At 72.5% G+C, this 57,234-nt stretch carries 49 protein-coding genes and 1 riboswitch (2 of these 50 only partly in view); of the genes, 35 read left to right on the top strand and 14 right to left on the bottom strand.

The genetic code is table 11. The annotated features are described in order from the left end of the window. Window positions 1-211, top strand: the 3' end of a protein-coding gene (locus K353_RS15780; RefSeq protein ID WP_111554222.1) for an FdhF/YdeP family oxidoreductase. 2,087 nt of this gene lie to the left of the window's left edge; only the last 211 of its 2,298 coding nucleotides appear in the window; its start codon lies beyond the left edge, outside the window; the stop codon is at window positions 209-211. A gap of 66 nt (window positions 212-277) precedes the next feature. Here K353_RS15780 and K353_RS15775 read toward each other — a convergent pair whose 3' ends face one another. Next, window positions 278-1,801 carry an NlpC/P60 family protein gene (locus tag K353_RS15775; RefSeq protein WP_146616474.1) on the bottom strand — a complete coding sequence of 508 codons (1,524 nt, stop codon included), beginning with the start codon at window positions 1,799-1,801 and terminating at the stop codon, window positions 278-280. 289 nt (window positions 1,802-2,090) lie between these two features. Here K353_RS15775 and K353_RS15770 point away from each other — a divergent pair, with 289 nt between their 5' ends. Both K353_RS15770 and K353_RS34365 read left to right on the top strand, forming a co-directional pair. Next, window positions 2,091-3,257 carry an inorganic phosphate transporter gene (locus K353_RS15770; protein WP_305000308.1) on the top strand — a complete coding sequence of 389 codons (1,167 nt, stop codon included), beginning with the start codon at window positions 2,091-2,093 and terminating at the stop codon, window positions 3,255-3,257. Between the two features lie 14 nt (window positions 3,258-3,271). Further along, window positions 3,272-3,499, top strand: coding sequence for a hypothetical protein (locus K353_RS34365; protein ID WP_199528110.1), 228 nt, complete (start codon window positions 3,272-3,274; stop codon window positions 3,497-3,499). A gap of 190 nt (window positions 3,500-3,689) precedes the next feature. On the opposite strand, the gene K353_RS15760 is transcribed toward K353_RS34365, so the two are convergent. Together K353_RS15760 and K353_RS15755 are read right to left on the bottom strand one after the other, a co-directional pair. Further along, complete coding sequence (locus K353_RS15760; RefSeq protein ID WP_111554220.1) at window positions 3,690-5,270, bottom strand: MDR family MFS transporter; 1,581 nt, start codon at window positions 5,268-5,270, stop codon at window positions 3,690-3,692. 108 nt (window positions 5,271-5,378) lie between these two features. Further along, on the bottom strand, window positions 5,379-5,843 hold the full coding sequence (locus K353_RS15755; RefSeq protein ID WP_111554219.1) for a MarR family winged helix-turn-helix transcriptional regulator: 465 nt from the start codon (window positions 5,841-5,843) through the stop codon (window positions 5,379-5,381). Between the two features lie 119 nt (window positions 5,844-5,962). Between K353_RS15755 and K353_RS15750 the strand changes: the two genes are divergently transcribed. After that, window positions 5,963-7,006: an ABC transporter permease gene (locus K353_RS15750; RefSeq protein WP_111554218.1), complete on the top strand. Its 1,044-nt coding sequence runs from the start codon at window positions 5,963-5,965 to the stop codon at window positions 7,004-7,006. A 52-nt stretch (window positions 7,007-7,058) separates the two neighbouring features. Here the strand turns inward: K353_RS15750 and K353_RS15745 are convergent, their stop codons facing one another. The 3 genes from K353_RS15745 to K353_RS15735 form a co-directional block, all read right to left on the bottom strand. Beyond that, on the bottom strand, window positions 7,059-7,589 hold the full coding sequence (locus K353_RS15745) for a GtrA family protein (RefSeq protein WP_111554217.1): 531 nt from the start codon (window positions 7,587-7,589) through the stop codon (window positions 7,059-7,061). Window positions 7,590-7,676: 87 nt separating this feature from the next. Next, window positions 7,677-10,070, bottom strand: coding sequence for an endopeptidase La (gene lon / locus K353_RS15740; RefSeq protein WP_111554216.1), 2,394 nt, complete (start codon window positions 10,068-10,070; stop codon window positions 7,677-7,679). A 175-nt stretch (window positions 10,071-10,245) separates the two neighbouring features. Continuing rightward, window positions 10,246-10,968, bottom strand: coding sequence for a rhomboid-like protein (locus K353_RS15735; RefSeq protein ID WP_111554215.1), 723 nt, complete (start codon window positions 10,966-10,968; stop codon window positions 10,246-10,248). Window positions 10,969-11,294: 326 nt separating this feature from the next. On the opposite strand from K353_RS15735, the gene K353_RS15730 reads away from it, so the two are divergent. The 7 genes from K353_RS15730 (at window position 11,295) to K353_RS15700 (ending at window position 21,832) form a co-directional block, all read left to right on the top strand. Continuing rightward, a complete protein-coding gene (locus tag K353_RS15730; protein WP_111554214.1) occupies window positions 11,295-12,020 on the top strand; it encodes a response regulator transcription factor in 726 nt (241 codons plus the stop codon). A gap of 78 nt (window positions 12,021-12,098) precedes the next feature. After that, window positions 12,099-13,247: a cell wall metabolism sensor histidine kinase WalK gene (locus K353_RS15725; protein ID WP_111554213.1), complete on the top strand. Its 1,149-nt coding sequence runs from the start codon at window positions 12,099-12,101 to the stop codon at window positions 13,245-13,247. A gap of 301 nt (window positions 13,248-13,548) precedes the next feature. Further along, complete coding sequence (locus K353_RS15720; RefSeq protein ID WP_111554212.1) at window positions 13,549-17,292, top strand: multifunctional oxoglutarate decarboxylase/oxoglutarate dehydrogenase thiamine pyrophosphate-binding subunit/dihydrolipoyllysine-residue succinyltransferase subunit; 3,744 nt, start codon at window positions 13,549-13,551, stop codon at window positions 17,290-17,292. A 245-nt stretch (window positions 17,293-17,537) separates the two neighbouring features. Further along, on the top strand, window positions 17,538-19,415 hold the full coding sequence (locus K353_RS15715; RefSeq protein ID WP_111554211.1) for a serine/threonine-protein kinase: 1,878 nt from the start codon (window positions 17,538-17,540) through the stop codon (window positions 19,413-19,415). 63 nt (window positions 19,416-19,478) lie between these two features. Continuing rightward, a complete protein-coding gene (locus tag K353_RS15710; RefSeq protein ID WP_100836393.1) occupies window positions 19,479-19,661 on the top strand; it encodes a DUF6104 family protein in 183 nt (60 codons plus the stop codon). A gap of 264 nt (window positions 19,662-19,925) precedes the next feature. Then, on the top strand, window positions 19,926-20,819 hold the full coding sequence (locus K353_RS15705) for a DUF4097 family beta strand repeat-containing protein (RefSeq protein WP_111554210.1): 894 nt from the start codon (window positions 19,926-19,928) through the stop codon (window positions 20,817-20,819). Further along, window positions 20,819-21,832, top strand: coding sequence for a PadR family transcriptional regulator (locus tag K353_RS15700; RefSeq protein WP_111554209.1), 1,014 nt, complete (start codon window positions 20,819-20,821; stop codon window positions 21,830-21,832). The genes K353_RS15705 and K353_RS15700 overlap by 1 nt, the downstream gene beginning before the upstream one ends. Window positions 21,833-22,065: 233 nt before the next feature. On the opposite strand, the gene K353_RS15695 is transcribed toward K353_RS15700, so the two are convergent. Next, window positions 22,066-23,028: a zinc-binding dehydrogenase gene (locus tag K353_RS15695; protein WP_111554208.1), complete on the bottom strand. Its 963-nt coding sequence runs from the start codon at window positions 23,026-23,028 to the stop codon at window positions 22,066-22,068. A 156-nt stretch (window positions 23,029-23,184) separates the two neighbouring features. Continuing rightward, window positions 23,185-24,378 carry an NADP-dependent malic enzyme gene (locus K353_RS15690; protein ID WP_111554207.1) on the bottom strand — a complete coding sequence of 398 codons (1,194 nt, stop codon included), beginning with the start codon at window positions 24,376-24,378 and terminating at the stop codon, window positions 23,185-23,187. A gap of 558 nt (window positions 24,379-24,936) precedes the next feature. Between K353_RS15690 and K353_RS15685 the strand changes: the two genes are divergently transcribed. The 5 genes from K353_RS15685 to K353_RS15665 all read left to right on the top strand — a co-directional run bounded on the left by K353_RS15685 (window position 24,937) and on the right by K353_RS15665 (window position 29,541). Next, a complete protein-coding gene (locus tag K353_RS15685; protein ID WP_111554206.1) occupies window positions 24,937-25,902 on the top strand; it encodes an ABC transporter substrate-binding protein in 966 nt (321 codons plus the stop codon). A gap of 269 nt (window positions 25,903-26,171) precedes the next feature. Continuing rightward, complete coding sequence (locus tag K353_RS15680; RefSeq protein ID WP_111554205.1) at window positions 26,172-27,074, top strand: ABC transporter substrate-binding protein; 903 nt, start codon at window positions 26,172-26,174, stop codon at window positions 27,072-27,074. Window positions 27,075-27,153: 79 nt separating this feature from the next. Further along, window positions 27,154-28,050, top strand: coding sequence for an amino acid ABC transporter permease (locus K353_RS15675; RefSeq protein WP_111554204.1), 897 nt, complete (start codon window positions 27,154-27,156; stop codon window positions 28,048-28,050). Beyond that, the gene (locus K353_RS15670; protein WP_111554203.1) at window positions 28,047-28,835 is read left to right on the top strand and encodes an amino acid ABC transporter ATP-binding protein; all 789 of its coding nucleotides are present in this window, start codon (window positions 28,047-28,049) and stop codon (window positions 28,833-28,835) included. The genes K353_RS15675 and K353_RS15670 overlap by 4 nt, the downstream gene beginning before the upstream one ends. A 118-nt stretch (window positions 28,836-28,953) precedes the next feature. Beyond that, on the top strand, window positions 28,954-29,541 hold the full coding sequence (locus K353_RS15665; protein ID WP_111554202.1) for an ABATE domain-containing protein: 588 nt from the start codon (window positions 28,954-28,956) through the stop codon (window positions 29,539-29,541). 7 nt (window positions 29,542-29,548) lie between these two features. On the opposite strand, the gene sodX is transcribed toward K353_RS15665, so the two are convergent. Continuing rightward, window positions 29,549-29,983: a nickel-type superoxide dismutase maturation protease gene (gene sodX, locus K353_RS15660; RefSeq protein WP_255410732.1), complete on the bottom strand. Its 435-nt coding sequence runs from the start codon at window positions 29,981-29,983 to the stop codon at window positions 29,549-29,551. A gap of 104 nt (window positions 29,984-30,087) precedes the next feature. Between sodX and sodN the strand changes: the two genes are divergently transcribed. From sodN to K353_RS15630, 6 genes are all read left to right on the top strand, one after another. Continuing rightward, a complete protein-coding gene (sodN, locus tag K353_RS15655; RefSeq protein WP_030457790.1) occupies window positions 30,088-30,483 on the top strand; it encodes a superoxide dismutase, Ni in 396 nt (131 codons plus the stop codon). Window positions 30,484-30,608: 125 nt separating this feature from the next. Next, the gene (locus K353_RS15650) at window positions 30,609-30,956 is read left to right on the top strand and encodes a GntR family transcriptional regulator (protein WP_100836403.1); all 348 of its coding nucleotides are present in this window, start codon (window positions 30,609-30,611) and stop codon (window positions 30,954-30,956) included. Then, window positions 30,953-31,948 carry a DUF1648 domain-containing protein gene (locus K353_RS15645; protein WP_233533610.1) on the top strand — a complete coding sequence of 332 codons (996 nt, stop codon included), beginning with the start codon at window positions 30,953-30,955 and terminating at the stop codon, window positions 31,946-31,948. The genes K353_RS15650 and K353_RS15645 overlap by 4 nt, the downstream gene beginning before the upstream one ends. A 122-nt stretch (window positions 31,949-32,070) precedes the next feature. Continuing rightward, entirely contained in the window at window positions 32,071-32,562 is a 492-nt protein-coding gene (locus tag K353_RS15640) for a GNAT family N-acetyltransferase (RefSeq protein ID WP_111554201.1), read from the top strand. A 168-nt stretch (window positions 32,563-32,730) separates the two neighbouring features. Then, window positions 32,731-33,144: an anti-sigma regulatory factor gene (locus K353_RS15635; protein WP_100836405.1), complete on the top strand. Its 414-nt coding sequence runs from the start codon at window positions 32,731-32,733 to the stop codon at window positions 33,142-33,144. 139 nt (window positions 33,145-33,283) lie between these two features. Beyond that, a complete protein-coding gene (locus K353_RS15630; RefSeq protein ID WP_233533609.1) occupies window positions 33,284-34,186 on the top strand; it encodes an RNA polymerase sigma factor SigF in 903 nt (300 codons plus the stop codon). Window positions 34,187-34,329: 143 nt separating this feature from the next. Here the strand turns inward: K353_RS15630 and K353_RS15625 are convergent, their stop codons facing one another. Further along, a complete protein-coding gene (locus K353_RS15625) occupies window positions 34,330-34,755 on the bottom strand; it encodes a hypothetical protein (protein WP_111554200.1) in 426 nt (141 codons plus the stop codon). Between the two features lie 51 nt (window positions 34,756-34,806). Here K353_RS15625 and K353_RS15620 point away from each other — a divergent pair, with 51 nt between their 5' ends. Then, the gene (locus K353_RS15620) at window positions 34,807-35,778 is read left to right on the top strand and encodes a diacylglycerol kinase family protein (RefSeq protein WP_111554199.1); all 972 of its coding nucleotides are present in this window, start codon (window positions 34,807-34,809) and stop codon (window positions 35,776-35,778) included. A gap of 344 nt (window positions 35,779-36,122) precedes the next feature. After that, window positions 36,123-36,374 (top strand): WhiB family transcriptional regulator, encoded by a 252-nt coding sequence (locus K353_RS15615; protein ID WP_014138019.1) that lies wholly within the window; start codon window positions 36,123-36,125, stop codon window positions 36,372-36,374. A 400-nt stretch (window positions 36,375-36,774) separates the two neighbouring features. On the opposite strand, the gene K353_RS15610 is transcribed toward K353_RS15615, so the two are convergent. The 3 genes from K353_RS15610 to K353_RS15600 all read right to left on the bottom strand — a co-directional run bounded on the left by K353_RS15610 (window position 36,775) and on the right by K353_RS15600 (window position 41,259). Beyond that, on the bottom strand, window positions 36,775-38,295 hold the full coding sequence (locus tag K353_RS15610; protein ID WP_100836408.1) for a sensor histidine kinase: 1,521 nt from the start codon (window positions 38,293-38,295) through the stop codon (window positions 36,775-36,777). A 398-nt stretch (window positions 38,296-38,693) separates the two neighbouring features. Continuing rightward, window positions 38,694-39,752: an SIS domain-containing protein gene (locus tag K353_RS15605; RefSeq protein ID WP_111554198.1), complete on the bottom strand. Its 1,059-nt coding sequence runs from the start codon at window positions 39,750-39,752 to the stop codon at window positions 38,694-38,696. A 202-nt stretch (window positions 39,753-39,954) separates the two neighbouring features. Next, window positions 39,955-41,259: an extracellular solute-binding protein gene (locus K353_RS15600; RefSeq protein WP_111554197.1), complete on the bottom strand. Its 1,305-nt coding sequence runs from the start codon at window positions 41,257-41,259 to the stop codon at window positions 39,955-39,957. Between the two features lie 1,204 nt (window positions 41,260-42,463). Here K353_RS15600 and K353_RS15595 point away from each other — a divergent pair. The 8 genes from K353_RS15595 to K353_RS15560 all read left to right on the top strand — a co-directional run bounded on the left by K353_RS15595 (window position 42,464) and on the right by K353_RS15560 (window position 51,570). After that, the gene (locus K353_RS15595; protein WP_233533608.1) at window positions 42,464-43,780 is read left to right on the top strand and encodes an extracellular solute-binding protein; all 1,317 of its coding nucleotides are present in this window, start codon (window positions 42,464-42,466) and stop codon (window positions 43,778-43,780) included. Window positions 43,781-43,944: 164 nt separating this feature from the next. Continuing rightward, window positions 43,945-44,934, top strand: coding sequence for a carbohydrate ABC transporter permease (locus K353_RS15590; protein ID WP_233533607.1), 990 nt, complete (start codon window positions 43,945-43,947; stop codon window positions 44,932-44,934). After that, entirely contained in the window at window positions 44,931-45,851 is a 921-nt protein-coding gene (locus tag K353_RS15585) for a carbohydrate ABC transporter permease (protein ID WP_111554195.1), read from the top strand. Before K353_RS15590 ends, K353_RS15585 begins: the two co-directional genes overlap by 4 nt. 62 nt (window positions 45,852-45,913) lie before the next feature. Then, complete coding sequence (locus K353_RS15580) at window positions 45,914-47,488, top strand: glycoside hydrolase family 3 protein (protein WP_111554194.1); 1,575 nt, start codon at window positions 45,914-45,916, stop codon at window positions 47,486-47,488. 240 nt (window positions 47,489-47,728) lie between these two features. Beyond that, window positions 47,729-48,514 carry a GntR family transcriptional regulator gene (locus K353_RS15575; protein ID WP_111554193.1) on the top strand — a complete coding sequence of 262 codons (786 nt, stop codon included), beginning with the start codon at window positions 47,729-47,731 and terminating at the stop codon, window positions 48,512-48,514. Between the two features lie 211 nt (window positions 48,515-48,725). Then, window positions 48,726-49,031, top strand: a complete 306-nt coding sequence (locus K353_RS15570; RefSeq protein ID WP_370447607.1) for a DUF3311 domain-containing protein — start codon at window positions 48,726-48,728, stop codon at window positions 49,029-49,031. A gap of 20 nt (window positions 49,032-49,051) precedes the next feature. Then, entirely contained in the window at window positions 49,052-50,647 is a 1,596-nt protein-coding gene (mctP, locus tag K353_RS15565; RefSeq protein WP_146616477.1) for a monocarboxylate uptake permease MctP, read from the top strand. 164 nt (window positions 50,648-50,811) lie between these two features. Further along, window positions 50,812-51,570, top strand: a complete 759-nt coding sequence (locus K353_RS15560; RefSeq protein ID WP_111554190.1) for a histidine phosphatase family protein — start codon at window positions 50,812-50,814, stop codon at window positions 51,568-51,570. 110 nt (window positions 51,571-51,680) lie between these two features. Here the strand turns inward: K353_RS15560 and K353_RS15555 are convergent, their stop codons facing one another. Continuing rightward, window positions 51,681-52,667, bottom strand: coding sequence for a helix-turn-helix domain-containing protein (locus K353_RS15555; RefSeq protein ID WP_111554189.1), 987 nt, complete (start codon window positions 52,665-52,667; stop codon window positions 51,681-51,683). Between the two features lie 269 nt (window positions 52,668-52,936). Here K353_RS15555 and K353_RS15550 point away from each other — a divergent pair, with 269 nt between their 5' ends. From K353_RS15550 to K353_RS15540, 3 genes are all read left to right on the top strand, one after another. Beyond that, window positions 52,937-53,431, top strand: a complete 495-nt coding sequence (locus K353_RS15550; RefSeq protein ID WP_111554188.1) for a GNAT family N-acetyltransferase — start codon at window positions 52,937-52,939, stop codon at window positions 53,429-53,431. A gap of 191 nt (window positions 53,432-53,622) precedes the next feature. Further along, window positions 53,623-53,761: riboswitch (cobalamin riboswitch) on the top strand. A 169-nt stretch (window positions 53,762-53,930) separates the two neighbouring features. Beyond that, window positions 53,931-56,345, top strand: a complete 2,415-nt coding sequence (locus K353_RS15545; RefSeq protein WP_111554187.1) for a ribonucleoside-diphosphate reductase subunit alpha — start codon at window positions 53,931-53,933, stop codon at window positions 56,343-56,345. Window positions 56,346-56,365: 20 nt separating this feature from the next. Then, a protein-coding gene (locus K353_RS15540) for a ribonucleotide-diphosphate reductase subunit beta (protein WP_111554291.1) crosses the window boundary here: on the top strand, window positions 56,366-57,234 show its 5' portion. The gene runs 127 nt beyond the window's last position; 869 of the gene's 996 nt are visible here — the first part of the coding sequence; its start codon is at window positions 56,366-56,368; its stop codon lies beyond the right edge, outside the window.

The raw sequence follows: 57,234 nt of genomic DNA, 5'->3' as shown, positions 1-57,234 counted from the left end.
CGGCGAGTGGAGCGACGGCGTCGAACGCCGGGCCCCGCACTTCCGGGTGGTGCACTACCCCGTCGCCCGCGGCGGCGCCGCCGCGTACTACCCCGAGACCAACGTGCTGGTCCCGCTGGACTCCACGGCCGACATCAGCAACACCCCGACCTCGAAGTCGGTCGTGGTCCGCCTCGAAGCCGAGCAGCCGAACGGCCGGGCAGCCGGGTAACCGGACAGCGGGGTAACCGGGCAGCGGGCCCGCCGGACCGGCCGGCGAGCCCCGCCGCCCCGGGCCTCAGCCCGCCGACCGGCTCCCGGACGGCGACACCGCGTCCGCCCCGCTCGGCGACCCCGACCCGGCGGGCGTCGTGAGGCCGCTGGGCGTGCCCGTCCCGCTCGGCCCGGCCGTCCCGCCCGGGGTGCCCGAGCCGCTCGGCGTGCCGGAACCGCTGGGCGTGCCGGAACCGCTGGGCGTCCCGGAGCCGCTCGGCGTGCCGGAGCCACTGGGCGTCCCGGAGCCACCGGGCGTGGCCGGGTCGGACGGCGTCGCGGGCGCGGTGGGCGTGCCGCCCGGCGCGGTGGGCGCGGTCGTCGGCGCGGGCGGCGTCGGCAGCGTCGAGGGCTTGGCGGGCTGGATCTTCACCGCGCCCAGCGGCACGTCCGGCACCTTCCAGGCGCCGCCCGCGTCGTCCGCCGCGTCGTTCCCGTCCGGGCGCACCGCGCCCAGGATCGGCATCGCGCCGATCTGCGAGACCTTCACCACGTCCCCGGTGTGCGGGGCCTGCACGATCAGCCCGCCGCCGATGTACATCCCGATGTGGGTGGCGCCGGCGAAGTAGACGATCAGGTCGCCGGGGCGGATCTGGTTCAGCGGGACGTGCTTGAGCTGCGCCCACTGCTCCTGGCTGGTGCGCGGGATGGGCAGCCCGGCGTGCAGCCAGGCCTGCGAGGTGAGGCCGGAGCAGTCGAACACGTCCGGCCCGGCGCCGCCCCACACGTAGTCCTTGCCGAGCTGCTGGAGCGCCCAGGCGACCGCCTTGCGGCCCGTCGCCGAGGGCGTCCGCTCGCCCTTGCCGAGCGCCCCGGAGGCCAGGAAGGCCAGCTGCGCCTCGTTGGCCTGCTGCTTCTCCAGCTCGGCCAGTTCGTCGCGCTGGGCGCCGGTGAGCGAGCCGACCAGCTGCTCGACCTCGGCCAGCTTCCCGGCGACGTCGTTCTTCGCCTTCTCCTGCTCGGCGGCCAGCGCCTGCGACTGGGCGACGGCCTGCTCGGCGGCGGTGCGCAGCGCGGTCAGGGTGTCCCGGTCCGCCTTGAGCCGGTCCAGGAACTCCTTCTGCGAGTGCCCGGCGGAGTTCAGCAACTCGGCGATCACCACGGCCTCGTACGGGTTCTCGGCCATCAGCAGCTCGGCGTACCCGGATATCTGGCTGTTGCGGTACTGCGCGGCGGCGAGCTGGGAGGCGAGGTCGCTGCCGGCGTCGACGGCGTCCTGCTGCCGGGCGGCCCGGTTGTCCAGGTCCTCGACGGTGGCCTGCTGCTCGGCGAGCTTGGCGACCGTGCCGTTGTACTGCTCGGTGGCGGTCTCGGCCTGCTGGTACAGGGCGTGCAGTTCGTCGAGCATCGGCCCGAGGGTGCGCTTGGCCTCGGCCAGCGGGTCGGACCCGGCGGAGACCACGGGCGCGCCCGGTCCGGGCACGGCGTACGCCGCCGAGGCGAAGAACGGCAGGGTGAGCGCGGCGGCGGCGAGCACCGCTCCGCAGCGCAGCGCGGCGCGCACCCACGGCCTCAGGCCGGTCGATTCGGTCCGCTGCCCAGCCCCCATCGGCCGGCCCTCCCCAGATTGTCCGTCGGCGACCGGACCGATCCTGCCACGTGGAGGGGTGTTCGGGGCAGGTGCTTTCCGGACCGCCGGGTGAATTCTCATCCGGAGCGGGGTGTGAGAACGGTCTCACCGCGGGGTCGCGGTCTCCACCGGAACCCAACGCCCCGGCAACTCCCGGGCCACCGGGGGAACCAGGACTCCGCGCCCAGTTAACCTCCCGTTCACCGAGGCTCCTTACCTTCGCCGAGGACAGCAACGTCAGTCCGACCACTTCGACGATTGTTTGGGTATGGAACACATCACGTTCCTGGTGGCCGTTGTGATCATCACGGCGCTCGCCTTCGACTTCACCAACGGCTTCCACGACACCGCCAACGCGATGGCCACCTCCATCGCGACCGGCGCGCTCCGGCCCAAGGTCGCCGTCACGATCGCGGCGGTGCTCAACTTCGCCGGCGCCTTCCTCTCGGTGAAGGTCGCCACCACCATCTCGGGCGGCCTCGTCAACGAGAAGGCCGGACTGCAGCCCTCGATCATCTTCGCCGCCCTGGTCGGCGCGATCCTGTGGAACCTGCTGACCTGGCTCAAGGGCCTGCCCTCGTCCTCCTCGCACGCCCTGTACGGCGGCCTGATCGGCGCCACCGTGGTCGGGGTCGGCCTGCACGGGGTGAACTTCTCCACCGTGCTCTCCAAGATCCTGATCCCGGCGGTCGCCTCCCCGCTGGTGGCGGGCCTGGCCTCCTGGGGCGCCACCAAGCTGGCCTACCTGATCACCCGGGGCGCGCCGAAGACGGGCACCGAGAAGGGCTTCCGCCGCGGGCAGGTCCTCTCCTCCTCGCTGATCTCGCTGGCGCACGGCACCAACGACGCGCAGAAGACCATGGGCATCATCACGCTGACCCTGGTCTCGGCCGGCGCCCTGCACAAGGGCGACGGCCCGCCGACCTGGGTGATCGCCAGCGCGGGCACGGCCATCGCGCTGGGCACCTACATGGGCGGCTGGCGGATCATCCGCTCGATGGGCTCCGGCCTGGCCGACATCCGGCCGCCGCAGGGCTTCGCCTCGGAGACCGCCGCCGCGACGGTGATCCTGACCTCCTCGCACATGGGCTACGGCCTGTCCACCACCCAGGTCTGCTCGGGCGGCATCATGGGCGCGGGCCTGGGCGGCCCGGCCGGCCGGCTGCGCTGGGGCATGGTGCGCCGGATGTTCTACACCTGGGGCCTGACCCTGCCGGCCGCCGCCGCGGTCTCCGGCCTGGCCGCGCTGGTGGCCGGCCGCGGCGACTGGGGCGTGGCCCTGGTCGGCCTGGTCCTGGTGCTGGGCGCCGGTTCGATGTGGCTGCTCTCGCGCCGCCAGCCGGTGCACGCCGGCAACGTGCACGGCGCGGACGTCGCCCCCGTCACCGAGGTGCCCGCCCCCGCCCCCACCGCCCCGACCACCCTCGCGGCCTGAGAGGAACCCCCGCCATGACCATCAAGTGGGCCGCACTGGCCGAGACCGCGGGCGTCAGCCTGCTCGTGACCGTCGCCGTGGTCGCCGTGTTCGCGCTCGGCAACCTCGCCCTCTCCCGCCGGGAGGCCGCCGTCGCGGCGGGCACCGGTCGGGGCACGGCGGCGCTGGCCGCCGCGGGCGTCTGCTTCGCGGCCTGCGCGGCCGTGGTGCTGTACGGCATCTCGCTGATCGCCGCCAAGTAGCGCCGCACCCGCGCCCGTACGGACCGCACCCGGCCGTCCGCACCACCGCACCCGCCCGTACGGACCGCACCGGCCCGTACGCACGCACGCACCACCGCACCCGCCCGTGCGCACCGCACGGCGAAGGGCCCCCGCCGCACGGCGGGGGCCCTTCTCGCATGTCGTCTTCCGGGTGTCGCCGGACCGGCGGTCAGTCGGCGACCAGCTCCGCGGCCTTGGCCTCAGCGGGGGCGGCGGGCCGCTCCTCGTGGGAGGTGCGCAGCGGCACCTCGCGGATGAACAGCACCAGCAGGAAGCCGACCACCGCGAACGGCGCGGCGATCAGGAACACCGTGCCGACGCCGTGCCCGTACGCGTCGGTGATCAGCGGGACGATCTGCGCGGGCAGCTTCTTGAGGTCCGGGATGCCGTCGCCGCCCGCCCCGGCGGCCGGGACGCCGGCCTTGGCGAAGTTCTCCGCCGCGTAGCTGGCGACCTTGTTGCCGAGCAGCGCGCCGAGCGCGGAGACGCCCATCGCGCCGCCCATGGTGCGGAAGAAGGTGACCACCGAGCTGGCCGCGCCGAGCTCGTTGCGCGGCACCGTGTTCTGCACCGCGAGCACCAGGTTCTGGCTGGTCAGGCCGAGGCCGATGCCGGCCAGCAGCATGTAGAGGGCGAGCAGCGCGTACGAGGTGTCGGCCCGGGCGGTGCCCATCAGGCCGAGGCCGGTGGCGAGCAGCACGGTGCCGGCGACCAGGAAGCCCTTCCACTTGCCGTACTTGGTGATCAGCCGGCCGGCCACGGTGGAGGAGACCGCGAGGCCGAGGATCATCGGCAGGGTGAGCAGGCCGGCCTGGGTGGGCGACTTCTCCTTGGCGAGCTGGAAGTACTGGCCGAGGAAGGTGGTGGTGCCGTACATCCCGACGCCGACGAAGGCGCTGGCCAGCGCGGCGAGGGCGACGGTGCGGTGGCGGAACAGGTCGAGCGGGATCAGCGGCTCGGCGGCGCGCTTCTCGACGGCGACGAACAGGCCGGCCAGCGCCAGGCCGCCGAACACCATCGCGAAGGTCTGCCAGGAGACCCAGTCGTAGTTCTTGCCGGCCAGCGAGATCCAGATCATCAGCAGGCTGACGGCGGCGGTGATCAGCGTCGCGCCCAGGTAGTCGATCTTCGGCTTGCGGGCCGGGGCCTCGGGCAGCTTGAGGGTGCGCTGCAGCACCAGGACGGCGACCAGGGCGAACGGGACGCCGACGTAGAAGCACCAGCGCCAGCCGAGCCAGGAGGTGTCCACGATGACGCCGCCGATCAGCGGGCCGCCGATGGTGGCGAGCGCGAAGACCGCGCCGAAGTAGCCGCTGTAGCGGCCGCGTTCGCGCGGCGGGACCATCGCGGCCAGGCAGATCTGGCCGAGCGCGATCACGCCGCCGGCGCCGACGCCCTGGAGCACCCGGCAGAAGATCAGCATGCCGATGCTCTGCGACAGGCCGGCCAGCGCCGAGGAGAACACGTAGATCACCATGGCGATCTGGACCAGCAGCTTCTTGCTGACCAGGTCGGAGAGCTTGCCCCAGAGCGGGGTGGCGGCGGTGATCGACAGCAGGGCGGCGGTGACCACCCAGGTGTACGCGGACTCGCCGCCGTGCAGGTCGGTGAGGATCCGCGGGAGCGCGTTGGAGACGACCGTGGAGGAGAGCACGGCCACGAACAGGCCGAGCAGCAGGCCCGAGAGGGCTTCGAGGACTTGGCGGTGGGACATCTGGACCTGCGGCGGTGCTTTGAGGGTCGTCGACATGCGGTTCCTTCGACTAAAAATTCGTTGCCTCAAGCAACTATACGCCGATGGTTGACTAAGGCAACTTTCTTCAAGCCCGAGTAAAGGAACCCTCCCGGCCGGCCGCCCTCAGACCCCCTCGGTCAGCTCGTTGAACCGCTCCAGCAGCCGGGCGAACTGCTCCAGCTCGCCCAGCTCCCACCCGGACAGCGAGGCCCGGAACCGCGCCATCCGCACCTCCCGGGCCGCCGCGAACCGCCGCTCGCCCTCCTCGGTCAGCGAGACCAGCGAGGCCCGCCGGTCCAGCGGGTCGGTCTCCCGGTGGAGCAGGCCCAGCTCCTCGATCGCCCGGATCTGCCGGCTCACGGTGGCCTTGCCCACCCCGAAGTGCAGCCCGACGTCGGTCACCCGGGCCCGCCCGGACTCCCGGATGAACCCGAGCAGCACGTACGCCCCAGCCTCCAGCTCGGGGTGCACCAGGCGGGAGGTCTCCGCGGCCCGCGCCCGACTGCGCCGGAACAGCGTCGCCACCTCGCGCTCGACCGCGAGGAACGCCAGTTCGGCGGGGTTCCGCCGGTCCAGGGGGTCACTCATGGCGCTCAGTATCGCGCAGCTCGCGCCTCCCCCGGCACGCAACTGCTTCATGATATGAAGTATCCGTTTTGACTTTTTTGCCGCTTTCCAACCGCTATACAGAGGGAGACGCCCCCGCCATGGCCCACACGGCAGAGCAGCCCAAGGGATTCCTCGGCGACCTCCGGGACGCGGTCACCCCCCGCGCGTTCTTCCTGGTGGTCGCCGTCCTGCTGCTCCAGCTCGGCTTCATCACCTCGTACGTGGGCGCGCTGCACCACCCGACGCCGCACGAGCTGTCCATCGCGGTGGTCGCCCCGCCCGAGGTCGCGCCCAAGCTGGTCGGCGCGCTGGAGTCCGTGCCGGACAGCGCGGTGCGCGCCTCCGCGCTGCCGGACGGCGACACCGCGCGGCAGCGGATCAAGGACCAGAAGGTCTACGCGGCCTGGGTGTTCGACCCGACCGGCACCGAGGACGCGCTGCTGGTCGCCGACGCCCGCGGCCCGGCCGCCGCCACCGCCGCGGAGGGCGTGGTCACCAAGCTGGCCGCCGCCCAGGGCCGGACCGTCGTGGTCGACGACACCATCCCGCTGGCCAAGGGCGACGCCGAGGGCCTGTCCGCCTTCTACCTGGTGGTCGGCTGGTGCGTGGGCGGCTACCTGGTCGCCTCGATCCTCGGGATCAGCGCCGGCTCCCGACCGGCCAACACCGGCCGGGCAGTGCTGCGGCTGGGCACGCTGGCGCTGTACTCGGTCGCGGCGGGCCTCGGCGGCGCGCTGATCATCGGCCCGATCCTGCACGCGCTGCCCGGCTCGATCGCCGCGCTCACCGGGCTGGGCACCCTGGTGGTGTTCTCGGTCGGCGCCGTCACGATGGCCCTGGAGTGCCTGTTCGACGTGGTCGGCATCGGCCTGGCGGTGCTGCTCTTCGTGGTGCTGGGCAACCCCAGCGCGGGCGGCGTCTTCCCGCCGCCGCTGCTGCCCGCGTTCTGGCGGGCGATCGGCGAGTGGATCCCGAACGGGGCCGGCACCTCCGCGGCCCGCTCGATCGCCTACCTGGACTCCACCCACCTCGCCGTGCCGTTCCTGGTGCTGGCGGCCTGGGCGGTGGGCGGCGTCGCGGTGACCTTCCTCGCGGTGGCCCGGCCGCCCCGGTTCGGCCGCCCCATCCCGGCCGAGGGGTGAGCCCGACCGAGGGGTGAGCCCGGCCGGGGGGTGAGCCCGGCCGGGTCGGGGGTCAGACCCGTTCGGGCTCCCGCCCCGGCCGCTGCCCGTCGTCCGGGGCCCGTTCGGCCAGCTCGGTGAAGACGAAGCGGTTCATCGCCCAGAACCGGAACGCCATCGCCAGCAGGGTGCCGACGATCATCCCGCTGAAGAAGTCGGCGACCTCCTGCGCGACGTGGCTCACGTCCGGCGTCCGGAGGTCGAACACGTACCGGGACGCCACCAGCGGGAGGTCGTTCACCCCCACCGCCAGCGCGCTCACCACGAAGAACCCGGCCGCCTCCCGCTTGCGCCCGACCGCGCGGAACGACCACTGCCGGTTCAGCACGTACGAGATCACCGTGGTGACCACGGTCGCGACGGTCAGCGCCAGCACCGGCTTGTTCTCCAGCACGGTGGTCTTCAGGCCGAAGTTGATCAGCATGGTGAGGAGGAAGCACGTCCCTCCGACCACCAGGAACTTCACCAGCGTGCGGTGCTTGACCAGGAACGGCCGGTAGCGCTCCGGGACGGCGGCCAGCACGCGCTGCGTAGGGGACGGCATGCGGGCAGTCTCCCATCGGCGCCGCCCGGAGACCACCAGGGGCCCGCGGAAGCGTCCGCGGGCCCCCGGTGGTGCCGGACCCGGGCGTCAGGCCGCCGCCACCAGCACCTCGGCCGGCTCCAGGGCGAGCCGCAGCACCTCGCGGACGTCGGACACCGGGTGCACCGTCAGGCGCTCCAGCACCTCGGCGGGGACGTCGTCCAGGTCCGCCTCGTTGCGCTTCGGGATGATCACCGTGGTGATCCCGGAGCGGTCCGCGGCCAGCAGCTTCTGCTTGACGCCGCCGATCGGCAGCACCCGGCCGGTCAGCGACACCTCGCCGGTCATCGCCACGTCGGTGCGCACCTTGCGGCCGGACAGCAGCGAGGCCAGCGCCGTGGTCATGGTGACGCCCGCGCTCGGGCCGTCCTTCGGCACCGCGCCGGCCGGCACGTGCAGGTGGATGCCCCGCTCGCGCAGCCCGGTCACCGGCAGCTCCAGCTCGGCGCCGCGCGAGCGCAGGTAGGAGAGCGCGATGTGCGCGGACTCCTTCATCACGTCGCCCAGCTGGCCGGTCAGGGTCAGCCCGGTCGAGCCGGTCTCGGCGTCCGCCAGCGAGGCCTCGATGTAGAGGACGTCGCCGCCGGCCCCGGTGACCGCCAGCCCGGTGGCCACGCCCGGCACCGCGGTGCGCCGCTCGGCCGGCTCCTGGGCCGACTCCGGCACGTGGTGCGGCCGGCCCAGCAGGGCCCGCAGGTCGTCCGGGCCGACCGCGGCGGGCAGTTCGCGCTCGCCCAGCTCGACCTGCGCGGCGACCTTGCGCAGGACCCGCGCGATCGCCCGCTCCAGGTTCCGGACGCCCGCCTCCCGGGTGTACTCGGCGGCCAGCCGGCGCAGCGCCCGCTCGTCCACCGTCAGCTCGGCCTCGCCCAGGCCCGCCTTGGCCAGCTGGCGCGGCAGCAGGTGGTCGCGGGCGATGGCGACCTTCTCGTCCTCGGTGTAGCCGTCGAGGCGGACCAGGTCCATCCGGTCCAGCAGCGGCTCGGGGATGGCCTCCAGCACGTTCGCGGTGGCCAGGAACACCACGTCGGAGAGGTCGAGCTCGACCTCCAGGTAGTGGTCCCGGAAGGTGTGGTTCTGCGCCGGGTCCAGCACCTCCAGCAGGGCCGCCGCCGGGTCGCCCCGGTAGTCCGAGCCGACCTTGTCGATCTCGTCCAGCAGCACCACCGGGTTCATCGTCCCGGCCTCCTTGACCGCCCGGACGATCCGGCCGGGGATCGAGCCCACGTACGTCCGGCGGTGGCCGCGGATCTCCGCCTCGTCGCGCACGCCGCCGAGCGCGACCCGGACGAAGGACCGGCCCATCGCCTTCGCCACCGACTCGCCCAGCGAGGTCTTGCCCACGCCGGGCGGCCCGACCAGCGCCAGCACCGCACCTCCCCGACGTCCGCCGATCTGCCCGAGCCCCTGGTTGGCCCGCCGCTTGCGGACGGCCAGGTACTCGACGATCCGGTCCTTCACGTCCGCCAGGCCGGTGTGGTCCGCGTCCAGCACGGCGCGGGCCCCGGCGATGTCGTACGCGTCCTCGGAGCGCTCGTTCCACGGCAGTTCGAGCACGGTGTCCAGCCAGGTGCGGATCCAGGAGCCCTCGGGCGACTGGTCGCTGGACCGCTCCAGCTTGTCGACCTCCTTGAGCGCGGCCTCCCGGACCTTCCCGGGCAGCGCGGCGGCCTCGACCCGGGCCCGGTAGTCGTCCTCCTCGGAGTCCGTGTCGCCGTTCAGCTCGGCCAGTTCCTTGCGGACCGCCTCCAGCTGGCGCCGCAGCAGGAACTCCTTCTGCTGCTTGGCCACGCCCTCCTCGACGTCCTTGCGGATGGTGTCGTTGACCTCCTCCTCCGCGAGGTGCTCGCGCAGCAGGCTCAGCGCGTACTCCAGCCGGGCCGGGCGGTCCGCCTCCAGCAGCACCTTGAGCTTCTGCTCGGCGGTCGCGAACGGCGCGTAGCCGATGTGGTCGGCCAGCTCGCCGACGTCCTCGATCGCGGCCACCCGGTCGACGATCTGCCAGGCGCCGCGGCGGCGCAGCCACTGCGTCGACAGCGCCTTGTACTCCTTGACCAGCTCGGCCGCCCGCCCCGCCACCGGCAGCCCCCGGTCCGACTCCTTGAACGGCGTGGTCTCCACCCAGAGCGCGGCCCCGGGCCCGGTCGTCCCGGCGCCGATCCGCACCCGGCGCACGGCCCGCACCAGCGCCGCCGGGTCGCCGTCCGCCAGCCGCCCGACCTGCTCGACCGTCGCCAGCGCGCCCACCGCCGCGTACGACCCGTCCAGCCGCGGCACCAGCAGCACCTGCGGCTTGCCCCCGCCGCTCCCGGCCCGCGCCGCCTCCACGGCGGCCCGCACCTCGGGATTCGAGAGCTCCAGCGGAACCACCATGCCGGGAAGCACTACCTCGTCGTCGAGCGGCAGCACGGGCAGGGTGAGTGGAGCGGACGTCGATGCCATGATCTCTCCCCAGTCAGCGAAGTTGAGCTGACCTGACTAAGGTTCGGCGCACCGCGATTGTTCCCCACCCGCTGTTCACCGTCAGTGAACGCAGCGCGAGAGCCCCGCACCCCGGTCGGGGCGCGGGGAACGGCGGAGGGGGGAGCAGCGGGGGTTCGGCGCGGAGGGCGGGCGGTCAGCCCTCGGCGGGGGCGGTCTCCGGCCGGGGCCGGACCTGCCAGGCCGGTGCCCGCCGTTCCCGCCGCGCCCGCCACGGCGGCCGGGGCCCGCGGCCGCGCAGCAGCGGCCAGAGCGAGACGCCCACCGCCAGGGCCGCCGGGTGGCCGACCGAGGTGACCAGGTCGGGGTCGGTCACCAGCTGGTGGCCGACCAGCGCGACGCCCGCGCCCAGCGCGGTCCGCCGCCCCACCGGGCCGAGCAGCCCGGCGAGCGCGCCCAGCGAGGCGAGGACGCCGTACGAGACGCCGATGTCCATCGCGTCGAGCAGCTCCTTCTCGGCCCGGCCGGTCGCCACCGCGGCGACCACGACGGCCTGCGAGAGCAGCGTCGCGGCGACGTGGCCGGCGCCGAAGACGCCGAGGGCACGAAGGCCGCCGACGCGTCGTTCCAGGGGTGCGACGGTGAGGGCGAAGGCCCAGAAGTACGGCATCCAGACCGGTCCGGCGACCCACAGGCCGCTGCCGACCAGGGAGAGGGCGGGGTGGACGAGCAGGTTGTGCGCGTCGGTGGAGGAGAGCGACTGGAGCCGGTGCACGGTCTCCGGGTCGCCCAGGCGCCCGTACAGGGTGGTGCCGAGCAGCAGCGCGAGGTAACCGAGTGCGAACGGGTTGGCCCGCGGGGTGGGCACGGCCCGCAGCCCGGGGCGGATCAGTCGTCGACGCAGTTCCGCGCTGGTCATGGTGCCTCCAGAACGCCTTGTCCGGCCCACGATACGGGTGCCGGGTGAGAGCCGTCTGAGGAACTTCTGTGAAGACCTCCGCCCCGACACCTGCCGCTCGCACACGTACCGTTACGGCTCGCAAGTGCTCCGGGTAAGGTATCGGCCCGTGCCCGTCCGAGCGGGGACCTGCCAAACCGGCCGCGACCGCGGACGGGGCACTCCCGCGCGGAACGGCACGGCGGAAGCAAGACGACGACGGAACAAGACGACTACGAGCGGAGCCCGCCGTCCCCCCGGACGGCCGGACCGCGAGCCCTGGGGGCGGTGGCGTGACCGTGACAGAGATGCAGCAAGAGACGATCAGCAGTGGGCCGGTGGGCACCCAGCGACGGGTGCTCGTCGTGGAGGACGAGCCCACCATCGCCGAGTCGATCGCGGCCCGGCTGGGAGCAGAGGGCTTCAAGGTGGCGGTGGCCCACGACGGGCCGGGCGCGGTGGACGGGTTCCACACCTGGCAGCCGGACCTGGTGGTGCTCGACATCATGCTGCCGGGCTTCGACGGCCTGGAGGTGTGCCGCCGGATCCAGGCGCAGCGCCCGGTGCCGGTGCTGATGCTGACCGCGCGGGACGACGAGACGGACCTGCTGGTGGGCCTGGGCGTCGGCGCGGACGACTACATGACCAAGCCGTTCTCGATGCGCGAGCTGGCGGCCCGGGTGAACGTGCTGCTGCGCCGGGTGGAGCGCGCCCAGCAGGCGGCCCGCACCCCCGCGCTGGGGTCGCTGCGGTTCGGCGAGCTGGAGATCGACCACGTGCAGCGCCGGGTCCGGCTGGCCTCGGGCGACGTGCACCTGACGCCGACCGAGTTCGACCTGCTGGCCTGCCTGGCGGCGCAGCCGCGCGCGGTGCTGACCCGCGAGCAGCTGCTGGCCGAGGTGTGGGACTGGACCGACGCGTCCGGCACCCGCACGGTGGACAGCCACGTGAAGGCGCTGCGCCGGAAGATCGGCGCGAGCTGGATCCGCACGGTGCACGGCGTGGGGTACGCGCTGGAGGCCCCGCTGTCCTGACCGGGCCCCGCCGGTCCCGGGCCCGCGGGCCCGCGCGGCTGCCCCCGCCCCGCCCCGAGCACGAGTCGCAGGGACACCATGACCTTTCCGCAGCAACGCAACGGGGAAGCCGAACCGGCTTCCCCCCGGCCCCGGCCCTCGCTCGCGGCGCGCGCCGCGCACCGGGTGTGGGCCGACATCCGCCCGTTCGACCCGGTCCGGTCGATCAAGGGCAAGCTGGCCATGCTGGTGGTCGTCTCGGTGGTGCTGGCCACCGGGATGGTGGTGGTGGCGATCCGCTCGGAGACCCAGATCCGGCTGATCATGATCTTCTCGCTGATCGCCTCGCTGCTGTTCATGCAGCTCCTGGCGAACGGCCTGACGGCGCCGCTGCGCGACATGACGGCGGCGGCGCGGTCGATGGCGGAGGGCGACTACAGCGCCCGGGTCGAGGTGTCCTCGCGGGACGAGATCGGCGAACTGGCCGACACCTTCAACCGGATGGCCGGCGACCTGGAGGCCGCCGACCGGCACCGGCGCGAGCTGATCGCCAACGTCTCGCACGAGCTGCGCACGCCGATCGCGGCGCTGCGCGGCCTGCTGGAGAACGTGGTGGACGGCGTGGTGAAGCCGGACCCGAAGAACCTGGGCACCGCGCTGGAGCAGACCGAGCGGCTGGGCCGGCTGGTCACCCACCTGCTGGACCTGTCGAAGCTGGACGACGGCGTGGTCCCGCTGGACTCCCGCCCGTTCCGGGTCGGCCCGTTCCTGGACGGGGTGCTGCGCGGGGTGACGGTGGACGGCGCGACGGCGGGCGGCGCGTACGCCCGGCGCGAGGACGTCCGGCTGGCGCTGGACGTGCAGCCGGCCGACCTGGCGGCGGTGGCGGACGCGGAGCGGCTGCACCAGGTGGTGGCCAACCTGGTGGACAACGCCTGCAAGCACTCGCCGACCGGCGGCACCGTGACGGTGCGGGCCCGGGCGGCGGAGGGCGGCGGGCTGCTGCTGGAGGTCGAGGACCAGGGTCCGGGCATCCCGGCGGCGGACCGCGAGCGGGTCTTCGAGCGGTTCGGCCGCAGCGGTTCGCCGACCGCGCTGGGGCCGGGCAGCGACGGCGGGACGGGGCTGGGGCTGGCGATCGCGCGCTGGGCGGTGGACCTGCACGGCGGCCGGATCCGGGTGGCGGAGGCGGCCGCGGGCTGCCGGATCGAGGTCACCCTCCCGGGTGAGACGCCGGTGCCGGTCTGAGACTGTGGCGCAATCGGTACAAACCGACGCCGGGCTGCTCGGCGCCGGTCCCCGGCCCGAGCCGCAAAATGGTCCAGACCACTGGTTCGTCCGATTTTCCGCCGGTATGACCACGACCGATCAAGGGCCGAGTTCCCTGATTTCCGGCATCTCTAACGCTCGGATTCAGCCAAAAACCAGCTCGGCGATGTGATCTGGGCGACGCCTGACCACCGGGGACTGCGCGATCACTGGTCGGAGGCGTAGCCTTAATCCCCGCTGTCCACCATCCCAAAAGGAAGCGGAAGAGGGCGGTTGCCCCGTGTCGCCACACCAAGAAACCCCCAGCTCGGCAAGCTCCACTGGCTTCGGCCCCAATGAGTGGCTCGTCGACGAGATCTACCAGCAGTACCTCCAGGACCCGGCCTCGGTCGACCGCGCCTGGTGGGACTTTTTCGCCGACTACAAGCCCGGTACCGAGGTGACTCCAGTGACCCAGGCCGCAACTCCGGTCGGCGCCCAGCCGACCCCCGTTGCCGCTCCCGTTGCCGCAGCTCCGGCCGCGCCCGCCGCCCCCGCGCCCGTCGCGCCGGCGCCCGCGCAGCCGGTGGCCGCTCCCGCGCCGCTCCCGGCCGCCCCCGCCGCGCCGCCCGCGCCGAAGGCGGCCCCGGCCGCCGCCGCGCCCGCGAAGGCCGCCGCGGAGGGTCCCGAGCTGGTCCAGCTGCGCGGCCCGGCCAAGGCCGTGGCGTCCAACATGGACGCCTCGCTGGAGGTTCCGACCGCCACCTCGGTGCGCGCCGTGCCGGCGAAGCTGCTGATCGACAACCGCATCGTCATCAACAACCACCTGCAGCGGGCCCGCGGCGGCAAGGTGTCCTTCACCCACCTGATCGGCTACGCGCTGGTCCAGGCCGTGAAGGCCAACCCGGGCATGAACCACACCTACAAGGTGGAGGACGGCAAGTCCTACCTGGTGAAGCCCGAGCACGTGAACCTGGGCCTCGCCATCGACCTGGTCAAGCCGAACGGCGACCGGCAGCTGGTCGTCGCGGCCATCAAGAAGGCCGAGACGCTCGACTTCTTCGGCTTCTGGCAGGCCTACGAGGACATCGTCCGCCGGGCCCGCGCCAACAAGCTGACCATGGACGACTTCACCGGCGTCACGATCTCGCTGACCAACCCCGGCGGCATCGGCACCGTGCACTCCGTGCCGCGCCTGATGCAGAACCAGGGCACCATCGTCGGCGTCGGCGCCATGGAGTACCCGGCCGAGTTCCAGGGCTCCTCCCAGGAGACGCTGGCCCGCCTGGGCATCTCCAAGACCATGACCCTGACCTCGACCTACGACCACCGGGTCATCCAGGGCGCGGCCTCGGGCGAGTTCCTGCGCTCGATCCACCAGCTGCTGCTGGGCGCGAACAACTTCTACGACGAGGTGTTCGAGTCCCTGCGGATCCCGTACGAGCCGGTGCGCTGGGCCACCGACGTGGCCACCACCCACGACGACGAGGTCAACAAGACCGCCCGGGTCATCGAGCTGATCCACTCCTACCGGGTCCGCGGCCACCTGATGGCCGACACCGACCCGCTGGAGTACATGCAGCGCAAGCACCCCGACCTGGACGTCGTCTCGCACGGCCTCACCCTGTGGGACCTGGAGCGCGAGTTCGCGGTCGGCGGCTTCGGCGGCCAGAAGATGATGAAGCTCCGCGACATCCTCGGCCTGCTGCGCAACACCTACTGCCGCACCGTCGGCATCGAGTACATGCACATCCAGGACCCGGCGCAGCGCACCTGGCTGCAGGAGCGCCTGGAGAAGCCGTACACCAAGCCGGAGCGCGAGGAGCAGCTGCGCATCCTGCGCCGGCTGAACTCGGCCGAGGCGTTCGAGACCTTCCTGCAGACCAAGTACGTCGGGCAGAAGCGCTTCTCGCTGGAGGGCGGCGAGTCGCTCATCCCGCTGCTGGACGCCACCATCGACGCCGCCGCCGAGCACCGCCTCGACGAGGCCGTCATCGGCATGGCCCACCGCGGCCGGCTGAACGTGCTGGCGAACATCGTCGGCAAGCCGTTCGGCAAGATCTTCGGCGAGTTCGAGGGCAACCTCGACCCGAAGTCGATGCACGGCTCCGGCGACGTGAAGTACCACCTGGGCTCCGAGGGCACCTTCACCGGCCTGGACGGCGAGACCATCAAGGTGTCGCTGGCCGCCAACCCCTCGCACCTGGAGACCGTCGACCCGGTCGTCGAGGGCATCGCCCGCGCCAAGCAGGACATCCTGGACTTCGGCGGCACCACCTTCCCGGTGCTGCCGATCCAGATCCACGGCGACGCGGCCTTCGCGGGCCAGGGCGTGGTCGCGGAGACCCTGAACATGTCGCAGCTGCGCGGCTACCGCACCGGCGGCACCGTGCACGTCGTGGTCAACAACCAGGTCGGCTTCACCGCCGCCCCGGCCTCCTCGCGCTCCTCGATGTACTGCACCGACGTGGCCCGGATGATCGAGGCGCCGATCTTCCACGTGAACGGCGACGACCCGGAGGCCGTGGTCCGCGTCGCGCGGCTGGCCTTCGAGTTCCGCCAGCAGTTCCACAAGGACGTCGTGATCGACCTCATCTGCTACCGCCGCCGCGGTCACAACGAGGCCGACAACCCGTCGTTCACCCAGCCGCTGATGTACGACCTGATCGACAAGAAGCGCTCGGTGCGCAAGCTCTACACCGAGGCGCTGATCGGTCGCGGCGACATCACCATGGAAGAGGCCGAGCAGGCGCTCCAGGACTTCCAGGGCCAGCTGGAGAAGGTGTTCGCCGAGGTCCGCGAGGCCGTCGCCGCCCCGGCCCAGGCCGAGGCCGGCCGCCCGGTCGCGGACTTCCCGGTCTCCATCCAGACCGGCATCTCCGCCGAGATGGTCAAGCGGATCGCCGCCTCGCAGGTCAACCTGCCGGACTGGCTGACCGTGCACCCGCGCCTGCTGCCGCAGCTGCAGCGCCGCGCCGCCTCGGTTGAGGACAACACCATCGACTGGGCCACCGGCGAGGCGCTCGCCATCGGCTCGCTGCTGATGGAGGGCCACCCGGTCCGGCTGGCCGGCCAGGACTCCCGCCGCGGCACCTTCGGCCAGCGCCACGCGGTGCTGATCGACCGGAACACCGGCGAGGACTACACCCCGCTGATGTACCTGACCGAGGACCAGGCCCGCTTCACCGTCTACGACTCGCTGCTCAGCGAGTACGCGGCGATGGGCTTCGAGTACGGCTACTCGCTGACCCGCCCGAACGCGCTGGTCATGTGGGAGGCGCAGTTCGGCGACTTCGTCAACGGCGCGCAGACCATGGTCGACGAGTACATCGCGTCGGCCGAGCAGAAGTGGGGCCAGCACTCCGGCGTCACCCTGCTGCTGCCGCACGGCATGGAGGGCCAGGGCCCGGACCACTCGTCCGCCCGCCCGGAGCGCTTCCTGCAGCTGTGCGCGCAGGACAACATGACGGTCGCCATGCCGACCCTGCCGTCGAACTACTTCCACCTGCTGCGCTGGCAGGCGCACAACCCGCACCACAAGCCGCTCATCGTCTTCACCCCGAAGTCGATGCTGCGCCTGAAGGCCGCGGCGTCCGCCACCTCCGAGTTCCTGAGCGGCTCGTTCCGCCCGGTGATCGGGGACAGCACGGTCGACCCGGCGCAGGTCCGCAAGGTGGTCATCACCTCCGGCAAGTTCTACTACGACCTGGAGGCGGCCCGGACCGCGCGCGGCACCACCGACACCGCGATCGTCCGGGTCGAGCGCCTGTACCCGCTGCCGGTGGCCGAGCTCCAGGAGGAGCTGAGCCGCTACGGCGAGGACGTCCAGTTCGTCTGGGCGCAGGAGGAGCCGGCCAACCAGGGCGCCTGGCCGTTCATCGCGATGAACCTGGTCGACCACCTCCAGGTCGTGGTCGGCCGCTCCGGCGGCAACGCCCGGCTGCGCCGGGTCGCCCGCACGGCCTCCTCGGCCCCCGCGGTCGGCTCCGCCAAGCGGCACGCCACTGAGCAGCAGGCGCTGATCGAAGAGGTGTTCTCGCTCTGACGCGCTGACGCGCGGCACGGCACGGATCGCCCCCGTCCCCGGTTCTCCGGGGACGGGGGCGATCCGTTTCCGCTTCCGTTTCCGCTTCCATTTCCGGTTCCGGTTCCGTTTCCGGACCGTGACGCACTGCGGGAGCCGGTGGGCTGCACGGGTTCTGACGGGTCGATAGGTTGTGGTTCGCCGTTCCCGGCGCCGCGCGCCGGACGGCCGTCTTTCGACACGCCCATCCGAGGGGGACCCGCCTCATGGCAGCCGACACTCCGCAGCACGCCGCTCCGCTCCCACCGGTCTTCCAGCCGCTGCTGCCGGACGACCCCCGCGAGGTCGGCGGCTACCGGCTGTTCGCCCGGCTCGGCGCCGGCGGCATGGGCCGGGTCTACCTGTCGTACACGCCGGGCGGCCGTCCGGTGGCGCTCAAGGTGGTGCGGTCGGAGTTCGCCGAGGACGGGGAGTTCCGCCGCCGCTTCGCGCAGGAGGTGAGCAGCGCCCAGCGCATCCACGGGCTGTACACGGCGCAGGTGATCGACTCCGGCGGTCTGGAGTCGGGCGCGCCCTGGCTGGTCACCTCGTACGTGCCGGGGCCGTCGCTCCAGCAGGTGGTGCGCGAGCACGGGGCGCTGCCGGTGCGGACGGTGCTGCTGCTGGTGGGCGGCATCGCGGAGGCGCTGCAGGCGATCCACAGCGTGCGGGTGGTGCACCGGGACCTCAAGCCGGCCAACGTGCTGGTGGCCTCGGACGGGCCGCGGGTGATCGACTTCGGCATCGCCCGGGCCGCCGACGCGACGGCGCTGACCGGCACCGGCTACCGGATCGGCTCGCCGGCGTTCATGTCGCCGGAGCAGGCCCAGGGCCGGCCGGTCACCGCGGCCACCGACGTGTTCGCGCTGGGTGCGCTGGCGGCGTACGTGGCGGGCGGCGCGCCGCCGTTCGGCGACGGCCCGGACACCGCGGTGCTGTACCGGGTGGTGCACGAGGAGCCGGAGCTGAACGGCGTGCCCGCGCCGCTGCGCGAGCTGATCGGGCGCTGCCTGGCGAAGGACCCGGCGGACCGGCCGACGCCCGCCGAGATCATCCTGGCGGCCCGCGAGCACCCGGCGGTGGGCGGGCAGCTGCGGTTCGGCGAGGACTGGCTGCCGGGGCAGGTGAACACCGAGATCACCCGGCGCTCCGACCTGCCGCGGACCCCGCCGACCCCGCTGCCGGCCGCGCCGCCGACCCTGCCGGCCACTCCCCCGCAGCCGCTGGCCCCGCCGGCGCGGCAGCAGCACGCCCCGCTCACGCCGCCGGTAGGGCAGCAGCACGCCTCGGTGGCGCCGCCGGCGGGCGTGTTCGGGCCGCCCGCCCCGGTCTCCGAGGCGGTCACCGGCCCGGTGGCCCCGGCCGACCCGACGGTGCGGTCGGCCGAGCGGCACACCCCGCCGCCCGGCCCGGCCGTCCCGCTCGCCGCCGGGCCGGCCCCGGCCGGGCCGGCGGAGCGCCGGTCCGGGGTGTCCTGGAAGACCCTGCTGATCGTCGCGCTGGTGACCCTGCTGGCAGGGACGGCGGGCGGGCTGGTGCTGATGAAGCAACTGGGCGGCGACACCGGGGGCACCCCGGTCGCCACCGAGACCGTCACGGTGGGCCCGAGCCCCGCCGGCGGCGGCGCCGGGGGCGACAGCGCGGGCCAGGACCAGGCGTCGGCGCCGCCGTCCGCCTCCGGCAGCCCGAAGTCCCCGCCCTCCGGATCGGCCCGCCCGAGCGGGGCGCCCGCCGGGTTCACCGCGGTCTACACCGACCGCGAGCTGTCCGCGCCCAGCAGCGACTACGGCTTCGACCTGGTCAACGGCAAGGTGGTGCCGACCTCGGTCAGCGACGGCCTGGTGCGGCCGGGCTACGACAAGCTGTCCGTGCCGGACGACTTCGACCGCTACCTCAGCAAGGCGGACTCGCTCACCCCGCAGGAGTGCTCGGACGCCATCGACAAGAACCCCAGCGCCGCGTTCCCGTACGGGGACCTGCCGCCGGGCCGGATGATCTGCGTGCGCAACCGGCAGAGCTGGAGCGTGGCGATCATGAAGGTCACCAACGTCACCAACGACGGCGCGGTCTCGCTCTCGCTCAGCTACTACCGGTACAACGGCTGACCGGCGCGCCACTATCCTGGGTTCCGACGGACCTGGAACCACCCACCCCCGGAGCGAACCACCGTGTACTTCACCGACCGCGGCATCGAGGAGTTGGAGAGCCGGCGAGGCGAGGAGGAGGTCACCTTCGAGTGGCTGGCCGAGCGCCTGCGGGAGTTCGTGGACCTGAACCCAGACTTCGAGGTGCCGGTGGAGCGGCTGGCCACCTGGCTGGCCCGGCTGGACGACGAGGACGACGAGGAGTGACCGGCTGACGCGACGTCAGCGGCGCGGCCCGGGAGGCGAGTTCGCCTCCCGGGCCGTTCGCGTTCCCGGAGCCGGTCCGGAGCCCGGCCCGGTCCTGCCCCGAGCCGGACCTCGGCCCCGCCCCGGGGTCCGGACTCGGGGTCGGCTCGGGGTGCGCTCCGGGTCGGGGTGGGGGCCGGAGCGCCTTGACTTCCGCGCCACGCGATATATCGTGAATAACAGGACGACGCGATACATCGCGTATGGGAGGACGGGGAGTCGGACATGACGCAGTGGACGGTAGACAGCACTCAGCAGATCGCCTTCGACGAGAGCGTGCACACCCTGCACGTGCGGGTCGTCGACGGCACCGTGAACGTGGTCCCCACCGAGGGGCCCGCCCGGCTGGAGGTGGCCCGGCTGGAGGGTGAGCCGCTCCAGGTCGCCCTGGAGGACGGCGTGCTCACCGTCACCTACAAGGACCTCAGCTGGGGCGAGTTCGGCGAGGCCGTGAAGTCGGTGCAGACGGTCAAGTCCTTCTTCTCCGGCCTGCGTCGCAAGCGCAGCGCCGACCTGACGGTCGCGGTCCCGGCCGCCGCCGTGGTCCGGGTCGGCACCGTCTCCGCCGACGCCACCATCTCCGGCATCGCGGGCGAGGTCGGCGTGCACGGCGCCAGCGGCGCCACCACGCTGGCCGGGCTGACCGGCCTGGTCAGCGCCAATACCATCTCGGGGGACGTGGACGCCGAGGGCCTGTCCGGCCAGCTGAAGGTGAACACGGTCTCCGGCGCGGTCACCCTGGTGGCCGGCTCCGCGACGAAGATCCGCGCCCACTCGGTCTCCGGCGCCGTCACCCTGGACCTGGACGCCGCCACCCCCACCGACATCGGCGTGAACACCGTCTCCGGCGCGGTCGGCGTCCGGCTGCCCGCCCTCGCCGACGCCAAGGTCGAGGCCGGCACCACCAGCGGGACGCTCTCCAGCGCCTTCGCCGAGCTGAGCGTCGGCGGCGGCTGGGGCTCCAAGAAGCTCTCCGGCCAGCTCGGCACCGGCCGCGGCCGCCTCGCGGTGACCACCGTCACCGGCGCGGTCACCGTCCAGCGCCGCCCCGAGTCCGAGGAGGAGCACCCGGCCAAGGAACTGCCGGCGGCCCCGCTCGACCTGACCAAGGAGTCCTGATGACACCGGTGTTCGGCCACGGGCGGCTGCGCCTCTACCTGTTGAAGCTGCTCGACGAGAGCCCCCGGCACGGCTACGAGGTGATCCGCCTGCTGGAGGAGCGCTTCCACGGCCTGTACGCGCCCTCCGCGGGCACCGTCTACCCCCGGCTGGCCAAGCTGGAGGCGGAGGGCCTGGTCAGCCACACCACCGAGGGCGGCCGCAAGGTCTACCGGCTCACCGACCAGGGCCGGGCCGAACTCGCCTCCCGCGCGTCCGAGTTGAGCGACCTGGAGGCCGAGATCCACGACTCGGTCGGCCAGCTCGCCGGAGCCATCCGGCAGGACGTCCGGGACAACGCCAAGGACCTGCGCGCCGAGCTGTGGAACCAGGCCGCCGCCGAGCCCGGTGCCTCCTCGACCGGCACCCCCTGGCGCGACCAGGAGTCCTGGCAGCGGGCCAAGGAGGAGTTCGCCCGGCTCAAGGCCGAGACCAAGGAACAGGCCCGGCGCGCCAAGGAGCAGGAGAAGGCCGCCCGGCAGCAGGCCAAGGCCGCCGAGGCCGAGTCCCGGCGGCTGCGCGAGCAGTCCAGGGCCGCCCGCACCGCCGCCCAGCAGGAGGCGCTGCGGCTCAAGCGCCGGATCGAGGAGCAGGTCCGGGCCGCCCGCACCGCCGCGGGCGGCGACTGGTCGGCCGGCCTGGCCGAGGGCCTGGCCGAACTCACCCGCGGCCTCGGCTCGCTGGCGGACGCCGCGCGCTGGGGCAGCCCCGAGGAGTCGGCCGCCCGGATCGACCTGGACAAGGACGCCCCGGCGGACGCGACCGGCCCGGCCGGCACCGCTGCCGCCGCCGAGCTGCCCGACTGGGCCCGCACCGACCCGGACGGCGACCCGGCCCGCGAGCTGGAGCGCCTGCTCGACCGGTTCCGCGACCACGTCCGGGACACCGCCCGCGACCGGGGCGTCGACACCGCCCGGCTGGCCCGCGCCCAGCAGGCGCTGGCCGCCGCCGCCCGCGCCCTGTACGGGCGCTAGGGCCCGTCTTCACACCCCCGTCTGCCCCACGACGCCCGGCACGCCCTCTCGCCGCACCGGGCGAAAGGCCGAGTACATCCAAGTACGCGACCTTCCACCCGGCACGCCGAGAGCACGCACCAGACGCCGCGGGGCTGCGACGGGGGTATGAAGACGGGCCCCAGGCCCGCACCGGAGACCCGGAGCGCCCCCGAGGACGGGTCGGGGGCGCTCCGCCGCGTCACGTCACCGGGTCAGGGGGTGAGCACCAGCTTGCCGAACACGTCCCCGCGCTCCAGCCGGGCGAACGCCTCCCGGGCCCCGGCCAGCGGCAGCACCGAGTCGATCACCGGCCGCACCCCGGTGTGGGCGCACAGCGCCAGCAGGCCGGCCAGTTCCTCCTTGGTGCCCATGGTCGAGCCGACCACCTTCAGCTCCAGGAAGAAGATCCGGTTCAGTTCGGCGGCCTTCGGGTTCGGGCCGCTGGTCGCCCCGGAGATCACGATGGTGCCGCCCGGGCGCAGCGACTTCACCGAGTGCGACCAGGTCGCCGCGCCGACGGTCTCCATCACCGCGTCCACCCGCTCCGGTAGCCGGGCGCCGCTCTCGAACGCCGCGTCCGCGCCGAGCTCCACCGCCCGGGCCCGCTTGGCCTCGTCCCGTCCGGTGACCCACACCCGCAGCCCGGCCGCCTTGGCCAGCACCACCAGCGCCGTGGACACCCCGCCGCCGGCGCCCTGCACCAGCACCGTGTCGCCGGGCTTCACGCCCGCGTTGGTGAACAGCATCCGGTAGGCGGTCAGCCAGGCGGTCGGCAGGCAGGCCGCCTGCTCGAAGCTCAGTTCCGCCGGCTTGGGCAGCAGGTTCCAGGTCGGTACCGCGACGCGCTGGGCGAAGGTGCCCTGGTAGCGCTCGGTCAGGATCGAGCGCGGCTCGTGCGGGCCCACCCCGTGGCCGCTCTGGCCGACCACCGAGTGGATCACCACCTCGTTGCCGTCCTCGTCGACGCCCGCCGCGTCGCACCCCAGCACCATCGGCAGCCGCTCGGCGGGCAGGCCCACCCCGCGCAGCGACCACAGGTCGTGGTGGTTCAGCGTGGCGGCCCTGACCGTCACCACGCTCCAGCCGGGGCGGGCCTCCGGTTCGGGCACCTCGCCCAGTTCCAGTGCGCTCAGCGGGTCGTCGGGACTGATGCGGGCGGCGTAGGCAGCGAACATGCCCGGACCATAGCCGGGCGGTGCCCCGCGCGTTAACCACGACTCACTGTGAACGTCCCCATATTGCTTTTCCGGGGCGGCCGTTGTCCGCGCACGGCACCGGGGCCCGCCCCCGGACGAGTCCTCGGGCGGGCCCCGGTGCCGTGCGGTCCGACGTCAGCGCCGGGCGAGCCCCTCCGCCCGCGCCGCCTCGGCGACCGCGCGGGTGACCGCGGGGGCGACCCGCTCGTCGAAGGGCGACGGGATGACCTTCTGCGGCGTCAGCTCGTCGGCGACGACGCCCGCCAGGGCCTGCGCCGCGGCGAGCTTCATGCCCTCGGAGATCCGGCTGGCCCGGACCGAGAGCGCGCCGGCGAAGATGCCCGGGAAGGCCAGCACGTTGTTGATCTGGTTCGGGAAGTCGGAGCGCCCGGTGGCGACCACCGCCGCGTACCGGTGGGCCACCTCGGGGTGGATCTCCGGGGTGGGGTTGGCCATCGCGAAGACGAAGCAGCCGGGCGCCATGGTGGCGACGACGTCCTCGGGGACGGTGCCGCCGGAGACGCCGATGAACACGTCCGCGCCCGCCAGCGCGTCGGCCAGGCTGCCCGTGCGGCCGGTGCGGTTGGTGAGCGCCGCGATCTCGGCCTTGACGTCGGTGAGGTCCTCGCGGCCCTGGTGGACCACGCCCCGGCGGTCGCAGACCGCGACGTCACCGATGCCGGCGGCGAGCAGCATCTTGGCGATCGCGATGCCGGCCGCGCCCGCGCCGGAGATGACCGCGCGCAGGTCGCCGACCTGACGGCCGGTCACCTTGGCGGCGTTCCACAGCGCGGCGGTGGTGACGATCGCGGTGCCGTGCTGGTCGTCGTGGAAGACCGGGATGTCCAGCCGCTCCTGGAGCCGCCGCTCGATCTCGAAGCAGCGCGGGGCGGAGATGTCCTCCAGGTTGACGCCGCCGAAGGACGGCGCGAGCCGGACCACGGTCTCGACGATCTCGTCGACGCCGGTGCAGTCCAGCGCGATCGGCACCGCGTCGACGCCACCGAACTGCTTGAACAGGATGGCCTTGCCCTCCATCACGGGCAGTGAGGCCGCCGGGCCGATGTCGCCGAGGCCGAGCACCGCGGTGCCGTCGGTGACGACGGCGACGGTGTTGGACTTCCAGGTGTAGTCGTCGACCAGGGCGGGCTGTTCGGCGATGGCGGTGCAGACCCGGGCCACGCCCGGGGTGTAGGCGAGCGACAGGTCCTCCGCGTCGCGGACCGGGACGGTCGCCCGGATCTCCATCTTGCCGCCGCGGTGGAGCGCGAAGACGGCGTCGACCGGGTCGTCAGTGCTCTGGGTGTCGGTGATGATCTCCGCTGCCACAATGACCTCTTCGTCATATCAGCGAAGGCGCGCGTCCGACGGACTTCGGCCCGGCCGCGCGGCAATGCGCGAATCCGGGTACGCCGCCTGTGGCGTACCCGTGTCCGGGTCGGGGCGCTGCCGTCGGCGGCGCCCTCGGGGTGAGGGTGTTAGGTGTTCTGCGCTTGTGGTCCGGGCCCGGTACCGCACCTGTGCCGGGTCCTTCTTGTCCGCGTGGCCCCCGAAGCGAGGGGTCCGCAGGGCACTCGCAGGAGTGAACGCAGACACGGAGGGGAGCTGGCGCCTTCGGATACGGAGCCGGTGACGGCTTCCGTTCCTGGGCACCCCGGCCCTGTGGCGAACCGGCGGTCTGAGTTCTGCGTCGGGGGTCACCCGATACCAGATTCTGACACACCCGCCACCCGCTCCATCAGGTCGGGATGGCAGTATCCGGTGTTCGACCACCGTTGTCCGGACGTTCCCGCGCACGTCGGGCCGCGTCCTGCCCCGCCGCACCCGGTCGCGCACACCAGCGCGCGGCGGCGGGGGCCCGCTCCCTCTCCCACAGGAGGACCAAGAATGTCGACGGCCACTCGCCCCGTCAGATCCGGCACCGGCGCCGGAAGCCGGACCACCACCGCGCACCGGGCCGGCGCCCTCACCGCCGCCGCGGTGACCGGTTCGCTGCTGCTGACCGGCTGCGGCTCCGGCTCCTCGTCGGGCGCCACCGCCGCGCCGTCCGACCTGCACGGCCGGCTGCCCGCCCCGGTCCGCTCCGCGGGGGTGCTGCGGATCGGCGCGGACCTGACGTACGCGCCGATCGGCTTCAAGGCGGAGGGCGGCAGGCCGGACGGCCTGGACGTGGACCTGGCCCACGCGCTGGGGGACGTGCTGGGCGTGCGGGTGCAGTTCAGCGACGTGCCGTTCGACCGGCTGCGGCTGGGGCTGCAGGCCCACGAGTACGACCTGGTGATGTCGGGCATGACCGACAACACCCAGCGCCGGGACGGCACCGACGACCAGGCCCGCAAGATCAACGACGGCTTGGACTTCGTGGACTACTTCGTCACCGGCACCTCGATCGTGGTGGCCAAGGGCAACCCGCAGAAGGTCTCCTCGCTGGACGACCTGTGCGGGCGGACGGTCGCGCTGCAGCGCGAGACCGTCCAGTCGGTGATGATGGAGCGTCAGGCCGGGGCCTGCGAGAAGACCGGCAGGAAGCTGACGGTGACCGAGACCGAGACGGACGACCAGGCCCTGGCGCTGGTGGCCCAGGGCCGGGCGACCGCGGACCTGGACGACTCCCCGGTGGCGGCGCACGCGGTGAAGAACGGGCGGGCCGGCGCGCAGTTCCAGGTGGCGGGCGAGCAGTTGCAGATGGCGCCGTACGGGATCGCGTTCGCCAAGGAGGACACCGCGCTGCGGGACACCGTGGCGGAGGCGTTGAACCAGCTGATCCGGAACGGGGTGTACGACAAGGTGCTGGCGAAGTGGGGCCTGTCCGAGGGCGCGGTGCAGAGCGCCGTGGTGAACGGCAGCTTCTAGCCGCCGGACCGGCGGCCGGTCACCCGGTGCATAATCATGCATCGGGTGACATGAACGGGAGAAATGTCCGGATACCGGACAGTCGGCAGTCCTGTTATCCGATTTTGATCTGCCACAGGCACTTATTTCCCGCCCACAGTGGCAGGATTCCCCCCACATCGGAACCACCTGTCACCTCGGCGGAGGGTGACGAGCCCAGATCCACGCTGTACCGCGCCGTCCCACCCGCAGCGCGACACCCCGTCCGGTCCCCAAGAGGAGATCCCCCCATGCCCGCTGCCCGTAACCCGCGCCTCCGGCCGCTCACCGCGGCCGCCGTCCTCGCGGCCGGCTCCCTGCTCCTCACCGCGTGCGGGAGCGGCGGAAGCGGTTCCGCCGGCGGCGCCAGCACCTCGGCCCCCCTCTACGGCAAGCTTCCCGCCGAGATCCAGAAGGCCGGTGTCATCAAGGTCGGCTCGGAGGTCGCCTACGCCCCCGTGGAGTACAAGCAGGGCGAGAAGACCGTCGGCATCGACCCCGACCTGGCGGACGCGCTCGGCAAGCAGCTGGGCGTCAAGTTCCAGATCCAGGACGCCGGGTTCGACACCCTGATCACCTCCCTCAGCACCAAGCGGATCGACCTGATCATGTCCGCGATGACGGACAACCAGGAGCGCCAGGGCAAGGGCGTCGAGTTCGTCGACTACTTCCGGGCCGGCACCTCGATCCTGACCCAGAAGGGCAACCCGAAGGGCATCCACTCGCTCGACGACCTGTGCGGCCAGACGGTCGCCCTGCAGAAGGCGACCGTCAACGAGGACGCCGCGAAGGCCCAGTCCGACAAGTGCACCGCGGCGGGCAAGAGCGCGATCACCATCCAGGGGTACGAGCACGACGGCGAGGCCCTGCTCAAGCTGAAGTCCGGTGCCGCCGTCGCCGACCTCAACGACTACCCGGTGGCCGCCTACAACGCGCAGACGTCGGGCGGCGGCAAGGACTTCGAGGTCGTCGGCGAGCAGATCGACCCGGGCCTCTACGGCATAGGCGTGGCCAAGGACAACACCCAGCTCCGCGACGCGGTCAAGGCCGGCCTGGAAGCCCTCGTCGCCAACGGCGAGTACGCCAAGATCCTCGACAAGTACAACGTGAAGCTCGGCGCGGTCAGCTCCGTGACCGTCAACGGCGGCTCCTGACCCGCGCCCGGGTGGGCACCCGACGGTGCCCACCCGGCGGGCCCCCGCAAACCGCCGTCCGCCCGAGAGGCTCTTTCCCATGACGTCTGTCCCAACCGATGCCGACGAGATCCCTGCCGAGCACACGATCAAGGCGATCCCGGTGCGTCACTACGGCCGGTGGGTGTCGGCCGTCGTCGTGCTCCTCCTCCTGGCCGCGCTGGTCGCGGCGTTCGCCGGGGCCGACATCCAGTGGTCCATCACCGGCGACAACCTCTTCACCTCGGCATCGATCTCGGGGGCGTGGCACACCCTGCTGATCAGTGTCTGCGCGATGGCCCTGGGCCTGCTCCTCGGCGTGGTCGCCGCGGTGATGCGGCTGTCGCAGAACCCCGTCACCTCGTCGGTGGCGTGGGGGTACATCTGGCTCTTCCGCGGCACCCCGGTCCTGGTCCAGCTGCTGATCTGGTGGAACCTCGCGCTGGTCTTCCCGACCCTGTTCGGCGTCTCGACGAACACCCTGGTCACGCCCTTCGTCGCCGCGCTCCTCGGCCTCGGCATCAACGAGGGCGCGTACATGGCCGAGATCGTCCGGGCCGGGATCCAGTCCGTGGACGAGGGCCAGGCCGAAGCGGCGCACGCGCTCGGCCTCTCCCGGGCCAAGACCATGCGGCGCGTCATCCTCCCCCAGGCCATGCGCGTCATCGTCCCCCCGACGGGCAACGAGTTCATCAACATGCTGAAGACCTCGTCGCTCGCGTACGTGGTCACCTACGGCGAACTCATGACCAAGGCCAAGGACGTCTACACGAACAACCTCGCGGTCATGGAACTGCTCTTCGTGACCTGCTTCTGGTACCTGGTGCTCACCACGGTCTTCAGCATCGGCCAGTACTACCTGGAGCGCTACTACGCGAAGGGCGCCACCCGGACGCTGCCGCCGACTCCGCTACAGAAGATCAAGACGAACCTGCTCTCCCTTGGGCGTGCGCGATGACCGATTTCCAGAAGCCCGCTTCCGGCCAGGTCCTGGTCAAGGCCGAAGGGGTCCGCAAGTCCTACGGCGCGCTCGAGGTCCTCAAGGGCATCGACCTGGAGGTCCGCACCGGTGAGGTGTTCTGCCTCGTCGGCCCGTCCGGCTCCGGCAAGTCGACGTTCCTCCGGTGCATCAACCACCTGGAGAAGATCAACGCCGGCCGGCTGTCGGTCGACGGCCACCTGGTCGGGTACCGCGAGAAGGGCGGCCGGCTCTACGAGCTGAAGGACAGCGAGGTCGCGCTCCAGCGCCGCGACATCGGCATGGTCTTCCAGCGCTTCAACCTCTTCCCGCACATGACGGTGCTGGAGAACATCATCGAGGCCCCCGTCCAGGTCAAGGGAGCGGGGAAGGCGGCGGCGAAGGAGCAGGCCCGCGAACTGCTGGTGCGGGTCGGACTGGCCGACAAGGCCGACAACTACCCCGCGCAGCTCTCGGGCGGCCAGCAGCAGCGCGTCGCCATCGCCCGCGCCCTCGCGATGGAACCCAAGCTCATGCTCTTCGACGAGCCGACCTCCGCGCTCGACCCGGAGCTGGTGGGCGACGTGCTGGACGTCATGCGGCAGCTCGCGCAGGACGGGATGACCATGATCGTGGTCACGCACGAGATGGCGTTCGCCCGCGAGGTCGGCGACGCCCTGGTCTTCATGGACGGCGGCGTGGTCGTGGAGTCCGGTCACCCCCGCGACGTGCTCACGAACCCGCAGCACGACCGCACGAAGGCGTTCCTGTCGAGGGTCCTCTGAGACACGGCGGACACGGCGAGGTCCCGCTCCGCGGTGTCGGAGCGGGACCTCGCCGCGTCCGGAGGTGTAATACCCTGAAGGCAGCATGCCCGTTACACCTGCCTCGGAAGGATCCCCCGTGGAGCTCGCCTCCTACGCCGACTTCGCCGTCCGGCTGGTCAACAGCGAGGAACCCGGCCGCGGCACCGACGACCTCACCTCGGTGGACGCCGTCCGGGCCCTGTTCGGCGCGCCGACCCGGGCCGCCGCCCTGGCCGACGAGTCCGACCTGCCCCGGCTGCGCGCCGTGCGCACCCGGCTGCGCGGGGTGTTCGAGGCCGCCGCCGACGGCGAGGACGTCCGGGCGGTCGACCTGCTGAACAGCCTGATGGTGGAGTACCCCGTCAGCCCGCTGGTCTCCGGCCACGACGACCTGGACGACACCGGCCGCCCCCACTGGCACCTGCACCTGGCCGACAACGCGCCCACCGCCGCCGCCAACTACGCCGCCGTCGCCTGCATGGGCCTGGCCATCCACCTCACCGGCCTGGGCGTCGACCGGCTCGGCATCTGCCAGGCCGCGCCCTGCCGCAACGCCTACCTGGACACCTCGACCAACCGCTCCCGCCGCTACTGCTCCGACCGGTGCGCCACCCGGGCCAACGTGGCCGCCTACCGGGCCCGCAAGCGGCAGGAGGCCCAGCGCGCCCCGGCCGCCCAGGGCTGAGCCGCCGTCAGAGCCGGTCCTCGAACGGGACGCCGACCCCCAGCCGCTCCCCCAGCCGCTCGGCCAGCCGCGGCACCCGCCCGCGCAGCACCCGCCCGCGCAGCGCCCGCTCCAGCCGCCGCCCCGGCGCCAGCCAGGCCGGCCGGGGGGCCAGCCGCAGCAGCACCCGGCCGAGCACCAACTCGTCCGGCACCGCGCCGTACTCCCGGCTGTCGGTGCGCACCAGCGGGTTGTCGGAGAGCATCCACCACCCGCCCGGACGGCGCTCCGCCGCCCGCTTGACCACCAGCAGGTCGTGCCGGAGCGGGTGCCGGAACAGCGCGACCGCCCCGGGCCGCAGCGGCGCGCCGTAGCGCACCAGCACCCGGTCGCCGTCGGAGAGCAGCCGGCGCATCGACGGGCCGGCGATGTCGGCGAGGCCGAACGGTGTCCCATATCGCACGATTCGAACTCCTTCTTTTGCCCTAGGCCCCCGGGGCGACCGCGATTTCGGCCTGCCGTGAGGGTAATGTCGGGCGCGGGAAGACGATCTAAGGAAGGACCCCCATGTTCTCTCGTCTGTTTGCTCCGCGAGTCACCGCCCACGCCCACTGCGACCTGCCGTGCGGCGTGTACGACCCGGCCCAGGCCCGCATCGAGGCCGAGTCGGTGAAGGCCACTCAGGAGAAGTACCAGGCCAACGAGGACGCCGAGTTCCGGGCTCGCGCCATCGTCATCAAGGAGGAGCGCGCCGAGCTGGTCAAGCACCACCTCTCGGTGCTGCACACCGACTACTTCAAGGCCCCGCACTTCGAGGCCTACCCGGGCCTGCACGACCTGTTCAACCGCGCCGGCAAGGCCGCCTCGGCCGCCAAGGCGTCCACCGACCCGGCCACCGGCCAGGCCCTGCTGGACCTGATCGCCGAGATCGACGCGATCTTCTGGGAGACCAAGAAGGCCTGACCCCGGGTCAGCCCTCGCCGGCACCCGGCCGCCCCACCAGGGGCGGCCGGGTGCTTCGCGTTTCCGGGACCGGGCGGGCTCCGGCAGCCCCGATTCGAGCCAATGGTGCTATCTTCATTAGCACCATGCTGCTGAGACTGGACACCAAGGACACCCGGCCCCTGCACGAGCAGGTCGCCGCCGCCGTCCGCCGTGCCGTGGCCGAGGGCGAGTGCCGCCCGGGCGACCGGCTGCCCTCCGCGCGCGACCTCGCGCAGGCGCTCGACCTGAACGTCAACACCGTGCTGCGCGCCCTGCGCGACCTGCGCGACGACGGCCTGCTGGAGTTCCGCCGGGGCCGGGGCGTGACGGTCGCGAGCGGCGCGGAGCAGCGCTCCGGGCTGCTGGAGCAGGCCCGCGCGCTGGTAGCGGAGGCAGCCCGGGCCGGGTACAGCAGGGCCGAACTCGTCGAGATGATCAGGGGGATACCGTGAGCGGGCAGCGGAGCGCACACCGGGACGGCCTGCGGTGGCCGGCGGTCTGGACGGCGGGCACCGCGGTGCTGACCGCCGTCCTCCCGCTCGGCGCGGCCGGGCGGCTGCCGGAGCGGATGGCCACCCACTGGAGCAGCAGCACCGCGGACGGCTCGATGCCGTTCTGGGCGGCCTGCCTGGTCCCGGCGCTGATCTGGGCGGTGCTGGGCGCGCTGGGCCTGCTGGGCCTGTCCCTGCTGGAGCGGCACCGGGGCGACCCGCTCGCCCGGCGCTGGCTGCTGGTCTGCCTGACGGCGGGCGGCACGCTGTTCCCGGGCGTGCAGGCCACCCTGGTCCGGGCCAACCTCGACCGCGCCGACTGGCACGGGGCCGGGCTGCCGCCCGGCTGGTTCCTCGGCACCCTGGCGGCGGCGCTGCTGGCCGGCGCGGCGGCGTGGTCGGCGGGCCGGCGGCTGCCCGCCCGGCGGGTGCCCCCGGCCCCGGCCGGCCCGGTGCTCGAACTCCCGGACGGCGAACGCCTGGTGTGGCTCTCCCGGGCCGCCAACCCGTGGCTGCGGGCGCTGGCCGCGCTCTGCGGCCCGGCCGCGGCGGCGGTCCTGCTGGGCGCCGGGACCGGCCTGCTCGCGGCGCGACCGGGGTGGACGGCGTTCGGGGTGCTCGCCCTGATCGCGCTGACCGCCGGGGCCTGCTCCTCGGTGCGGGTCCGGGTCTCGGCGGCCGGCCTGGAGGTGGCACTGGGCCCCCTCGGCCTGCCCGCCCGGCGCTGGTCGCTGGCCGAGCTGGAGTCGGCCCGGGTCGAGCGCCGGGGCGCGGCGCAGGTCGGTGGCTGGGGCTACCGGCTGAGCGGCCGCGGCACCACGGTGATGCTGCGGGCCGGCGAGTGCCTGGTGGTCCGGGTCCGGACCACCGGCCACGACTTCGCGGTCAGCGTCGACGACGCCGAGCGCGGCGCCGCCCTGCTGAACGCGCTGCGCGCCCGGCGGTCCGTCTGAGCCCCCGCCCCGCGCCCCGTCCCGCCGGTGCGGCGGCGCCGCCCGGGAGCCGTTTCCGGCGGTGCCGTCCAGGGCATAAAGCCCTTTCCGGATGGAGGGGTGAGATGAGTACGCTCGACCGTATGATCCGCACCGCGACCCCCGCCGACATCCCCTTCGTCCACGCCATGATCCGCGAGCTCGCCGAGTACGAGCGGGCGCTGCCCGAGGCGAAGGCCACCGAGGAGCAGCTGCACGACGCGCTGTTCGGCGAGCACCCGGCGGTGTTCGGCCTGATCGCCGAGTCCGACGACCCGGAGGACGCGGGCGAGCCGGTCGGTTTCGCGCTCTGGTTCCGCAACTTCTCGACCTGGCGCGGCACCCACGGCATCTACCTGGAAGACCTCTACGTCCGCCCGCACAAGCGCGGCGGCGGCCACGGCAGGGCGCTGCTGACCGAGCTGGCCCGGATCTGCGTGGAGCGCGGCTACCAGCGCCTGGAGTGGTCGGTGCTGGACTGGAACGAGCCCTCGATCGGTTTCTACAAGTCGCTCGGCGCGGTGCCGATGGACGAGTGGACGGTCTTCCGGCTCACCGACGGCGCGCTCGCCGCGCTCGGCTCCGGTCCGCGCTGAGCGCGGGCCCGTTCGAACCGTGGTCCCCCGTTCCCGTGACGGTGCGGCGAGATCACGACAGACCGCCCCCGGGCGCGGTAACGTCTCGGGGCACAAGGCAGTTGAACCGAGCCAGTGGTGTTGGCAGCTCCCCGGCCGCAAGCACCGTGCGTCACCCAGGAGGTGAGGGTGTCCCAGATCGACGGCGAGCCCGGAGTGAAGGACTTCGTTGAGGTCCGGCTGCCCGCGGCGGGCGCCTACCTCTCGGTGCTGCGGACGGCGACGGCCGGCCTCGCGGCACGGCTGGACTTCACCCTGGACGAGATCGAGGATCTCCGGATCGCGGTGGACGAGGCCTGCGCCATCCTGCTCCAACAGGCCGTCCCCGGCTCGATCCTGAGCTGCGAGTTCCGCCTGGTGGGAGACGCGCTGCGGGTCACCGTGTCCGCCCCGACCACCGACGGCCGGGCCCCGGAGCGGGACACCTTCGCCTGGACGGTGCTCTCCGCGCTGGCCGGCGAGGTCGACTCGACGGTCGGCTCGGACAACACGGTCTCCATCAGCCTGCACAAGAAGCGCGGCGGGTCGCCGGGCCAGCCGTAGGTAGTGACGTGTTCTCGGAACGGAACGGGTGATCGCCGTGAGTGATCTGGACCGCACAGTTGCCGTCGTACCGCCGCAGGCGAGCGTCGCCCGCACCGCCACCCCTGACGAAGAAGCCCTCCCGAAGGACTCCCACCGGATGAGCCAGCCGACCGATCCGAAGCCCGAGCGGCCCGAGGTGGTGCCCGAGGCGGTGCCCGCGGTCGAGCCCGCGGCGGGCGGTGGTCCGGCGGCGGCCGCCGAGGCCGTCCGCTCGACCGTCCCGGCGCAGGGGCACCGCAGCGGCGCCCCGGACCGCGAGGCGGCCCGGGCGCTGTTCGTCCGGCTGTCCGAGCTGCCGGAGGGGTCGCCGGAGCGGGTGGAGATCCGCAACCAGCTGGTCCGGATGCACATCCCGCTGGTGGAGCACCTGGCCCGCCGCTTCCGCAACCGAGGCGAGCCGCTGGACGACCTGACCCAGGTCGCCACCATCGGCCTGATCAAGTCGGTGGACCGGTTCGACCACGAGCGCGGGGTGGAGTTCTCCACGTACGCGACGCCCACCATCGTCGGCGAGATCAAGCGGCACTTCCGCGACAAGGGCTGGGCGGTGCGGGTGCCGCGCCGCCTTCAGGAGCTGCGGCTGTCGCTGACCACGGCGACCAGCGAGCTGTCCCAGCGGCACGGCCGGTCGCCGACGGTGCACGAGCTGGCCGAGCACCTGGGCATCTCCGAGGAGGACGTGCTGGAGGGCCTGGAGTCCGCCAACGCGTACTCCACGCTCTCGCTGGACGTGCCGGACAGCGACGACGAGTCGCCGGCCGTCGCGGACACCCTGGGGGCCACCGACGAGGCGCTGGAGGGCGTCGAGTACCGCGAGTCGCTGAAGCCGCTGCTGGCCCAACTCCCGCCCCGGGAGCAGAAGATCCTGGTGCTGCGGTTCTTCCGGAACATGACCCAGTCGCAGATCGCGGCCGAGGTCGGCATCTCCCAGATGCACGTCTCCCGGCTGCTGGCCCGCACCCTGGCGCAGCTGCGCGAGAAGCTGCTGGTCGAGGAGTAGCGGAGCAGGCGAGGAACGGACGGACGCGCGGGCGCACCGCCGCGCGCCCGCCCGGGCCTCCGCACGCCCCCGTACGACGCCGCAGGGCCCGCCCCCACCCGGGGACGGGCCCTGCCGGTCGTGACGGGGCCGGGGCGGGGCGGCTAGCCCTCGTCGGGGGTGCCGTAGAGCACGGCGGTGACCCGGGGGTTGAGCAGGGCGACGATGCCGGCCAGCCCGACCAGGGCGACCGCGGCGCCGACGGCGGCCATCGCACCGCCGGACTGCCACATGTAGTACGCGACCGGCAGGCAGATGGAGTTGGTGAGCACCGCGGGGCTGCGGCCCCAGCGCCGCCCGCGCAGCAGCGCGCGGGCGGCCAGCAGCGGCAGCAGGCCCATCAGCAGCAGGACGGCGCCGCCCAGCTCGGCGCGGCCGAAGTCGGCGTCCGCGCCGGTGAAGCCGGACAGCAGGTTGTAGACGCCCCAGCCGGCCATGGCCGCGCCCTCCAGCGCGGTGGTCACCGCGCCGACGAGCAGCGGGATGGGCCGGGCGGCGGGGGTGGTGGCGGGGGCGGGTTCAGCGGTCACCGGGCCAGGGTAACGGTCGTCCCGGGTCGGGCGGGTCGTAGGCTGATCACCATGCGCGCTCTCCTGGTCGTGAACCCGAAGGCGACCACCACCAGTGGCCGGACCAGGGACGTGCTGATCCACGCCCTGCGCAGCGACCTGAAGCTGGACGTCGCCCAGACCCAGTACCGCGGCCACGCCCGGGACCTGGCCCGGCGGGCGGTCGAGGACGGCGCGGTGGACCTGGTGGTGGCCCTGGGCGGCGACGGCACGGTCAACGAGGTGGTGAACGGCCTGCTGGCGCACGGCCCGGGCGAGCGGGTGCCGCGGCTGGCGGTGGTGCCGGGCGGTTCGACCAACGTGTTCGCCCGCGCGCTGGGCCTGCCGAACGATCCGGTGGAGGCGACCGGCGCGCTGCTGGACGCGCTGGCGGAGCGCCGGGAGCGGGCGATCGGCCTGGGCAAGGCGCTGACCGACGGCGTGCCGGACCGCTGGTTCACCTTCACCGCGGGGTTCGGCTTCGACGCGGGCGTGGTCGGCCGGGTGGAGCGCCAGCGCCGGGCGGGGCGCAGGTCCACGCACGCGCTCTACGTGGTCGAGGCGCTCCGGCACTACGTCACCGAGCGTGAACACCGGCGTTCCGGGCCGATCTCCCTGGAGATCAACGGCCAGGAGCCGGTGCCGGGCATGGTGATGGCCATAGTCTCGAACACTTCACCGTGGACCTTTCTGGGTTCCCGCCCCGTCTTCCCGTCTCCCTCGGCTTCATTCGAAACCGACCTGGACATCTTCGGCATCACTCGAATGACGGCGTTCCGGACCGCTCGGACGGTCCGTCAGATCCTCCGTCCGCTGCCCTCGGCGGAGGGCGGTGAACGCCCGGCAGGTCCCTCCGGGAAGCACCTCGTCTCCTATCACGACGTCCGGCACTTCACCTTGGTTTCAGAGGAACCGGCCCCGTTTCAGGTCGACGGGGACCACCTTGGAGACAGGAGTCGCGTCAGTTTCACAGGCGTACGGCGGGCACTGCGTGTGATTGTGTGACCAGAAGGGGGTCATCGCCTTGCTCTCGAACGTTCGAGCCCCTTCACCCCATAGAAGTACTGCCTGTGAGGTAGGCGACACCGAAGAATCAAAAATTTCTTGCCGAAGGGGGTTGTATCCGGCTTCGAGGTTTGCGAACCTCTACATGGCGATCGGGACACACCGCAGCGGGACACCGCGGGAGAGCCCCTCTGAATCGCCGAACCCCCCTCAGCACAGACCGCCCGGGCCCGATGGGCCTTAGGTCCCTTTTGCTGTTGCGGGATTCGTGAAAGCGTTCACATTCACAAGCCATTCGAGTGAGTCGCGGGCCACGGCCCGTCGACCGGAGGAGTTGGACGACCATGGACTGGCGCCACCGCGCTGTCTGCCGCGAAGAGGACCCGGAGCTGTTCTTCCCGATCGGGAACACCGGCCCTGCTCTGCTGCAGATCGAGGAAGCCAAGGCCGTGTGCCGCCGCTGTCCCGTGATGGAGCAGTGCCTGCAGTGGGCGCTCGAAACCGGCCAGGACGCCGGCGTCTGGGGCGGCATGAGCGAGGACGAGCGTCGCGCGATGAAGCGCCGCGCCGCCCGCAACCGCGCCCGCACCGCCTGATACACCCGACCACCCGCCGACTGACGCACCGTCAGGAGCAGTCGGCAGCAGTACGGATCAACCCACGATCAAGGGTTCGGCCGCGATTGGCCGGCCGAGCCTTCCCGAACGGGCCCGCTCGATCCGCGGGGCCGACGACGCGAGCCGCCCGGGCACTTGATACTGTTCACGGAGAGCAATATCGTTGGCCTGTGGCGCTCACCGTGTGCAACGCACGGGGCGGGCGTCGCGCCACCACCAGAAGCCCCCGTTCCGGCCGACTCCCCCCGACGGCCGGACCGGGTCGAGAGGCCCTGCCGACCCACCCCCCCCCGGTCGGCAGGGCCTCGTTTCTGTCTCCGCCCCCGGCAGGCTCCGGCAGGCTCCGGCAGGCTCCGGCAGGGAACGCCCCGCCCCCCTGTCAGGGGACGGGGATCTCCAGCACCACCTTGGTGCCGCCGTCCGGCGCGGCCACCATGTCGAAGCTGCCGCCGAGTTCGCCGGTGGCCAGGGTGCGGACGATCTGCAGGCCGAGGTTGCCGGCCTGCTGCGGGTCGAAGCCCTCGGGCATGCCGCGGCCGTCGTCCTGCACGGTGATCAGCAGGTACTCCTCGGGCTTCACGCCGTTGTTCCAGGTGTCCGACCAGCCCTTGCCGCCGGCCGGGGCGCGGCCGCGCAGCGCGCTGACCTCCAGGTTGCCGGAGGCGCTGGGGCCGAAGGCGTGCTCCAGGGCGTTCTGGGTCAGTTCGGTGAGGATCATCGCCAGCGGGGTGGCGACCTCGGCGGACAGGATGCCGAAGGAGCCGCTGCGGCGGGCCACCACCCGGCCGTCCTGGGAGAGTTCCATCACCATCGCCAGCACCCGGTCGGCGATCTCGTCGAACGCCACCGACTCGTCCAGCGCCTGCGAGAGCGTCTCGTGCACGATGGCGATCGAGCCGACCCGGCGGACCGCCTCGTCGAGGGCGGCCCGGCCGGCCGCCGAGTCCATCCGGCGGGACTGCAGCCGCAGTAGCGCGGCGACGGTCTGCAGGTTGTTCTTCACCCGGTGGTGGATCTCCCGGATGGTGGCGTCCTTGGTCATCAACTCGCGGTCGCGGCGGCGAAGTTCGGTGACGTCCCGGCAGAGCACCAGGGAGCCGGTGGGGGTGCCCTTCGGCTTGAGCGGGATGGTGCGCAGCGTCACCACGCCGCCCTGGGCCTCGATCTCGGTCTGCCGGGGGGCCCAGCCGCTGGCCATCTTCACCAGCGCCTCGTGCACCGCGCCGCGGCTGGGCGGCACCAGTTCGGCGGTGCTGCGGCCCAGGTGGCTGCCGACCAGGTCGGTGGTCAGCCCGAGCCGGTGGTAGGCGGAGAGCGCGTTGGGGCTGGCGTAGGTGACCACGCCCTCCACGTCGAGCCGGATCAGCCCGTCGCCGACCCGGGGCGCGGCGTCCATGTCGGCCTGTTCGACGCCCGGGTAGGGGAAGGTGCCGGCCGCGATCATCTGGGCCAGGTCGGAGGCGCTCTGCAGGTAGGTGAGCTCCAGCCGGCTGGGGGTGCGGACGGTCAGCAGGTTGGTGTTGCGGGCGATCACGCCGAGCACCTTGCCGTCCCGTCGCACCGGGATGGACTCCACCCGCACCGGCACCTCCTCCCGCCACTCCGGGTCGCCCTCGCGGACGATCCGCCCCTCGTCGTAGGCGGCGTCCAGCAGCGGGCGGCGGCCGCGCGGCACCAGGTGGCCGACCATGTCGTCCTGGTACGAGGTGGGGCCGGTGTTGGGCCGCATCTGGGCCACCGAGACGTAGCGGATGCCGTCCCAGGTGGGGATCCACAGCACCAGGTCGGCGAAGGAGAGGTCGGAGAGCAGCTGCCACTCCGAGACCAGGAGGTGCAGCCACTCCACGTCGGCACCGGTGAGGGTGGTGTGGCGGCGGACGAGTTCGTTCAGCGAGGGCACACCGTGAGCGTATCGCCGACCGCCCCGCCGCACGTTGTCCAGACCAATTGCGGGGACCCCCTGGACAACCACAATTGGTCTAGTCCACAATGAACACGCACCAAGGAGAGGCCCTCCGCGCAACTGCCCTGACCGCGCGAGGCCCCTCCTCGGTCGGAGGCGTCGTTCGAGGGTCCCGCACAACTCTCGGACGGTCCCCGCCTCCGGCATACAGCTCCGGGCTGCGGTGCCGCACAGGTTGAGGGTCCTGTGTCGGCGCCGTGGCCCGTAGTGTTTCCCGGCCCCGGACGAGCCCCGCTCCCCGGCCCCGGACACGGCGAAGCCGCCCCCGCAGCACCACGCGGGGGCGGCTTCGCCGTACCCGCCGAGGCGGGTCGCGCCTCAGCGGGTCACACGCCTCAGTGGGTCTCGGTGACCTTGGCCAGGGCGCGCGGGGCGTCCGGGTCCTGGCCGCGGGCGATGGTGACCTCGTAGGCCAGCAGCTGGAGCGGCAGGATCTCCAGGATCGGCTGGACCTCCTGGGGCACGCCGGCCGGCAGCGCGAAGCCCGCGCTGGCGGCGTCGACCTGCGCCTGCTGGCCGATCACGACCAGGTCCGCGCCACGGCCGCGCAGGCGGTCCAGGACGGGCTGCAGGGCCTCCCCGCCCTTGCCGTCCGGGACGATGGCGATGACCGGCGAGACGTTGTCGACCATGGCCAGCGGGCCGTGCAGCAGGTCGGCGCCGGAGAACGGGGAGGCCGGGATGTAGGTGGTCTCCATCAGCTTGAGCGCCGCCTCGCGGGCGGTCGGGTAGCCGTAGCCGCGCGAGGTGATGACCAGGCGCTGGGCGAAGCGGTAGCGCTCGGCCAGGTCCTTGACCTCGCCCTGGCGGGCCAGGACGCCGGCCGCCAGCTCGGGCAGCGCCTTCGCCGCGGAGCCGTCGCCGCCGCGCAGGCCCTCGACGAACAGGTACAGCGCCAGCAGCTCGGCGGTGTAGGTCTTGGTGGCGGGCAGCGCCTTCTCCGGCCCGGCCAGCACGTCGATGTGGAACTCGGAGACCTCGGCGAGCGGCGAGGCGGCGTTGTTGGTGACCGCCAGGGTGATCGCGCCGGCCTCGCGGGCCGCCTTGGTCGAGGCCACCAGGTCGGGCGAGCCGCCGGACTGGCTGACCGTGATGACCAGGCAGTCGGTGAGGTCCGGCTTGGCGCCGTACGCGGTGGTGGTGGACATCGAGGTGAGGCCGGCCGGCTTGCCGAGCAGGACCTCGATCAGGTACTTGGCGTACAGCGCCGCGTTGTCGGAGGTGCCGCGGGCGGTCAGCAGGACGAAGCGCGGGTTGCGGGCGGCGATCTGCGCGGCGATCTCACGGATCGCCGGCGCACCCTCATCGAGGATGCGCTGCAGGACGGCCGGCTGCTCGGCCATCTCCGCCGACATGATCCTGCCGGGTACGGAAACAGTCTGCGGGTCGGACATCGGGGTGTGCCTCCGTGGAGAGATGGTTCTGCCCCGTGGGGCGGGACGCCCGACGGGGACCTCTGAACGGCGGCGAGTCCGCACCCTCGCTGCGTGGAACTGTTCTGTGCCGATCCTACGTGCGACCGGGCCCCGCGGCACACTCCGTGACGGTGCGCCGGGGCCCGGTCCCGGGGAGCGGGACGCCGGACCGGCGGTCCGGTCAGCCCGGGTTGTTGATCAGCTGGTCGATCCGGGCGTCGGCCTCCTTGGTGGCCTCCTCCACGCTCTTGCCCGCGAAGACCGCGTTGAGCATGTCGACCAGGACGTTCTGCTTCTCGATCGCGCCCCAGCCGGGGGCGAGCGGGGTGAACCAGGCGTCCTGCACGGCGTTGGCGGCCGCGGAGGTGGCCGGCTTGTCCTTCAGCGGGGCGAGCTGGACCAGGTTGTTCGGCAGGGTGTCCTTGTCGGCCAGCACCTGCTCGGACTTGCTGCTGGTGAACATCCGCACCCAGTCCGCGGCGGCCTCGGAGTTCTGCGACTTGGCGGTGACCGCCAGGTCGGAGCCGCCGATGAAGGAGGGCAGCGGCTTGCCGTTCGGGCCGGGCATCGCGGCGATCCTGAGCGAGTCCTGGAGCGCCGGGGTGCCGGTGATCGGCGCGGTGGCGACGCTCTGCTCCCAGCCGTTGGCGTAGATCAGCCCGGCCTTCTCGTGGCCGAGCACCTTGGCCTGGTCGGCCTCGTTGACCTTGTAGTCGCCGCTCTTGTTGTACTTCTTCACCAGGTCGACGAAGTGCTGGAGGCCCTGCTGGGACTTGGCGTCGTGCAGGGTGCCGTGCCAGGTGCCGGCCGAGTCGAACTTGGCGATCGAGCCGCCGTACGCGGTGACGTAGGACATCGCGGCGTACCAGTAGGGGCCGGGCAGGTAGAGCGAGGAGTAGCCGGCGCTGCCCTTGTACTTGGCCTGCACCTTGTCGAGGGCGGTGAGCAGGTCGTCCTCGTTCTGCGGCAGGTCGGCGGAGCCGGTGGCGTCCTGGAACATCTTCGAGTTGTAGAGGCCGATCCGGGCGCCCGCGTAGTAGGGCACGCAGTAGAGCGTCTGGTTGTAGGTGCAGGTGTCGGAGAGGCCCTTGATCCAGTTGTCGGAGTGGTCGAAGCTGCCGCGCTGCAGGGACATCAGCGAGCCGTTGACGATGTACTTCAGCGTCTCGGTGTTGCCCAGTTCGACCACGTCCGGGGCCTGGCCGGCGGCGATCGCGGTGTCCAGCTCGGAGACCTTGTTCTGCCACTCGTGGTAGCTCAGCTTGATCTGGACCTTCGGGTACTTCTGGGCGAACTCGTCGTTCACCTGCTGCACCAGCTCGGGCCAGCTCTTCTGGGCGTCGTTCATCAGCCACACGGTCACGGTGCCGGTCACGTTCTTGGCGTCGACGCCGGTCGGCGCGGACGACGGGCCGCCGGACGAGCAGCCCGCGGCGGTGGCCAGCAGGGCAGCGGTGCTGAGCGTGGCCAGTACCTGACGCTTCACGCGATCCTCCGGATGGGGTACGGGGAGGTCTGCGCAGTGGTACAGACCAGCTTTCCGGATCTTGGCCTAGACCATTTTGGGGCGTCAACGCAGGTGCGGTTTCGCACCCTGCTCGTTGTCAATCCGTTGTCTTCCCTGGCCCGGCCACGTCAACGATCGGCGGGGGCCGGCCCGGGCGTGACTTCAGGCTCACTTAAGGTGACCGAGGGTGAGAGGAATGGATCAAGCGGAATCCCGGGAATTCCGCGCCCCCGGCTTATCCGGCCCGGCGGCCCGGCCCCGCCCCCGCCGGCCGCCGCGCGGGCGGGCCCCGGTCCGGCCGGCGGGCCGACGAGGGCGGCGCGGCCCGCGGGCGGGGGGCGGCGGACCGTCCGTCGAATACGCACGACTTCACCGGGCGCGGGCTCGGCGCCGTCCGGCGGCCCACCGCCGGGGACCGGGCCTGCGGCGACGCGACCCCGGCCGCCCGGCGGCGGGCCCCCGCGGCCGGGGCAGGGCGCGGGCGGCCCGGCGAAAACACCGGGGACCCGCCGCCCGGGCGGTCGGCGCGGTGGCGGGCGGGCCGGGTTCCCGGGGAAATCCGCAGAACTCCCGGCGGTGATTACCGGTCCGTTATCGACTGCGGCGGCGGAAAAGAACGGGGACGGCCGGCTCCGCTATTCGCGCCGCGCCATTCGACCGGGAAACTCCGCCGCTTTCGGGACCGCCCCCCGCGGGCGCGTCCGCAGGCCCGCCCGGGGACGGGCGCGCGGGCGCGCCGCGCGGGCGGCACGCACGGGGGACGCACGGGGGGCGACTCGCCGGGCGCGCGGGCGCCGCACCGACGGCCGTACCCGGGGGCGGTCTTGACATGACCTCACAGATATGCACCGCCCGTACCACCCACCCGCCGACGGGGCCGTCGAGGTGTCCCGATAGGTCCCGTTTCCTCCCCGACTTGGTCCAGTCCAACACAGGCGAGTCAAGCGTTGATAACGGCTTGTGCAGCGGCTCTTCGAGCCCTTGACGCTCGCCATTGGTCCATGCCAACCTCCAGGCGTTGGTCTAAACCAATGGTCTACTCCACCTCACGGATCGGCTCGCCGGCCCCGGCAGTTCGTATCCGTGTCACCCGGTGACGTTCCCCCATACGGCACAACGCAGCTCCAGGCCAGTCGGCCCAGCAGCCCGGTGCCCTACCTTGCTCATCCCTCTGGAGGATGGTTTGAACCGCAAGATCGCAGCCGTGGCCGCTATCGCCACCGTGCTCGTCGCCTCGGCCTGCTCGTCGTCTTCTTCGTCCGACAGCAAGTCGAGCGGTGACGTCCTGAGCACGGACGGCAAGGGCAAGAAGATCACCGTCTGGCTGATGGACGACGCGCAGAAGGGCTGGAACGAGGTCGTCGAGGCGGCGAAGACCGAGTTCAAGGAGAAGACCGGCGCCGACGTCGACATCCAGTGGCAGACCTGGACCAACTACACCACCAAGCTCGACACCGCCCTGCTCTCGGGCAACGCCCCTGACGCGATCGAGGTCGGCAACACCCAGGCCGCCAAGTACATCGACGCCGACTCCTTCGTCGACCTCACCTCGGTGAAGAGCAAGTTCGACAACTCGGACAAGTGGCTGGACTCGCTGGCCGCCTCCGGCCAGTCGGCCGACGGCTCCAAGACCTACGCCGTCCCGTACTACGCCGGCGCCCGCGTCGTGATCTACCGCAAGGACCTCTTCGAGGCCGCCGGTGTCACCCAGGCCCCGACCACCCTGGCCGAGCTGAAGGACGCCCTGACCAAGGTCAAGGCCGCCAACGCCAGCACCCCGGGCTTCTCCGCGATGTACCTGCCGGGTCAGAACTGGTACACCGCCGTCTCCTTCGGCGCCGGCACCTTCGGCGTGAAGAACGTCATCGCCAAGAAGGACGGCGACAAGTGGACCAGCACCCTGGCCGACCCGAAGTTCGTTGAGGGCGTCTCCACCTGGAACGACCTGCAGAAGAACTTCTCCACCGGTGGCACCACCTCCGACGAGGCCACCCAGGACGCCCTGATGGCCAAGGGCAACATCGCCGCCATCATCGGCAACGGCTGGGAGGTCTCCTCCGTGGCCGACCCGAAGACCGGCGACCCGTCCCTGAAGGACAAGCTCGGCACCTTCGCCCTCCCGGGCGCCGCGGCCGGCAGCACCACCCCGGCCTTCCTGGGCGGCTCCGACCTGGCCGTCCCGACCAACGCCAAGAACGCCGGCCTGGGCGCGACCTTCCTGCAGATCTACACCGACACCGCGCAGCAGACCCTGCTCGCCAAGCACGCCATCCCGAACGCCAAGAACCTGGTGGACGCCTACAAGGCGGCCGACCCGGCGAACAAGGCCACCGGTGACGCGGCCCAGGGCGAGACCTGGTTCATCCCGAACACCCCGCTGTGGTCCGGCACCAACGAGACCGCGCTGAAGACCGCCTTCGGTGCGATCGCCGCCGGTGGCGACCCGGCCACCGAGCTGAAGAAGGCGAACGACGACCTTCTGAAGACCCTGAACGGCTGATCCAGCTCCAGCTGAACCGCAGGTCGGCCCGGGGAGTTCCAACGGTGCTCCCCGGACGGACCACCGCACTGAGCGCCGGATAGGGGGTGGGCAGTCCGCGATACCGCGGGCTGCCCACCCGTGCGCCAGGACCGACCAGATCCGCGGGCCCGGGAAGGACCCTGATGAGTGTGACCACCAACGAGACCGTGACCCGGTCCGAGAACCAGGGGCCTGCCCCGACGGGGAAGCCGCAGCGGCGCGGGTTCTTCGCGGCCGGCCGTTACATCCCCTACACCCTGCTGCTGCCCGCGGTCGTCGTACTGGCGGGCGTTCTGGCGTACCCGCTGTACCGCCTGATCGACCTGGCCTTCCAGAACGTCAACAAGTACGCGCTGCTGGTCCACCCGGAGCGGGCGAAGTACATCGGCTTCGACGGCTTCTCGCGGGTCTTCGGCGACAGCGAGTTCTGGGATGTCGTGCTCCGCTCGATCTACTTCACCGCGGAGCTGGTCATCCTCTCCATGGTGCTGTCGATGGCGCTGGCACTGCTGCTCAACCGGGTCTCCAACTGGGTCCGGGTCACCGTCATCACCGTGATGATGTTCGTCTGGTCGATCCCGGCGCTGGTCAACGGCCAGGTGTTCCGCTGGCTGTTCTCCCCGCAGGGCGGCGTCGTCGACTACATCGCCTACCTGGTCACCGGCGACGAGACCTGGAAGAACTACGACTGGTTCGCCGACGCGCACGTCGGCCTCTACGTGGTCGGCGCCGCGGTGGTCGTCTGGGGCGCGCTGCCCTTCCTGGTGCTGGGCCTGTACGCCGCGCTGACCCAGGTGCCCAAGGAGCTGATGGAGGCCGCCAAGCTGGACGGCGCCAACGCCTTCCAGGCGTTCCGCAACGTCACCCTGCCGGTCATCCGGCCGTTCCTGATGATCTCCACCGCGCTGAGCTTCATCTGGGACTTCCAGGTCTTCGCGCAGATCTTCGCGCTGCGCAACACCTCGCCCGAACCCGGCTACCGGACCATCGGCACCTACCTGTACATGCAGGGCATCGTCGCCTCCCGGTACAGCGAAGCCTCGGTGATCTCGATCGCCATGATCGTCATGATGCTGGCGGTTCTCGTGTACTACATCCGCCAGATGCTCAAGATCGGAGCCAACGAGCGATGACCACGGACGTCTCCACCCCCGCTCCGAAGACCCGGCAGCCGCTCCCGCCGGTCAAGCGGAAGAAGTCCCGGGAGACCGAGGTCGGCCGCAGCGGCGCCATGACCTGGGTCTGGAACACGCTCGCCCTGCTCGTGGCGGTCGTGATGGCCTTCCCGATCTACTGGATGATCATCACCACGTTCAAGACGAACAGGGACCTGATCTCCAAGGACCCGACCTTCTGGCCCTCCTCGTTCTCGTTCGACAGCTACCGGACGATCTTCGACGACGACCAGTTCCTGCCCAGCCTCGGGCACACCCTGGTGCTGACCCTGGGCGCGGTCGTGCTCGGCGTCGCGGTCGGCTTCCTGGCCGCGGTCGGCGTGGCCCGGTTCAACTTCCGCGGCCGCAACTTCTTCATCGTCACCATGCTGGTGGTCCAGATGGTGCCGCTGCTGGCGATCATCATCCCGCTGTTCGTGGTGATGAACAGCCTCAACATGACCGGCGGCCTGTTCGGCGTCATCCTCGCCTACCTGGTCTTCACCGTCCCGTACGTGATCTGGACGCTGCGCTCGTTCATCGTGAACATCCCGGCGGAGCTGGACGAGGCCGCGATGGTCGACGGCTGCACCCAGTGGGGCGCGTTCTTCCGCGTCATCCTGCCGCTCACCCTGCCCGGCCTGATCACCACCTCGGTGTACAGCTGGATCCAGGCCTGGAACGAGTTCATCGTCGCCAAGACCCTGCTGGGCACCAGCGGCATGAACACCTCGATGACCTGGCTGACGTTCTACTCGACCACTCCCACCCGCGGCGCGGACTACGGCGCGCAGATGGCCGGCGGTCTGCTGGTCTCGCTGCCCGTGATCATCCTGTTCGTGTTCTTCCAGAAGAAGGTGTCGGCGGGTCTCACCGCCGGTGCGGTCAAGGGCTGAGTCCCCTTCCCCCACCCCACTGCACCTGTCACACCTCCACCCCCAGGGAAGGAACCAAGGCGATGCCCGGTACGGAAAGCGCCGATCTCCTCCGCGACGCCGGAGCGGTCCTGCAGCCCGGCTTCGCCGGTCTGACCGCGCCCGAGTGGCTGCGCCGCAGACTGGGCGACGGCGAGCTCGGCGGCGTCGCCCTGTTCGGCCGCAACATCCGCACCCCGCAGCAGGTCGCCGCGCTCACCTCGGAGCTGTACGCCCTCAACGGCGAGCTGCTGGTCGCCACCGACGAGGAGGGCGGCGACGTCACCCGCCTCGAAGTGGTCAGCGGTTCCTCCTACCCCGGCAACCTGGCGCTCGGTGAGGTCGACGACACCGACCTCACCGAGCGGGTCGCCCGCTCCATCGGGTTCGACCTGGCCGGCGTCGGCGTGAACCTCAACTACGCGCCCGACGCGGACGTCAACTCCAACCCGGACAACCCGGTGATCGGCGTCCGGTCCTTCGGCGGCGACGGCGAGCTGGCCGCCCGGCACACCGCCGCCTACGTCCGCGGCCTGCAGTCGGCCGGCGTCGCGGCCTGCGCCAAGCACTTCCCCGGCCACGGCGACACCGCCGGCGACTCGCACCTCGGGCTGCCCCGGATCGACCTGGCCGCCGACCAGTTCGCCGCGCACCTGCTGCCCTTCCGCGCCGCCATCGCGGCCGGCGCGAAGAGCATCATGACCGCGCACATCCTGTTCGACGCGTACGACGCCCAGCTGCCCGCGACCATGTCGCAGCGCATCCTGACCGGCCTGCTCCGCGAGGAGCTCGGCTTCGACGGGCTGATCGTCACCGACGGCATCGAGATGGGCGCCATCTCCGGCACCCACGGCGTCGCGGCCGGCTCGGTGCGGGCCGTCGCGGCCGGTGCCGACACCATCTGCGTCGGCGGCGGCCTCCAGGACGAGGACGCCTTCGTCTACCTGCGCGACGCCCTGGTCTGGGCGGTCCGCGAGGGCCGGCTGTCCGCCGGACGGCTGCACGAGGCCGCCGAGCGCAACCGGGCCGTCGCCCGCTGGTCGGCCGAGCTGCGGGCCTCGCTGGTCGGCCAGCAGGCCGAGGTCGGCGTCGGCCTGACCGCCGCCCGCCGGGCGCTGCGGATCACCGGCGGGCTGCGCCCGCTGGGCGGCGTCCCGCACGTGGTGGAGTTCTCCCCCGGCGCGAACATCGCGGCCGGCGACGAGACCCCGTGGGGCGTGGCCGGGCCGCTGGCCGAGCTGGTGCCCGGCACCACCTCCAGCCGGGTCTCGCCGCCCGCGACGGTGACCGAGGGCTCCGGCCTGCTGCACGTCGCGGTGGCCGCCGACGACGCCGAGATCGACACCGCCCCGCTGCTGGGCGCGGCGGTCGGCCGCCCGCTGGTGCTGGTGGTGCGCGACGTGCACCGGCACGGCTGGATGCGCCGGGCCGCGCTGGCCCTGGTCGAGCACCGGCCGGACGCGGTGGTGGTGGAGATCGGCACCGCCCACGGCGTGGCCGAGCTGTTCGCCCCGCGCGGGGTGACCACGCTGGCCACCTACGGCGGCTCGCGGGTCTGCGCGATCGCCGCGGCGGAGGCCCTGGCGGGGCTCGCGGTGACGGCCGCCCAGGCCGGCTGAGACACTCGGGACGGGCCCGGGGCGGGCGCCAGGCGCCCGTTCCGGGCCCGTCGCGTTACCGGGGCACCCGGACGCCCCGGAAAGGCCCGGGGGGCCGCTGCCGGGCCGCCGCGGGCCCGCCACCGGCCGCGAATGCGGCCGAGGGCTCACGTTTGCTCTCCCGTGCGTGCAAACATGTGCTGTTACATAGGACTTAGGGGTCCGTTAAGGGACCGCCTCCAACGAGGAGTGAGAGCTGCCATGAGTGGCGACAGGGACACGGCGGCGCTCGCCGAGGGCTCCACCGTGACGACCCAGACCGGCCCTGCCACCGCCACGGCCCGGGTCCCCAAGTACTACGGCCTCAAGCGGCACCTGCTGCAGCTGACCGAGACCCAGCCGGCCGGGACGCCGGTCCCGCCGGAGCGCGCGCTGGCCGCCCAGTTCGACACCTCGCGCACCACCGTCCGGCAGGCCCTGCAGGAGCTGGTCGTCGAGGGCCGGCTGGAGCGCATCCAGGGCAAGGGCACCTTCGTCGCCAAGCCGAAGGTCGCCCAGGCCCTCCAGCTCACCTCGTACACCGAGGACATGCGCGCCCAGGGCCTGGAGCCGACCTCCCGGCTGGTCGAGGTCGCCTACATCTCCGCCGACGAGCGGCTCGCCCCGCTGCTGGACATCAAGCCCGGCGGCCGGGTGCTGCGGATCGAGCGCCTGCGGCTGGCCAACGGCGACCCGATGGCCATCGAGGTGGCGCACCTGTCCGCCAAGCGCTTCCCCGCGCTCCGGCGCAACCTGGCCAAGCACAACTCGCTGTACACCGCGCTGCGCGAGGTCTACGGGGTGACGGTCGCGGAGGCCGAGGAGACCATCGAGACCACCCTGGCCAACCCGCGCGAGGCCGGCCTGCTCGGCTCCGACCTGGGCCTGCCGATGCTGCAGCTGTCCCGGCACTCCTTCGACGCGGACGGCGCGCCGGTCGAGTGGGTGCGCTCGATCTACCGCGGCGACCGGTACAAGTTCATCACCCGGCTGAACCGGCCGGCCTAGCCCCACCAGCGGTTCCGGGACGACACCGCGTCACCCGGCTGAACCGGCCGGCGTGAACGGGCGATCCGGGTCGGCCAAGTAGTGACACGGGTCGCTCCGCTGCCCTAGCCTCTCGGGGACCTTTCGATCACCGAGGGTGCTGCTCGGCGGGCGTACAGCCATGTGCGCTGCGGTGCCACTGAGGTGACTCCTCGTCAGCCAGGAGCCGCTCGTGTCGTCGTCCCAAGTCCCTGCCGCGGGCTCACCGCCCGTGGTCTCCCCCGCCCGGGTGCTGGCCGGCCTGTGCCTGCTGGTGCCGATCGTGGTGGTGCTGTGGGTGCCGTCCTACAGCAAGACCTCTCCCGCACTCGGCGGAATGCCGTTCTTCTACTGGTACCAGCTGCTGTGGGTGCCGGTGTCGGCGCTGTTCACCGGCGCCGCGTACCTGCTGATCCGGCGGGACGAGGCGGCCCGCAGGGCCGTCCCCGCCGCCGTCCCGGTCCTGCCCGCCCAGCCGTCGGACGGGGGCCGGTCGTGAAGCACGTCGACTGGACCGCGATGACGGTCTTCCTGCTGTTCTTCGCCGCGGTGACGGTGATGGGCTTCCTGGCCTCCCGCTGGCGGCGCGCCGCGGACGCCGCGCACCTGCACGAGTGGGGGCTGGGCGGCCGGAGCTTCGGCACCTGGATCACCTGGTTCCTGCTGGGCGGCGACCTGTACACCGCGTACACGTTCATCGCGGTGCCGGCGGCGATCTACGCGGCCGGTGCCGCGGGCTTCTTCGCGGTGCCGTACACGATCATCGCGTACCCGCTGGTGTTCCTGTTCCTGCCCCGGCTGTGGTCGGTGTCGCGGGTGCACGGGTACGTGACGCCGGCGGACTTCGTGCGCGGCCGGTACGGCTCGCGCGGGCTGTCGGTGGCGGTGGCGCTGACCGGCATCCTGGCGACCATGCCGTACGTGGCGCTGCAGCTGGTCGGCATCCAGGCGGTGCTGGACGTGCTGGGCGTGGGCGGCAGCGGCAACTGGTTCCTGAAGGACCTGCCGCTGTTCATCGCGTTCGGCGTGCTGGCCGCGTACACGTACTCCTCGGGCCTGCGGGCGCCGGCGCTGATCGCGTTCGTCAAGGACGCGCTGGTCTACATCGTGATCATCGTGGCGGTGGTCTACATCCCGATGCGGCTGGGCGGCTATGGGCACGTGTTCGACGCGGCGCAGCACAAGTTCGCCACGCCCGGGGCGAACGGGAAGCCGAGCGGGGCGCTGGTGGTCGGCCCGTCGGGGCAGTGGGCGTACGCGACGCTGGCGTTCGGTTCGGCGCTGGCGCTGTTCATGTACCCGCACTCGGTGACCGGCGTGCTGGCCTCGAAGTCGCGCAACACGGTGCGCCGGAACATGGCGATCATGCCGGCGTACTCGCTGATGCTGGGCCTGCTGGCGCTGCTGGGCTTCCTGGCGATCGCGGCCGGGGTGGGCAAGGGCGTGAAGGGCTACAACAGCCAGCTGGCGGTGCCGCAGCTGTTCGCGGACATGTTCCCGTCCTGGTTCACCGGGGTGGCGTTCGCGGCGATCGGGATCGGCGCGCTGGTGCCGGCGGCGATCATGTCGATCGCGGCGGCGAACCTGTTCACCCGGAACGTCTACAAGGAGTTCCTGAAGCCGGACGCGACGCCGGCCGAGGAGACCCGGGTGGCGAAGATCGCCTCGCTGCTGGTGAAGGTCGGCGCGCTGGTGTTCGTGCTGCTGATGGACAAGCAGGTGGCGATCAACTTCCAGCTGCTGGGCGGCCTGTGGATCCTGCAGACCGCGGTGGCGCTGGTGGCGGGCCTGTTCACCCGGTGGTTCCACCGCTGGGCGCTGCTGGCGGGCTGGGCGGTCGGCATGGTGTACGGCACCTGGCTGGCCTGGGGGATCTCCTCCCCGGCCACCAAGCACTTCGGCGGCAGCAGCTCGAACATCCCCGGGATCGGGCAGACCGGCTACATCGGCCTGACCGCGTTCGTGCTGAACCTGGCGGTGGCCGTGGTCCTGACGCTGGTGCTGCGGGCCCTGAAGGCCCCGGAGGGGGCCGACGAGACCTCGAAGGCGGACTACTCCGCGGAGTCCGGCGACGAGGCCGTGGAGCACGCTCCACAGCCCGCGGTGGCGCACTGACGCACCGGGGGCGCGCATAGCCGCGCCATGCGCCCTGTGGTCGCGCCGTCCCCCCGATCGACACTGGGGTGACGGCGCGACCATCTGTGATGACCGCCCGCTCCCCGGAGGGACCGGGGGACGGGTCCACCCGTCCGCGCCACCGACCACGGGGAGCCACCGCCATGACCGACCTCACCACGGTACGCAACGGGCACCGTCCGGAGGCGCAGCCGCCGGACGCCGGACCGAGACTGCCCTCGGTCCTGGTCGCCACCCGGCACGGCGAGTCCACCGCCAACGTGGAGTTCCGGCACGCGGACGCCAGCGGCGCGCTCTCCGTCCCGATCACCTGCCGGGACGCCGACATCCCGCTCTCCCTGCACGGCCAGGACCAGGCCCGCGACCTGGGCCGCTGGTGGGCCGAACTGCCGCCCGCCGACCGGCCGCGCTCGGTGTGGTGCTCCCCGTACGTGCGCACCGCCGAGACCGCCCGGATCGCGCTGGCCCAGGCGTCCGGGCTGGGAGCCGTCCAGGTGGGGCTGGCGGTGCGTTACGACGAGCGGCTGCGGGACCGCGAGCTGGGCGTGCTGGAGATGCTCACCAAGGCCGCGATCGAACGCGACCACCCCGCGGAGGCGGCCCGGCGGCGGCGGATGGGCGAGCTGTACTACCGCCCGCCGGGCGGCGAGTCCTGGCTGGACGTGGCCCTGCGGGTCCGCGACCTGCTGCGCGACCTGTGCGCGGAGGAGGCCGGCCGGCCGGTGCTGGTGGTGGCGCACGACTGCACGGTGCTGATGCTGCGCCACGTCCTGGACCGGCCGACCGAGCGGGAGCTGCTGGCGCTGCCCCCGGTGGCGAACTGCTCGACCAGCACGTGGCGGTCCGAGGGGGGACGGCTGCGCCCGGCCGGCTGGAACCGCACCGACCACCTCTCGACCTGACCGCGGCCCCCGCCGCCACCCCGGGCCCGGGCGCCCTGCCGCCGCCGCCCGGCGTCACGGGAGCCCGACCCCGTCCCGTCCCGCGTTCCGGCTCCCCCGCCGCGCCCCGGTCAGGCGTCCTGGTACTGCGGCCCGGCGGTGCGGCGCGGGCCGCCGAAGGCCCGGCGGTAGGCCTGCGGGGTGGTGCCGAGGCGGCGGCCGAAGTGGTGCCGCAGGGTGGCGGCGTTGCCGAAGCCGCAGCGGGTGGCGATGGCGTCCACGCTCTCGCCGGTGGACTCCAGCAGGTGCTGCGCGAGCAGCACCCGCTGGCCGGTCAGCCAGCGGTGCGGGGTGGTGCCGGTCTCCTCCCGGAAGCGGCGGGCGAAGGTGCGCGGCGACATGTGGGCGAGCCGGGCGAGCTGGTCGACGCCGGTCTCCCGGTCGAGGTGGCGGCGCATCCACTCCAGCACCCCGGCCAGCGACTCGCCGCCGCCCTCGGGCACCGGCCGGCTGATGAACTGGGCCTGGCCGCCGTCCCGGTGCGGGGCGACCACCATCCGGCGGGCGATCGCCCGGGCCACCTCGGCGCCCTGCACCTTGCGGACCAGGTGCAGGCAGGCGTCGATGCCCGCGGCGGTGCCGGCCGAGGTGATCACCGGGTGGTCGTCCACGTACAGCACGCCGGGTTCGACGGTGGTCAGCGGGAAGCGCTCGGCCATCAGGTCGGCGTAGCGCCAGTGGGTGGTGCAGCGGCGGCCGTCGAGCAGGCCGGCCGCGCCGAGCAGGAAGCTGCCGGAGCAGATCGACAGCAGGTGGGCGCCGCGGTCGTGGGCGGCCCGCAGCGCCGCGCAGACCTCCTCGGGGTAGTGCGCGCGGATGCCGGTGGCGGTGGCGATCACCAGGTCGGCCTCGGCGATCCGTTCGGGGCCGTGCGGGACGTCGACGGTGAAGCCGGAGTGGGTGCGCATCGGGCCGGGGCGGTCGCCGGCCAGGGCGAAGTCGTAGACCGGCAGGCCGCTCTCGCTCCGGTCCAGGCCGAACACCTCGCAGGCCACCCCCAGTTCGAAGGGGTGGACCTCCTCCAGCACCACGACGGCGACGTTCTCCAGCTTCCGCATCCCGCCAGCATGGCAGTGGCAGGATTTCGTGGCAATGGTGCGTTCCTGCCACTCGTCCGGCCGCGGCCGGGCGCGGACAGTGGAGGCATGACCACCGCACTCGCCCTGCTGGGCCTCCTCGGCAGTTTCGGACTCCTCGGCGTCCTGGTCGGCCGCGACCTGGACCGCAACGGCCGGCACGGCCGCGACGACGTGCACCGGCCGGGCGGCTACCCGTTCGACCCGGACCTGGCCGACCCGCGCCGCCGGCCGTCCGGCACACTGTCCGGATGCGCTCCCCGACCGTCCGCCGCGCCCTCGACCGCGACCTCGCCGGAGCCGGGGAGGTCAGCGTCGAAGCCTTCGTCGGCGACGGCCACACCCGCCCCGACTCCCCGTACGCCGCACTCCTCCGCGACGCCGCCCGCCGCAGCCGGGAGGCCGAACTCCTGGTCGCCGTCGACGGCGGCGGGGCGGTGCTCGGCTGCGTGACCTTCGCGCCCGGCGGCACCGCGTGGGCGGACGTCGCGCACCCCGACGAGGGCGAGATCCGGATGCTCGCGGTCGGCGCGGCGGCCCGCGGGCGCGGCGTCGGCCGGGCCCTGGTGCGGGCCTCGATCGCCCGCAGCCGGGAACTGGGGCTGGCCGGGATGGCGTTCTCCACCCGGCCGGCGATGACCGCCGCGCACCGGATCTACGACGCGCTGGGCTTCGTCCGCAGCCCCGCGCGGGACTGGTCGGCGGCGCCCGGCACGGACCTGTGGGTCTACACGACGCGGTTCTGAGCGCGGGCCCGGGGCCCGGGCCGGGCCCCGAAGCCGTCCGCGGGCGGTTCCACGGGCGGTTCCGCGGGCGGTTCCACGGGCGGGCGGTGCGCGGTTCGCGGACGGTTCGTGGACGGTTCGCGGACGGTTTCGTTGTCTACGCGCGGCACCGCCGACGCGACACGCGCTACTACATCTGGTGCTTCCAGTTCCAGCCACCACAACATGTATGCTCACTCTCGCTGTCGACGCAGGGGAATCCGGTGCGAATCCGGGACTGCCCCGCAACGGTGAGCGGGTTGCTGCGACGCCCGCGCAGTCCGAGGACCTGCCGACGGTGTGCGACACGGCATCCCCGCAGACGCCATGCAGCACAGCTTTGCCGTCCGGTCTCGCGGGCGGACCGGGGGTGGTCTTCGCGCGCCGGAACGCGTTCCCGTTCCTCCGTGCCGCCCTCCCCTGGCCGCGTGCGGTGCCGGACAACCCGAGCCACGTCCGCCGCCACAGGAGAGAGTGCGCCTTGACCGTCGCCGCCTCAGTCACCCTGCCGTCCCAGGGATCCGCCGACGCCTTCACCGATCCCGGTGCGGCGCTGCTCCGGCTGCTCACCGACCGCAGCACCGACCTCCCCCAGGTGGACCCCGGCCACGTCGCCGCCGCCGCGCTGCGCGGCCGCCACGCCGGCTCGGACTTCGCCGAGCTGCGCGGGCTGGCCGTGGAGGCCGCCGCGTCGATGATCGCCGAGGACCCGCAGTACTCGAAGCTGGCCGCCCGCCTGCTGGCGCTGGAGATCCGCGACGAGGCCGCCACCCAGGGCGTCACCTCGTTCTCCTCCTCGGTGGCCGCGGGCCACGCCGAGGGCCTGATCGGCGACGCCACCGCCGCGTTCGTGGCCGAGCACGCCGGCCTGTTCGACTCGCTGGTCGACGAGGCGGGCGACGACCGCTTCGAGTACTTCGGCCTGCGCACCGTCCAGTCCCGCTACCTGCTGCGCCACCCGATCACCCGCAAGGTGGTCGAGACCCCGCAGCACTTCCTGCTGCGGGTGGCGGCGGGCCTGGCGGTCGGCACCACCGAGGAGTCGGTGCGCGAGGTCGCCGAGCTGTACACCCTGATGAGCCGGCTGGAGTACCTGACCAGCTCCCCGACGCTGTTCAACTCCGGCACCCGGCACCCGCAGATGTCCTCCTGCTACCTGCTGGACTCGCCGCTGGACAACCTGGACTCGATCTACAACCGGTACGCGCAGATCGCCCGGCTCTCCAAGCACGCCGGCGGCATCGGCCTGTCCTACTCGCGCATCCGCTCGCGCGGCTCGCTGATCCGCGGCACCAACGGCCAGTCCAACGGCATCGTGCCGTTCCTGCGCACCCTGGACTCCTCCGTGGCGGCGGTCAACCAGGGCGGCCGGCGCAAGGGCGCGGCCTGCGTGTACCTGGAGACCTGGCACGCCGACATCGAGGAGTTCCTGGAGCTCCGCGACAACACCGGCGAGGAGGCCCGGCGCACCCACAACCTGAACCTGGCGCACTGGATCCCGGACGAGTTCATGCGCCGGGTCAACGCCGACGCCGACTGGTCGCTGTTCTCCCCGGCCGACGTGCCGGAGCTGGTCGACCTGTGGGGCGCCGAGTTCGACGAGGCGTACGTCAAGGCCGAGCTGGCCGGCAAGGCCGTGCGCACCATCCCCGCGCAGACCCTGTACGCCCGGATGATGCGCACCCTGGCGCAGACCGGCAACGGCTGGATGACCTTCAAGGACGCCTCCAACCGGGCCGCCAACCAGACCGCGCTGCCCGGCCGCACGGTGCACTCCTCGAACCTGTGCACCGAGATCCTGGAGGTCACCGACGACTCCGAGACCGCGGTCTGCAACCTCGGCTCGGTCAACCTGGGCGCGCACGTCGCCCCCGGCGCCACCGCCGCCGACCTCGCGAGCGCGATGGACTGGGACCGGCTGGACGCCACCGTCCGCACCGCGGTGACCTTCCTCGACCGCGTGATCGACATCAACTTCTACCCGACCACCGAGGCCGGGACGTCCAACTCCCGCTGGCGGCCGGTCGGCCTGGGCGTGATGGGCCTCCAGGACGTCTTCTTCCAGCTGCGGATCGACTTCGACTCCGCCGAGGCGAAGACCCTCTCCACCCTGATCGCCGAGCGCGTCATGCTCACCGCGTACGAGCGCTCCGCCGACCTGGCCGAGAAGTTCGGCCGCCACGAGGCGTACGGCGAGACCCGCGCCGCCCGCGGCCAGCTGCACGTCGACCACTTCGGCGGCGCGAACCCGCAGTGGACCGGGCGCTGGGAGGCGCTGCGCGCCCGGATCGCCGAGGTCGGCCTGCGCAACTCGCTGCTGCTGGCGATCGCCCCGACCGCGACCATCGCGTCCATCGCCGGCGTGTACGAGTGCATCGAGCCGCAGGTCTCCAACCTGTTCAAGCGCGAGACGCTGTCCGGCGAGTTCCTCCAGGTCAACCCGTACCTGGTGCGCGAGCTCAAGGAGCTGGGCGTCTGGGACCAGCAGACCCGGGACGCGCTGCGCGACGCCAACGGCTCCATCCAGGAGTTCAACTGGCTGCCGCAGGAGGTCCGTTCGCTGTACCGCACGGCGTGGGAGCTGCCGCAGCGCGCGCTGATCGACCTGGCCGCCGCCCGGCAGCCGTACATCGACCAGAGCCAGTCGCTGAACCTGTTCATGGCCGCGCCGACCATCGGCAAGCTCTCCTCGATGTACTCCTACGCCTGGAAGGTCGGTCTGAAGACCACCTACTACCTGCGCTCGCGCCCGGCCACCCGGATCGCCCAGGCCGCGTCCGGCGCCGCCCGCACCGCCGCCCCCGTGCCGGTGCAGACCCCCGCCCTCTCCCAGGCCGAACAGGACGCCATCGCCTGCTCGCTGGAGAACCCCGAGTCCTGCGAGGCCTGCCAGTGAGCACCGAAGACCAGAAGAAGATGCTGCTCGACCCGGGCTTCGAGCTGACGCTGCGTCCGATGCGCTACCCGTCGTTCTACGACCGGTACCGGGACGCGATCAAGAACACCTGGACCGTGGAGGAGGTGGACCTGCACTCCGACGTCGCCGACCTCGCCAAGCTCTCCGAGGGCGAGCGGCACATGATCGGCCGGCTGGTCGCGTTCTTCGCCACCGGCGACTCGATCGTCTCCAACAACGTGGTGCTGAGCCTCTACAAGCACATCAACTCCCCCGAGGCCCGGCTCTACCTGTCGCGGCAGCTGTTCGAGGAGGCCGTGCACGTCCAGTTCTACCTGACGCTGCTGGACACCTACCTGCCCGACCCGGAGGACCGCAACGCGGCCTTCGCGGCGGTGGAGAACATCCCCTCCATCGCGCAGAAGGCCCAGTTCTGCTTCACGTACATGAACGCGGTCGACCACATCGATTCGTTGCAGTCCAAGGACGACCGCCGGGCCTTCCTGCTCAACCTGATCTGCTTCGCGGCCTGCGTCGAGGGCCTGTTCTTCTACGGCGCCTTCGCCTACGTGTACTGGTTCCGCAGCCGCGGCCTGCTGCACGGCCTGGCCACCGGCACCAACTGGGTCTTCCGCGACGAGTCGATGCACATGGACTTCGCGATGTCGGTGGTCGACACCGTCCGCGAGGAGGAGCCCGACCTCTTCGACGACAAGATGGCGCAGCAGGTCACCGAGATGCTGGAGGAGGCCGTCGAGGCCGAGCTCCAGTTCGCCCGCGACCTGTGCGGCGAGGGCCTGCCCGGCATGAACACCGAGTCGATGCGCGAGTACCTCCAGGCCGTCGCCGACCAGCGCCTGGCCCGCCTCGGCCTGCCGATCCGCTACGG

Origin of the sequence: Kitasatospora sp. SolWspMP-SS2h (assembly GCF_003259315.1) — a bacterium.
Classification (GTDB): Bacteria; Actinomycetota; Actinomycetes; order Streptomycetales; family Streptomycetaceae; genus Kitasatospora; species Kitasatospora fiedleri.
Note: the sequence above shows the minus strand (reverse complement) of the source record. Positions and strands in the feature narration are given on the sequence as shown.

Excerpts from the sequence above, each read along its gene's own strand:
- K353_RS34365 (WP_199528110.1), top strand. The coding sequence starts at position 3,272 with ATGACCATCAAGTGGGCCGCACTGGCCGAGACCGCGGGCGTCAGCCTG.
- K353_RS15695 (WP_111554208.1), bottom strand. The coding sequence starts at position 23,028 with ATGTTCGCTGCCTACGCCGCCCGCATCAGTCCCGACGACCCGCTGAGC.
- K353_RS15675 (WP_111554204.1), top strand. The coding sequence starts at position 27,154 with ATGACGTCTGTCCCAACCGATGCCGACGAGATCCCTGCCGAGCACACG.
- lon (WP_111554216.1), bottom strand. The coding sequence starts at position 10,070 with ATGGCATCGACGTCCGCTCCACTCACCCTGCCCGTGCTGCCGCTCGAC.
- K353_RS15560 (WP_111554190.1), top strand. The coding sequence starts at position 50,812 with ATGACCGACCTCACCACGGTACGCAACGGGCACCGTCCGGAGGCGCAG.
- K353_RS15605 (WP_111554198.1), bottom strand. The coding sequence starts at position 39,752 with ATGTCCGACCCGCAGACTGTTTCCGTACCCGGCAGGATCATGTCGGCG.
- K353_RS15755 (WP_111554219.1), bottom strand. The coding sequence starts at position 5,843 with ATGAGTGACCCCCTGGACCGGCGGAACCCCGCCGAACTGGCGTTCCTC.
- K353_RS15580 (WP_111554194.1), top strand. The coding sequence starts at position 45,914 with ATGCCCGGTACGGAAAGCGCCGATCTCCTCCGCGACGCCGGAGCGGTC.
- sodN (WP_030457790.1), top strand. The coding sequence starts at position 30,088 with ATGTTCTCTCGTCTGTTTGCTCCGCGAGTCACCGCCCACGCCCACTGC.
- K353_RS15555 (WP_111554189.1), bottom strand. The coding sequence starts at position 52,667 with ATGCGGAAGCTGGAGAACGTCGCCGTCGTGGTGCTGGAGGAGGTCCAC.
- K353_RS15590 (WP_233533607.1), top strand. The coding sequence starts at position 43,945 with ATGAGTGTGACCACCAACGAGACCGTGACCCGGTCCGAGAACCAGGGG.
- K353_RS15730 (WP_111554214.1), top strand. The coding sequence starts at position 11,295 with ATGCAGCAAGAGACGATCAGCAGTGGGCCGGTGGGCACCCAGCGACGG.
- K353_RS15585 (WP_111554195.1), top strand. The coding sequence starts at position 44,931 with ATGACCACGGACGTCTCCACCCCCGCTCCGAAGACCCGGCAGCCGCTC.
- K353_RS15550 (WP_111554188.1), top strand. The coding sequence starts at position 52,937 with ATGCGCTCCCCGACCGTCCGCCGCGCCCTCGACCGCGACCTCGCCGGA.
- K353_RS15735 (WP_111554215.1), bottom strand. The coding sequence starts at position 10,968 with ATGACCAGCGCGGAACTGCGTCGACGACTGATCCGCCCCGGGCTGCGG.
- K353_RS15725 (WP_111554213.1), top strand. The coding sequence starts at position 12,099 with ATGACCTTTCCGCAGCAACGCAACGGGGAAGCCGAACCGGCTTCCCCC.
- K353_RS15615 (WP_014138019.1), top strand. The coding sequence starts at position 36,123 with ATGGACTGGCGCCACCGCGCTGTCTGCCGCGAAGAGGACCCGGAGCTG.
- K353_RS15705 (WP_111554210.1), top strand. The coding sequence starts at position 19,926 with ATGACGCAGTGGACGGTAGACAGCACTCAGCAGATCGCCTTCGACGAG.
- K353_RS15640 (WP_111554201.1), top strand. The coding sequence starts at position 32,071 with ATGATCCGCACCGCGACCCCCGCCGACATCCCCTTCGTCCACGCCATG.
- K353_RS15775 (WP_146616474.1), bottom strand. The coding sequence starts at position 1,801 with ATGGGGGCTGGGCAGCGGACCGAATCGACCGGCCTGAGGCCGTGGGTG.
- K353_RS15680 (WP_111554205.1), top strand. The coding sequence starts at position 26,172 with ATGCCCGCTGCCCGTAACCCGCGCCTCCGGCCGCTCACCGCGGCCGCC.
- K353_RS15630 (WP_233533609.1), top strand. The coding sequence starts at position 33,284 with ATGAGCCAGCCGACCGATCCGAAGCCCGAGCGGCCCGAGGTGGTGCCC.
- K353_RS15750 (WP_111554218.1), top strand. The coding sequence starts at position 5,963 with ATGGCCCACACGGCAGAGCAGCCCAAGGGATTCCTCGGCGACCTCCGG.
- K353_RS15715 (WP_111554211.1), top strand. The coding sequence starts at position 17,538 with ATGGCAGCCGACACTCCGCAGCACGCCGCTCCGCTCCCACCGGTCTTC.
- K353_RS15760 (WP_111554220.1), bottom strand. The coding sequence starts at position 5,270 with ATGTCGACGACCCTCAAAGCACCGCCGCAGGTCCAGATGTCCCACCGC.
- K353_RS15650 (WP_100836403.1), top strand. The coding sequence starts at position 30,609 with ATGCTGCTGAGACTGGACACCAAGGACACCCGGCCCCTGCACGAGCAG.
- K353_RS15670 (WP_111554203.1), top strand. The coding sequence starts at position 28,047 with ATGACCGATTTCCAGAAGCCCGCTTCCGGCCAGGTCCTGGTCAAGGCC.
- K353_RS15620 (WP_111554199.1), top strand. The coding sequence starts at position 34,807 with ATGCGCGCTCTCCTGGTCGTGAACCCGAAGGCGACCACCACCAGTGGC.
- K353_RS15745 (WP_111554217.1), bottom strand. The coding sequence starts at position 7,589 with ATGCCGTCCCCTACGCAGCGCGTGCTGGCCGCCGTCCCGGAGCGCTAC.
- K353_RS15685 (WP_111554206.1), top strand. The coding sequence starts at position 24,937 with ATGTCGACGGCCACTCGCCCCGTCAGATCCGGCACCGGCGCCGGAAGC.
- K353_RS15700 (WP_111554209.1), top strand. The coding sequence starts at position 20,819 with ATGACACCGGTGTTCGGCCACGGGCGGCTGCGCCTCTACCTGTTGAAG.
- K353_RS15770 (WP_305000308.1), top strand. The coding sequence starts at position 2,091 with ATGGAACACATCACGTTCCTGGTGGCCGTTGTGATCATCACGGCGCTC.
- mctP (WP_146616477.1), top strand. The coding sequence starts at position 49,052 with ATGACGGTCTTCCTGCTGTTCTTCGCCGCGGTGACGGTGATGGGCTTC.
- K353_RS15575 (WP_111554193.1), top strand. The coding sequence starts at position 47,729 with ATGAGTGGCGACAGGGACACGGCGGCGCTCGCCGAGGGCTCCACCGTG.